49 protein-coding genes and 4 pseudogenes are annotated in these 55,208 nt (G+C 68.9%); 26 read left to right on the plus strand and 27 right to left on the minus strand.

All coding sequences use genetic code 11. From position 1 onward, the window contains the following. Positions 1 to 213: 213 nt before the first annotated feature. Positions 214 to 1,122: a transcriptional regulator GcvA gene (gene gcvA, locus ACRWK7_RS15180; RefSeq protein WP_431857101.1), complete on the minus strand. Its 909-nt coding sequence runs from the start codon at positions 1,120 to 1,122 to the stop codon at positions 214 to 216. A 119-nt stretch (positions 1,123 to 1,241) separates the two neighbouring features. On the opposite strand from gcvA, the gene ACRWK7_RS15185 reads away from it, so the two are divergent. After that, a complete protein-coding gene (locus ACRWK7_RS15185; RefSeq protein WP_431857102.1) occupies positions 1,242 to 2,171 on the plus strand; it encodes a DMT family transporter in 930 nt (309 codons plus the stop codon). Positions 2,172 to 2,618: 447 nt separating this feature from the next. On the opposite strand, the pseudogene ACRWK7_RS15190 reads toward ACRWK7_RS15185, so the two are convergent. Both ACRWK7_RS15190 and ACRWK7_RS15195 read right to left on the minus strand, forming a co-directional pair. Beyond that, positions 2,619 to 3,738, minus strand: a pseudogene (locus ACRWK7_RS15190) (IS630 family transposase). A gap of 71 nt (positions 3,739 to 3,809) precedes the next feature. Further along, positions 3,810 to 4,646 (minus strand): annotated as a pseudogene (locus tag ACRWK7_RS15195) (ISL3 family transposase); the annotation flags it as partial. Between the two features lie 216 nt (positions 4,647 to 4,862). Between ACRWK7_RS15195 and ACRWK7_RS15200 the strand changes: the two are divergent. Beyond that, positions 4,863 to 5,138: pseudogene (locus ACRWK7_RS15200) on the plus strand (transposase); the annotation flags it as partial. 78 nt (positions 5,139 to 5,216) lie between these two features. Here ACRWK7_RS15200 and ACRWK7_RS15205 read toward each other — a convergent pair. The 5 genes from ACRWK7_RS15205 to ACRWK7_RS15225 form a co-directional block, all read right to left on the minus strand. Then, on the minus strand, positions 5,217 to 6,821 hold the full coding sequence (locus ACRWK7_RS15205; protein WP_431857103.1) for an aldehyde dehydrogenase (NADP(+)): 1,605 nt from the start codon (positions 6,819 to 6,821) through the stop codon (positions 5,217 to 5,219). Between the two features lie 91 nt (positions 6,822 to 6,912). Continuing rightward, the gene (locus ACRWK7_RS15210) at positions 6,913 to 8,415 is read right to left on the minus strand and encodes a tripartite tricarboxylate transporter permease (RefSeq protein WP_431857104.1); all 1,503 of its coding nucleotides are present in this window, start codon (positions 8,413 to 8,415) and stop codon (positions 6,913 to 6,915) included. After that, on the minus strand, positions 8,409 to 8,894 hold the full coding sequence (locus ACRWK7_RS15215) for a tripartite tricarboxylate transporter TctB family protein (protein WP_431857105.1): 486 nt from the start codon (positions 8,892 to 8,894) through the stop codon (positions 8,409 to 8,411). The genes ACRWK7_RS15210 and ACRWK7_RS15215 overlap by 7 nt, the downstream gene beginning before the upstream one ends. A gap of 53 nt (positions 8,895 to 8,947) precedes the next feature. After that, the gene (locus ACRWK7_RS15220) at positions 8,948 to 9,910 is read right to left on the minus strand and encodes a tripartite tricarboxylate transporter substrate binding protein (RefSeq protein ID WP_431857106.1); all 963 of its coding nucleotides are present in this window, start codon (positions 9,908 to 9,910) and stop codon (positions 8,948 to 8,950) included. A 63-nt stretch (positions 9,911 to 9,973) separates the two neighbouring features. Beyond that, positions 9,974 to 10,963, minus strand: a complete 990-nt coding sequence (locus ACRWK7_RS15225) for a Bug family tripartite tricarboxylate transporter substrate binding protein (protein ID WP_431857107.1) — start codon at positions 10,961 to 10,963, stop codon at positions 9,974 to 9,976. 192 nt (positions 10,964 to 11,155) lie between these two features. Between ACRWK7_RS15225 and ACRWK7_RS15230 the strand changes: the two genes are divergently transcribed. The 6 genes from ACRWK7_RS15230 to ACRWK7_RS15255 all read left to right on the plus strand — a co-directional run bounded on the left by ACRWK7_RS15230 (position 11,156) and on the right by ACRWK7_RS15255 (position 16,453). Next, on the plus strand, positions 11,156 to 12,070 hold the full coding sequence (locus tag ACRWK7_RS15230; protein ID WP_431857108.1) for a dihydrodipicolinate synthase family protein: 915 nt from the start codon (positions 11,156 to 11,158) through the stop codon (positions 12,068 to 12,070). A gap of 217 nt (positions 12,071 to 12,287) precedes the next feature. Beyond that, entirely contained in the window at positions 12,288 to 13,094 is an 807-nt protein-coding gene (locus ACRWK7_RS15235) for an IclR family transcriptional regulator (protein ID WP_431857109.1), read from the plus strand. A gap of 147 nt (positions 13,095 to 13,241) precedes the next feature. Then, entirely contained in the window at positions 13,242 to 14,240 is a 999-nt protein-coding gene (locus tag ACRWK7_RS15240; protein WP_431857110.1) for a dihydroxyacetone kinase subunit DhaK, read from the plus strand. A 2-nt stretch (positions 14,241 to 14,242) separates the two neighbouring features. Then, positions 14,243 to 14,857, plus strand: a complete 615-nt coding sequence (locus tag ACRWK7_RS15245) for a DAK2 domain-containing protein (RefSeq protein ID WP_431857111.1) — start codon at positions 14,243 to 14,245, stop codon at positions 14,855 to 14,857. A 126-nt stretch (positions 14,858 to 14,983) separates the two neighbouring features. Then, positions 14,984 to 15,454 (plus strand): hypothetical protein, encoded by a 471-nt coding sequence (locus ACRWK7_RS15250; protein ID WP_431857112.1) that lies wholly within the window; start codon positions 14,984 to 14,986, stop codon positions 15,452 to 15,454. A 246-nt stretch (positions 15,455 to 15,700) separates the two neighbouring features. Beyond that, on the plus strand, positions 15,701 to 16,453 hold the full coding sequence (locus ACRWK7_RS15255) for an SDR family NAD(P)-dependent oxidoreductase (RefSeq protein ID WP_431857113.1): 753 nt from the start codon (positions 15,701 to 15,703) through the stop codon (positions 16,451 to 16,453). A 4-nt stretch (positions 16,454 to 16,457) separates the two neighbouring features. Here ACRWK7_RS15255 and ACRWK7_RS15260 read toward each other — a convergent pair whose 3' ends face one another. The 6 genes from ACRWK7_RS15260 to ACRWK7_RS15285 all read right to left on the minus strand — a co-directional run bounded on the left by ACRWK7_RS15260 (position 16,458) and on the right by ACRWK7_RS15285 (position 22,084). After that, on the minus strand, positions 16,458 to 17,273 hold the full coding sequence (locus ACRWK7_RS15260; protein WP_431857114.1) for a phosphodiesterase: 816 nt from the start codon (positions 17,271 to 17,273) through the stop codon (positions 16,458 to 16,460). Between the two features lie 5 nt (positions 17,274 to 17,278). Next, a complete protein-coding gene (locus tag ACRWK7_RS15265; protein WP_431857115.1) occupies positions 17,279 to 18,328 on the minus strand; it encodes an ABC transporter ATP-binding protein in 1,050 nt (349 codons plus the stop codon). Further along, a complete protein-coding gene (locus tag ACRWK7_RS15270; protein WP_431857116.1) occupies positions 18,325 to 19,113 on the minus strand; it encodes an ABC transporter permease in 789 nt (262 codons plus the stop codon). Before ACRWK7_RS15270 ends, ACRWK7_RS15265 begins: the two co-directional genes overlap by 4 nt. A 3-nt stretch (positions 19,114 to 19,116) precedes the next feature. After that, a complete protein-coding gene (locus ACRWK7_RS15275; RefSeq protein ID WP_431857117.1) occupies positions 19,117 to 19,902 on the minus strand; it encodes an ABC transporter permease in 786 nt (261 codons plus the stop codon). Between the two features lie 136 nt (positions 19,903 to 20,038). Next, on the minus strand, positions 20,039 to 21,046 hold the full coding sequence (locus ACRWK7_RS15280) for an ABC transporter substrate-binding protein (protein WP_431857118.1): 1,008 nt from the start codon (positions 21,044 to 21,046) through the stop codon (positions 20,039 to 20,041). A 6-nt stretch (positions 21,047 to 21,052) separates the two neighbouring features. Then, entirely contained in the window at positions 21,053 to 22,084 is a 1,032-nt protein-coding gene (locus tag ACRWK7_RS15285; protein ID WP_431857119.1) for a LacI family DNA-binding transcriptional regulator, read from the minus strand. A 490-nt stretch (positions 22,085 to 22,574) separates the two neighbouring features. Between ACRWK7_RS15285 and ACRWK7_RS15290 the strand changes: the two are divergent. Further along, positions 22,575 to 22,867, plus strand: a pseudogene (locus ACRWK7_RS15290) (integrase core domain-containing protein); the annotation flags it as partial. A 192-nt stretch (positions 22,868 to 23,059) separates the two neighbouring features. On the opposite strand, the gene ACRWK7_RS15295 reads toward ACRWK7_RS15290, so the two are convergent. From ACRWK7_RS15295 to ACRWK7_RS15325, 7 genes are all read right to left on the minus strand, one after another. Next, positions 23,060 to 25,297 (minus strand): NADP-dependent isocitrate dehydrogenase, encoded by a 2,238-nt coding sequence (locus tag ACRWK7_RS15295; protein WP_431857120.1) that lies wholly within the window; start codon positions 25,295 to 25,297, stop codon positions 23,060 to 23,062. Between the two features lie 394 nt (positions 25,298 to 25,691). Further along, positions 25,692 to 28,103, minus strand: coding sequence for a 5-amino-6-(D-ribitylamino)uracil--L-tyrosine 4-hydroxyphenyl transferase CofH (gene cofH, locus ACRWK7_RS15300; RefSeq protein WP_431857121.1), 2,412 nt, complete (start codon positions 28,101 to 28,103; stop codon positions 25,692 to 25,694). 8 nt (positions 28,104 to 28,111) lie between these two features. Then, positions 28,112 to 28,786, minus strand: a complete 675-nt coding sequence (cofC, locus tag ACRWK7_RS15305; RefSeq protein ID WP_431857122.1) for a 2-phospho-L-lactate guanylyltransferase — start codon at positions 28,784 to 28,786, stop codon at positions 28,112 to 28,114. Then, a complete protein-coding gene (gene cofD, locus ACRWK7_RS15310; protein WP_431857123.1) occupies positions 28,783 to 29,739 on the minus strand; it encodes a 2-phospho-L-lactate transferase in 957 nt (318 codons plus the stop codon). Before cofD ends, cofC begins: the two co-directional genes overlap by 4 nt. Positions 29,740 to 29,746: 7 nt before the next feature. Continuing rightward, a complete protein-coding gene (gene cofE / locus ACRWK7_RS15315; RefSeq protein ID WP_431857124.1) occupies positions 29,747 to 30,505 on the minus strand; it encodes a coenzyme F420-0:L-glutamate ligase in 759 nt (252 codons plus the stop codon). Positions 30,506 to 30,518: 13 nt separating this feature from the next. Beyond that, entirely contained in the window at positions 30,519 to 31,271 is a 753-nt protein-coding gene (npdG, locus tag ACRWK7_RS15320) for an NADPH-dependent F420 reductase (RefSeq protein ID WP_431857149.1), read from the minus strand. A 90-nt stretch (positions 31,272 to 31,361) separates the two neighbouring features. Further along, positions 31,362 to 32,135, minus strand: a complete 774-nt coding sequence (locus tag ACRWK7_RS15325; RefSeq protein WP_431857125.1) for a LamB/YcsF family protein — start codon at positions 32,133 to 32,135, stop codon at positions 31,362 to 31,364. Positions 32,136 to 32,300: 165 nt separating this feature from the next. Here ACRWK7_RS15325 and pxpB point away from each other — a divergent pair, with 165 nt between their 5' ends. Genes pxpB through ACRWK7_RS15340 form a run of 3 tightly spaced genes read left to right on the plus strand, consistent with a single transcriptional unit; the run spans position 32,301 to position 34,929 of the window. Continuing rightward, complete coding sequence (pxpB, locus tag ACRWK7_RS15330) at positions 32,301 to 33,035, plus strand: 5-oxoprolinase subunit PxpB (RefSeq protein ID WP_431857150.1); 735 nt, start codon at positions 32,301 to 32,303, stop codon at positions 33,033 to 33,035. Beyond that, positions 33,032 to 34,087 carry a biotin-dependent carboxyltransferase family protein gene (locus tag ACRWK7_RS15335; RefSeq protein ID WP_431857126.1) on the plus strand — a complete coding sequence of 352 codons (1,056 nt, stop codon included), beginning with the start codon at positions 33,032 to 33,034 and terminating at the stop codon, positions 34,085 to 34,087. Before pxpB ends, ACRWK7_RS15335 begins: the two co-directional genes overlap by 4 nt. A gap of 32 nt (positions 34,088 to 34,119) precedes the next feature. After that, positions 34,120 to 34,929: a GntR family transcriptional regulator gene (locus ACRWK7_RS15340; protein ID WP_431857127.1), complete on the plus strand. Its 810-nt coding sequence runs from the start codon at positions 34,120 to 34,122 to the stop codon at positions 34,927 to 34,929. Positions 34,930 to 35,082: 153 nt separating this feature from the next. Here the strand turns inward: ACRWK7_RS15340 and ACRWK7_RS15345 are convergent, their stop codons facing one another. From ACRWK7_RS15345 to ACRWK7_RS15360, 4 genes are read right to left on the minus strand one after another with little or no spacing between them, the layout of a single operon-like run. Next, complete coding sequence (locus ACRWK7_RS15345) at positions 35,083 to 36,036, minus strand: LLM class flavin-dependent oxidoreductase (RefSeq protein ID WP_431857128.1); 954 nt, start codon at positions 36,034 to 36,036, stop codon at positions 35,083 to 35,085. 40 nt (positions 36,037 to 36,076) lie between these two features. Next, entirely contained in the window at positions 36,077 to 36,844 is a 768-nt protein-coding gene (locus ACRWK7_RS15350; protein WP_431857129.1) for a CoA-transferase subunit beta, read from the minus strand. Next, positions 36,837 to 37,793 (minus strand): CoA transferase subunit A, encoded by a 957-nt coding sequence (locus ACRWK7_RS15355; RefSeq protein ID WP_431857130.1) that lies wholly within the window; start codon positions 37,791 to 37,793, stop codon positions 36,837 to 36,839. Before ACRWK7_RS15355 ends, ACRWK7_RS15350 begins: the two co-directional genes overlap by 8 nt. A gap of 37 nt (positions 37,794 to 37,830) precedes the next feature. Continuing rightward, positions 37,831 to 39,306 carry a pyridoxal-phosphate dependent enzyme gene (locus ACRWK7_RS15360; protein ID WP_431857131.1) on the minus strand — a complete coding sequence of 492 codons (1,476 nt, stop codon included), beginning with the start codon at positions 39,304 to 39,306 and terminating at the stop codon, positions 37,831 to 37,833. A gap of 277 nt (positions 39,307 to 39,583) precedes the next feature. On the opposite strand from ACRWK7_RS15360, the gene ACRWK7_RS15365 reads away from it, so the two are divergent. The 11 genes from ACRWK7_RS15365 (at position 39,584) to ACRWK7_RS15415 (ending at position 51,150) form a co-directional block, all read left to right on the plus strand. Next, entirely contained in the window at positions 39,584 to 41,929 is a 2,346-nt protein-coding gene (locus tag ACRWK7_RS15365; protein ID WP_431857132.1) for a xanthine dehydrogenase family protein molybdopterin-binding subunit, read from the plus strand. Further along, a complete protein-coding gene (locus tag ACRWK7_RS15370) occupies positions 41,926 to 42,741 on the plus strand; it encodes an FAD binding domain-containing protein (protein ID WP_431857133.1) in 816 nt (271 codons plus the stop codon). Before ACRWK7_RS15365 ends, ACRWK7_RS15370 begins: the two co-directional genes overlap by 4 nt. Further along, positions 42,738 to 43,223, plus strand: coding sequence for a (2Fe-2S)-binding protein (locus ACRWK7_RS15375; protein WP_431857134.1), 486 nt, complete (start codon positions 42,738 to 42,740; stop codon positions 43,221 to 43,223). The genes ACRWK7_RS15370 and ACRWK7_RS15375 overlap by 4 nt, the downstream gene beginning before the upstream one ends. 3 nt (positions 43,224 to 43,226) lie before the next feature. Continuing rightward, positions 43,227 to 43,880: an SRPBCC family protein gene (locus ACRWK7_RS15380; RefSeq protein WP_431857135.1), complete on the plus strand. Its 654-nt coding sequence runs from the start codon at positions 43,227 to 43,229 to the stop codon at positions 43,878 to 43,880. Continuing rightward, on the plus strand, positions 43,877 to 45,244 hold the full coding sequence (locus tag ACRWK7_RS15385; protein ID WP_431857136.1) for an L-serine ammonia-lyase: 1,368 nt from the start codon (positions 43,877 to 43,879) through the stop codon (positions 45,242 to 45,244). Before ACRWK7_RS15380 ends, ACRWK7_RS15385 begins: the two co-directional genes overlap by 4 nt. A gap of 27 nt (positions 45,245 to 45,271) precedes the next feature. Continuing rightward, positions 45,272 to 46,429 (plus strand): ABC transporter substrate-binding protein, encoded by a 1,158-nt coding sequence (locus ACRWK7_RS15390; protein WP_431857137.1) that lies wholly within the window; start codon positions 45,272 to 45,274, stop codon positions 46,427 to 46,429. A 92-nt stretch (positions 46,430 to 46,521) separates the two neighbouring features. Continuing rightward, complete coding sequence (locus ACRWK7_RS15395; protein WP_431857138.1) at positions 46,522 to 47,676, plus strand: ABC transporter substrate-binding protein; 1,155 nt, start codon at positions 46,522 to 46,524, stop codon at positions 47,674 to 47,676. Between the two features lie 61 nt (positions 47,677 to 47,737). Next, positions 47,738 to 48,610 carry a branched-chain amino acid ABC transporter permease gene (locus tag ACRWK7_RS15400; RefSeq protein WP_431857139.1) on the plus strand — a complete coding sequence of 291 codons (873 nt, stop codon included), beginning with the start codon at positions 47,738 to 47,740 and terminating at the stop codon, positions 48,608 to 48,610. Further along, on the plus strand, positions 48,607 to 49,653 hold the full coding sequence (locus ACRWK7_RS15405) for a branched-chain amino acid ABC transporter permease (protein ID WP_431857140.1): 1,047 nt from the start codon (positions 48,607 to 48,609) through the stop codon (positions 49,651 to 49,653). Before ACRWK7_RS15400 ends, ACRWK7_RS15405 begins: the two co-directional genes overlap by 4 nt. Beyond that, complete coding sequence (locus ACRWK7_RS15410) at positions 49,650 to 50,459, plus strand: ABC transporter ATP-binding protein (RefSeq protein ID WP_431857141.1); 810 nt, start codon at positions 49,650 to 49,652, stop codon at positions 50,457 to 50,459. Before ACRWK7_RS15405 ends, ACRWK7_RS15410 begins: the two co-directional genes overlap by 4 nt. Further along, positions 50,446 to 51,150 carry an ABC transporter ATP-binding protein gene (locus ACRWK7_RS15415; protein WP_431857142.1) on the plus strand — a complete coding sequence of 235 codons (705 nt, stop codon included), beginning with the start codon at positions 50,446 to 50,448 and terminating at the stop codon, positions 51,148 to 51,150. The genes ACRWK7_RS15410 and ACRWK7_RS15415 overlap by 14 nt, the downstream gene beginning before the upstream one ends. Before the next feature lie 7 nt (positions 51,151 to 51,157). Here the strand turns inward: ACRWK7_RS15415 and ACRWK7_RS15420 are convergent, their stop codons facing one another. Beyond that, positions 51,158 to 52,039 carry a helix-turn-helix domain-containing protein gene (locus ACRWK7_RS15420; protein WP_431857144.1) on the minus strand — a complete coding sequence of 294 codons (882 nt, stop codon included), beginning with the start codon at positions 52,037 to 52,039 and terminating at the stop codon, positions 51,158 to 51,160. Positions 52,040 to 52,231: 192 nt separating this feature from the next. Between ACRWK7_RS15420 and ACRWK7_RS15425 the strand changes: the two genes are divergently transcribed. Next, entirely contained in the window at positions 52,232 to 53,158 is a 927-nt protein-coding gene (locus tag ACRWK7_RS15425) for a DMT family transporter (RefSeq protein WP_431857145.1), read from the plus strand. Between the two features lie 44 nt (positions 53,159 to 53,202). Here ACRWK7_RS15425 and ACRWK7_RS15430 read toward each other — a convergent pair whose 3' ends face one another. Further along, positions 53,203 to 54,357, minus strand: a complete 1,155-nt coding sequence (locus tag ACRWK7_RS15430; protein ID WP_431857146.1) for an HPP family protein — start codon at positions 54,355 to 54,357, stop codon at positions 53,203 to 53,205. Positions 54,358 to 54,675: 318 nt separating this feature from the next. On the opposite strand from ACRWK7_RS15430, the gene ACRWK7_RS15435 reads away from it, so the two are divergent. After that, on the plus strand, positions 54,676 to 54,867 hold the full coding sequence (locus ACRWK7_RS15435; RefSeq protein ID WP_431857147.1) for a hypothetical protein: 192 nt from the start codon (positions 54,676 to 54,678) through the stop codon (positions 54,865 to 54,867). 79 nt (positions 54,868 to 54,946) lie between these two features. Beyond that, positions 54,947 to 55,208: CoA transferase (locus ACRWK7_RS15440; RefSeq protein ID WP_431857148.1), on the plus strand; the 262-nt coding region annotated here is incomplete at its 3' end.

A 55,208-nucleotide genomic window follows, 5' to 3' on the forward strand; every position in this document is an offset into this window, starting at 1 on the left:
CATCATCGCTGCGTCCTCCTCTGCTTAGGAGGACTGAATCAGGACTTCAGCTCGCCGGCAACCCTGACTTTTTCAACACTATCCGCCAGAAGCGGACAGGCCAGCCTCGTGGAACGGGCTAAAGCGCGTCGCGCCAATAGGAGTGTGGCCAAAGGGGATGTTGACTCTGGAGCAGTGATAGTCGGCTGGTCACCAGGAGCGGCCATGCCGATCCTACACTTCGACAGTGACCTTGAACTGCTGCACCTCGTCTTTGATCCAGGCTCTGACTGCACAGACCTTTGGGTGGTCTCGATGCCCCATCGGGTAGACGAGGTCGTATCCGTACTCGACGTCCAGTCGAGCCTCGGGGAAGAGCGCGACAAGACGACTTGCGGCTATGTCCTCCGAGACGAGGACACTTCGCCCGAGCGCCACGCCTTCCCCTCGGATCGCAGCCTCGATCGACATGCTTCCATGACTGTAGCCTGGCCCCCGTGCGCCAGGAGCCGGGATGCCCATCACCCTGAACCAGCGGTTCCAGTCGGCCTTCATGCCGTTCTCATGAATAAGCCGGGATGAAGCTATGTCCTTGGCGGTTCGAAGACCGCCCATCTGCTCGCGGTATTCCGGCGAGCAAACGGGGCTGACGGTCTCGTTCATGATCCGCTCCGAATCGGCATGGGGATAGCGCCCACTCCCGTAACGCATCGCCACGTCCGCCTGCGACTTCGAAAAATCGATCGCGACGTCGGTCACTTCGAGGTGGACGTCGTAGTCGGGATAGCGGGCCATCAACCGGTGCAGACGGGGGGTCAGCCACTTGCTCGCAAACGAGACGCCGGAACTGACGACGAGCCGTGCGGTGTCGTTTCTGCGACGAATGTTCTCCGCCTCGCGGGAGAGTTCCGACAGAAGACGCGTGACGACCGCAAAGAACGCCGAGCCTTCGTCGCTGAACTCGATCCTGCGGGTCAATCGACGGAAGAGCTGGACGCCGAGATGATCCTCCAGCGCCCTGATCTGGCGACTCACCGCACCGTGTGTAACGTGCAGTTCCTCAGCCGCCAGCGTCATGCTCAGTCTCCGCCCGGTCGCCTCGAAGGCGCGCAACGTTTGCAGCGGTGGAAGTCGATCGGCCATGGCGTGCCCATGCGTGCAAATTCCTCACGCATAGTGTGACGACAAATGGTTTGTCCGCAAGAGTGACGAGACTTTAGATGTGCCGCAATCAAGGGCATTCCGACGGATTGCGACGCACCATGAGCCAGATCACGAACGAACCCGCATCCCGTTCTCCGGTCATCGTCACACGCCCTGTCACCCTTGTGACCTTCGGAGCCATGCTGCTCCTCGCGTTGATGTGGGGGTTGTCGATCCCGGTGACGAAGCTCGGCCTGATCACGATGCCGCCCCTGACGCTGACGGCGATCCGGTTTGCGGTCGCGATCCCATTCATGATGCTCCTGCTCACCGGGAAAAAGCCGCTGCCGTGGAAGGCTCTCCCGGCCGTCGCCGCTCTTGGTGTCCTTGGTATCGGCGTCGGGCAAGTTGCTCAGACATTCGGGGTGGCCGGGACGTCCGCCTCGATCGGCACGATACTGTCCGCGACCATCCCGCTCTTCATCGTTTTGTTTGCAACGATCCGGCTCAAGCAGGCCGTCTCGGGTTTACAGCTTCTCGGCGTGGCGGCCGCCTTCGCAGGCATCGTCGTCGTGGCCTTGGAAAACGCGAGCGAGGCAGGACCTCCCGGAACAACCGCCCTCGGGCCGATCTGGATGCTGGTATCGGCGCTGACGGTCGCCTTCTACTACGTCTGGAGCGTCGAGCTCACGAACCGGTACGGCACCGTGGTGGTGGCGACGTGGAGCACGGTCTTCGGCTTTGTGGCGCTGGTGCCGTGGGCGAGCTGGGAGGCCTATCACACGCCCTTTGAGCTGACGGGACAGGCATTGGGGTCAGCGGCTTACCTCGGACTCGTCGTGACGGCAGCGGGCCTCTTCCTGTGGCTGCGTATCCTGCGTGCCGTGCCGGCTTCCATTGCGGCAAGCGTACAGTATCTCCAGCCGGTGTTCGGCATTGCCGCCTCCGCCATCATGTTCGGAGACAAGATCGGAATCCAGTTCATGGCAGGCGTTGCTCTTATCCTGGCAGGGCTCGCTATGGCAATGCGAGCGCGCAGCTCGAAGTAGAGCGATGTTCCGCTTCGGGTTAACAGCAGCCAGCAAGGGTGTAGCAAAAGGGGAACGGCCCACCGGGGCGGTCAAACGCGTCTGCCTCCACCCGAACATATGCTCGGCATCGTCGGGCGGGAATTCGTGTCTGGAGTGCAGCACCGGACCAACGCCATACACCTGAAAGAGCTTTTGCTTGTAGGCTGGCCGAGGTGCCCAATAATCCATCTCCTTTCGATGGAGGGGGCGATGCTGGATCAGCTTCTACAGGCAAGCGAGGCCCTTCGTACAGCGAACCGTACTGGTCGGTTGGCCGGCGTTTTGATCCCGGCCATGTACGGCTGTCCCGAGTGCAGGCTCGTATGGGTCATCGTCTCGCCGGCCCAGCCGGGGGTCTGCGCCGACTGCGGAATGCCCCTGACGGTCCTCACCGCCGATCAGGTCGCCGCGCTCGCTAGTGGTCCTTCAGGGCTGAACTGAAGGGTAAAGGCTGCGCAGCTTGATCCGAGCGTCGTCGGTGGTGAACTGCCAGTCGATGTGCGTGCTGGCGGCGTTTCGGGTATCCTCCCAGCATCGGACATGGTGCTCAAGGGTAGCTTTTCGGGCGATGCGGCGGGCCAGGCATTGCTTGGCCAAGGCGCTCAGTCCGATCTCTGCCATGTTCAGCCAGGAGCCGTGCTTGGGCGTGTGGTGCACTTCCAAGCGGTCAGCCAACCGTTTGGCCTCGGCGGGCGGGAACGCCTCGTACAGGCTGGCCGGCGAATGCGTGTTGAGCTGGCCCATCACCAGCACGACCCGCTCGGCGTCGCGGTAGCGCCCTTCCAGCAGAGCGCGCACGACCTCGGCCCACGCGGTGCGTCGGCGGTGGTCGGTCACCGCCACGTGACGCCAGCCGGCCAGCGGCTCGCAGACCAGGAACAGGCTGGCGACGCCGTTGCGGACGTAGACATGGTCATAGCGCTCCACCGCGCCCGGCTTGGCCGGCAAGGCTTCGCGCGTTTCGCCGATCAGCTGCTTGAAAGTCTCATCCAGGCAGACCACCGGGCGGGCCCCGTCGTGGGGGCGTCGGTACACCTCCAGCACCTCCTCCATGTGGAAGACGAACTCCGTCGACTGCTTGGCCGGGATGCACCACATCTTCCTCAAGTGCGGGCGCAACGCGTTTTTTTGAGCGTCTGGCGCACCGTCTCGGAGGACAGCGTCTCGACATGCCCGAGCATCACCATGTGCTCGGCCAGCAGGCTCAGCGTCCAGCGCCCGCGCCCGTCCGGTGGCTGGGAACAGGCCAGGGCGATGAGATGCGCCTGCTGCTCGCCATCGAGCTTGGTGCGGTAGACGCGGTTCGGGCCGCGGTAGGGGCTCAGCGCCGCCTCGAAGCCCTCCTCGATGAAGCGGCGGCGCAGGCGCTCCACCGTTGCCAGCCCGGCATCCAGGGCCTCGACGATGCGGGCATCGCTCCACGCCGGACCGCCCTCGGATTCGTCGGCCTTCAGCAGGATCTGCGCGTGCTTGAGCTTGTGCGCGCCAGCAACTGGCGAAGCTGCTCGCGCTCCTCCACCGGCAGCGTCACTCGATGCTTCTTCATGGCCGCCCTCCCGTCGGTGCTTTCGCTTCCAACAGGGAGAGCCCCATCACATCACCGCTGACCCAGTACTAGCCCTCGTACTGCAGGCGCTCGGCGGCAGTGAGCAGGGCGGGATCAATGGTCGCCGCGCCGATCGCGTGCCGGATCTGCCGCATGGACGCGCACACCGCGTCGAGGAACGCGCGGCTGGCGTTCTCCATCAGGTGCCAGCGGTCGGCGACCTGAACAGCATGAGGAAGAGCATTGGACGCTGCCAAGGCGTACCCTCCGCCGCGATCCCGGGCGACGATGGCGATCTGCGGCTGCTCCGACAGCCACGCCCGGGACGTGGCCGGTTCCCGATCCGGCAGTAGGGCGATCGTCTTGCGCCGCTCCAGGTCGCAGATGATCGTGCCGTAGCGCTGGTTGCGGCGCCAAGCCCAGTCATCGACCCCGACCACCGTTGGCGGGACGACGCGTGGACTGCCGTGGCGGCGCACCACCCGCAGCAGGGTGTCGCTGCCGATCGGCAGCATCAGCCGGCGGGCGAGCCGGGCCGCGGGGCGCCCGCCCAGGGCGAGGCCCAGATGATGGACGATGTGATCGAGCCGGGTGGTCCGCCGTGCCCAGGGCGCCAGGACCTCCGGGGCGAAGCGTTCGGTGAAGATGCGCCGGCCGCACAGCACAGCGTCGCAGAGGAAGCGCCGGGCCAGGAGCACCAGTTCGACCGGGTGGCCCGCGAGAGGAAGATCCGTAAGGTGCCTGTAATAGCGGCTGTGTACCCGGCTTGAAGGGCTGCTGCATCCCGGGCACCGGCTGCTCGAGCTTGCTTGCCGTACCGTGATCCGCGTCCAGGCGGCGTCATCGACGACCCATTCCACGACGAAACCACGCGGCACCAGCGCCGCCGGTCGGAGTGTCTGGGGCATGGCGTTGATCCCTTTCAGGAAACCAACGTTTGCTCCCGCCCAGCATCACCAAAACTGCGTCAGAGCCAAGGTTGCACGCCGAAACACACCTTGGGAATCCCCAGCAGTGAGTCAGCGCCTCCGCTCGCCGGTATTACACGCTCGGCGCCCGGCAGATGATCGACGCGTCGCCGGGGGCGTTGCCCCGGCTGGAACTCGTCTGGGGCCGACGGCGCGTACGTTGGTCCCTTTGCGAAGTGGTTGGAAAGCGAGCGGGGTTGGCGGGTGGAGGTGCCCTTCCACCGCCAGCGCCAGGCATGGCGTTATGGCCTGGAGGAGCGTCCAACCGGCTTCCAGGTCATCCCACGGCGTTGGGTTGTCGAGCAAACCTTTGCTTGGCTGTCCTGCTCACGGCGGCTCGCCCGCGATTATGAGCGTCTGCCCGAGACGAGGGTGGCCATGGTTCACACGGCAATGAGCTGCATCCTCCTCCGGCACCTCGCTCGATCATAAAGCGTCCAACTTTGCAGACAGTCAGTAAGGACAGCACCGGCGACGCGCAACCGGTGCTGCTGCCGGCCCCGCTATCACTTACCGGATTGAGGCGTCCATCCCATCAGGCCCCTGAAGATTGCCGTCGACGCGGCGCCACAGGTTCAGCGGGTTACCATCCTGAACCGCCTCGGGCAGTAACGCCACCGGAATATCCTGATAGCAGACCGGCCGCAGGAAGCGGCGGATCGCCAGTGCACCCACGGAGGTGGTGCGATTGTCAGAGGTCGCCGGAAAGGGGCCACCGTGGACGATGGCATGGCACACTTCCACCCCCGTCGGCCAACCGTTGAACAGCACCCGTCCGGCCTTCCGCTCCAGTGTTGGAAAGAGTTGGCGGGCCACGTCGGCGTCCGCGTCGTCCGCGTGCACGGTCGCGGTGAGCTGGCCCTCCAGACGCTCGGCCACCGCACGCATCGTCGCCACCTCGGAGCAGCGGACCACCAGAGAGGCGGAGCCGAACACCTCCTCCTGCAAGCCCGGGGCGGACAGGAAAGCTGCGGCGTCAGTGGTGAACAAGGCCGCCTGGCATTGGTTTGGCCCGGCGCAGGCCTGCCCGCGCGCGACCGTCTGCACGTTCGAGTGCGTCGTCAGCCGGCGCACGCCATCGTCATAGGCGGCGCGGATGCCCGGTGTCAGCATGGTGGCCGCCGCGCTCTCCCGCAAGGCTGCCGAGGCCGCCTCCAGGAAACGGTTCAGGCCGGGGCCGTCCACCGCGAGGACAAGCCCCGGATTCGTGCAGAATTGGCCGGCGCCCATGGTCAGCGAGGCCACGAACGCCTTGCCAAGCGTCTCCGCGCGCGTCTCCAAAGCGGCAGGCAGCAGGAATATCGGGTTGATGCTGCTCATCTCCGCATAGACCGGGATGGGCTCACGTCGCGCGGCCGCGACGTTCATCAGCGCAACGCCGCCCCGGCGCGAGCCGGTGAAGCCCACGGCCTTGATGCGCCAGTCGGCAACCAGCGCGGTTCCGACCGCATGGCCCGAGTCGAACAGCATGGAGAACACGCCTTCCGGCAGGCGGCACTCGGCAACCGCAGCCTGAATGGCGCGCCCGATCAGTTCCGATGTGCCGGGATGGGCGGCGTGCGCCTTGACGACCACCGGGCAACCGGCGGCCAGCGCCGATGCGGTGTCGCCACCGGCTACGGAAAAGGCCAGCGGGAAATTGCTGGCACCGAACACCGCCACAGGCCCCAGCGCGATGTGGCGCTGGCGCAGGTCGGGCCGGGGCAGAGGTTTGCGCTCGGGCTGCGCCCGGTCGATATGGGCGTCGAGCCAGCCGCCCTCCCGCACGACTTGGGCGAACAGGCGCAATTGGCCGACGGTCCGGCCGCGCTCGCCCTCGATACGGGGACGCGGCAGGCCGCTCTCGGCAACGGCCCGCTCGACCAGCGCGTCACCCAGGTCGAGGATGCGCTGGGCAATGGTCTCAAGGAGGCGGGCGCGGGTCTCCAGCCCCGTTTCACGAAAGATGTCGAACGCCCCCCAGGCCAGCGCGCAGACACGCTCCACCTCGACGTCGCCGCCGCCGCCGAACGCCGGTTCCATCTCACGGCCGGTGGCCGGATCGACGGCCCGGAAGGCGATGCCCTTGCCATACACGGCGCCGCCGCCGATCAGCATCTCGCCCGTAATCGTCATGGCACTTTCCTGTCAGGGGTTTCTGAAACTGCATCGCTGAGGGCTCCCGGGAGCCCTCAGCGCGTGATCACGATGAGGAGCGGCCGACGCGTCACGTCAGGACGGGGCGCGCCTTGGCTGCGTCCACGAGCTTCAAGACGCCGGCCAGCGCCCAGGAGCCGAGCGTCACCACCGCGAGAGCGATCGCGAGTGGACGGTCGAAGAACACGGACACGTCTCCGCCGCTCTTCAGCATGGACGTCATGAAGGTCTGCTCGATCACAGGCCCGAGAATCAGGCCGAGCACCGCCGGAGCGATGGGGATGTCGTTGGCTTCCATGAAATAGCCAAGCAAACCAATGATGGCGATGATTCCGACCGCAAACAGTGTGTTTTCGACCGAGAAAGCTCCGACGATGCAGAAGAGCAGGATGATGGGAGTGAGATAAGCCGTCGGCACTTTCAGGATCAGGCCAAAGGTGCGAATGCACAGGATGCCGAGGGGAATCATCAGAAGGTTCGCGACAAAGAAGATCGCGAAGATCGAGTAGATCGCCGTCGGATTGTTGAGGAAGATGGTCGGGCCGGGGTTGAGGCCCTTCAGGAACATGACGCTGATCACGATGGCGGTGATCGCGTCACCCGGGATTCCGAACACGGTCGCCGGGATATAGGCTCCCCCCAGGCTGGCGTTGTTCGCTGCGCCGGCGGAGATAAGGCGTTCGACTTTCTGCTCAAGGGCGTTCGGGTCCTTGCCCTTTTGCGACCGGCGGGTGACCGCATAGGCGATCCATGCGGCGATGTCCGCGCCAGCGCCCGGCAGAGCGCCGACGAGCGTTCCCAGCGTGCTTCCACGCAGGACTTCGAGGCGGTGATGCCACATCAGGCGGCCCATGCCGGCGCTGATCGAGCCGACCGCCGGCTGCACCTGCCGTTTGCCGGTTGCCGGAAGCGTCACGGTGCGCAGCAGCTCGGAGATCGCGAACACGCCGATGAGCAGCGGAATCAGGCCGAGGCCGCCGAGCAGATTGGTGACGCCGAAGGTGAAGCGGGGAGTCCCTGAGACGGGATCCATGCCGATGGTCGACAGCCCCAGCCCGAACAGCAGGGATGCGACCCCTTTGAGAAGCGACGAGCCGCCGACGAAGGTCGCGCAGCTGAGGCCCAGGACCGCGAGCCAGAAGTACTCCACGCTGCTGAACTGGAGCGCCAGTTCAGCCAGGTTCGGAGCTGCCAGGGTCAGAACCAGGGCGCTCAGCAAGCCCCCCAAAACCGAGGAGAACAGGCCGGCTCCGAGGGACAGCCCGGCCTTGCCTTCGCGCGTCAGGCTGTACGCGTCGTCGGTGTAGGCCGCCGACGCCGGCGTGCCCGGCATGCGCATGAGCGCGCCCGGGATGTCGCCGGCGAAGATGGCCATGGCGGAGGACGTGATGATGGCCGCGATCGCCGGCACGGGTTCCATGAACATCACGACCGGCACCAGCAGGGCCGTGGCCATCAGTGCGGTCAGGCCGGGGATCGCCCCCAGCACCAGCCCGTAGATGGCGGAAGCGACGATCACCAGCAGCAGGTGGACGTCGAGCAGGACGCCGAGAACGTCCGTTAGGATCACCATAGCAGCCACCCCGAAATGGTCTGAAGCGGTCCCCACGGCAGGGGTACGTGGAGCACGGAGGCGAAGATCGCCGTCAGCACGACCGCGGTGACGGCTCCCGCCGGCACGCTGCGGCGCAAGGGCACACCGGATACGGCCAGCACGAGGACCATCACCAGGACGGCGGTGAGCAGGAAGCCAGCCACGTCGACGATGAGCACGTAGAGGGCAACCGCGGCGGGGATGGACCAGAACCGCACCCAGCCCTGTCTGGTCCGCGACCACTCCGGCCGGTGCCAGAGGGGCTCGGCGCGCAAGGTGCGGAGGCCCAGCAGCGCAATCACCCCTCCGACGACGACCAGCCCCGAGCCGATGAGCAGTGGGAAGAATCCAGGGCCGAACTTGAGGTGGCGCGGCGGCTTCAGGTCGGCCGCGTGCTCGATCATCAGGATGCCGATCACGATGAAGAACAGGCCGACGAGGACGTCTTGAACTTTCATAGCGGATAGCCCCCACCGTCAGAAGGAATGCATGGCGTGCCCGACCTCCCCCCTCACTTCCCGTAACCGAGGGCGTCCATGACGCGGGCGGTGTCCTTCTCGTGCCGGAGCATCACCTCCTCAAGCTGCTTGCTGTTCAGGTACTTGACCCCGAAGTTCGCCTTCGCCATGGCCTCCTTGTACGCGGTGCTCGCCGTCGCCTTGGCGACCGCCGCGTCCAGCTTCGCGACCACATCGCGCGGCAACCCGGCCGGACCGCCGAGAGCCCGCCACGTTCCGCCGTCGACGGCGACGCCGATGGTCTGCGTGGTCGTGGGCACGTTGGGGAATCCAGGCACCGGCTCGGGACTCAGAACGGCCAGGGGACGCACGCGGCCGGCCGACATCAGGGCGGACGCCTCGGGGAGGGAGGCCGTCTGGAAATCCACGCCGCCCGCCGCGAGTTCGATAAGGCCGGGTGCAGCGCCCTGGCCGGGCACCCATTTCACCGCAGCGACGTCGATCCCATAGTCGAGCATCATGCCGGCCACCGGGATGTCCCACACGCTGCCGCAGCCGCCGCTGCAGTGGACCTTGAAGGATCCCGGGGAGGCTTTGATCGCCTCCAGGGCCGTCTTCAGGTCGTTGAAGCGGGACCCGGAAGCGACCAGGAGGGAAGAGGAATCACCGTTGAAGTTGGCGATCGGCGTGAAGTCCTTGGCCGAGAAGTCGGCCTGCCCCGTTGCCTTGTACCCCGCATACGGGAAGAGAAGCCCGACGGTGTAGCCATCGGGCGCGGCGTTCTTGATCGCCGTCAGGCCGACCACGCCGCCGCCCTGGCCCTGGTTGATGATGGTGATCGGCTGCCCAAGGATCTCTTTCAGTTCCCGCGCCAGGATGCGGGTCGTCGTATCACCGCCACCGCCGGCCGCTGCCGGAACGATGATCGTGACAGGGCGCTCGGGGTATTCGGCCTGCGCTGCGCCGGCCAGCCCGGTGAAAGCCATCAGAACGGATGCAAGAACGCTGATACGCATGAATTTTTCCTCCCACTGCCATCCGATGCGCCCACGCCATCGGATCGATTTCTGTGTCGATATCTATTTGCCGTAGCCAACAGCGCCGATCGCGCGTGCGGTCTCCTGCTCGTGCTCCTTCATAAAGGCCGTCAACTCGGCCCGTCCAAGCCAGACCGCCCCGAACCGCCGCGCCTTCATCTCGCGCTGAAAGCGGTCGCTCTCGAACGCGTCCTTCACGGCGGACTCGATCTGCGCCGCGAGCGCGGGGTCCATGCCGGGGGGGCCGGCCAGACCGCGCCAAGTGCCGCCGCTGTACGGCTTCCCGACCTGTTTGCCGACGGTGGCGACGTCCGGGTAGCCCTTGATGCGCTTCTCACTCATCACCGCAATGCTGCGGACCCGGCCTGCGTCGCGCAACGCGTCAACCTCGGGAAGCGAGCATAGGACGACATCGACGCCGCCGGATGCCAGCTCCTGCAGTCCGGCCGCCGATCCGGCGGCGGGAATCAGGTTGAGCCTTTTGGCATCGACGCCCTGGTCGAGAAGCAGGGAAATGAAGGGGATGTCCCAACTGGCATTGCACGTGCCGCCGCACGAGATGCGGAGCGAGCCGGGATCCGCCTTCAGCTTGGCAACGATGTCCGCCACACTCTTCAGCGGGGAGTTCTGCGCAACGTGCACCGCCGCGGGGTCGGCGTTGAACTGGGCGATCGGGGTGTAGCTCGCCGACGTGAAATCGGCCTGTCCCAGCAGCTTGTACTGCGCGAACGGGGCGATCTGGCCAAGCGTGTAGCCGTCGGGTTTGGCCGTCGTGTAGGCGGTCATCCCGACGACGCCCGATGCCTGAGGCTGGTTCACGACATTGAAGGGCTGGCCGAACTTGGCTTCGAGTTCCCGGGCGAGCAGGCGCATCGTGTAGTCGCTGCCGCCCCCGGCCCCGGCGATGACGATCAGCGTCACCGGCCGCTCGGGCCATTTGGCAAGAGCCGGGGCGGCCCCCGCAAGACACGCCAGCACGGCAATGGTGGCCGCCGCTCCTCGGCCGGGCCTGCCTGTGGGCAATCCCATCATAAGCGTTTCCTCCAAGACATGCCGCAGGGCGGTTCGGTGCCCTGCCTTTCCCGCTGTATCCCACGATACGGGATATGCGTCAAGCGAACAGCCTGTCATATCCAATTATAAAGGGCTTATTGCGCGTTGACAGGGTGAAGGTGTTGAATGTAAATACCGCATTGTGGGACATCCAAGGAGGAATACGTCCAAATGTCATCATCGCTGAGCGGCATCATCCCCCCCCTGGTCACACCGTTCACGGCCGACGGGGAGATCGATGAGGCGGCGTTCCGCGCCCAGGTGCGGTTCATGCTGCAAAAGGGCGTCCACGGCGTCTGCGTCGGAGGAAGCACCGGCGAGGGGCACACCCTCTCGACCGAGGAACTGACGCGTCTCGTCGCCATTTCCTGCGAGGAAGTCGACGGCGCCGTTCCCGTCGTGGCGGGCATCATCGTCAACAGCACCCGCGACGCCATCGCCAAGGCCAGGGCCCTGGCGCACCTGCCGGTGGCGGCCCTGCAGGTGACGCCCGTCCACTACGTCTTCAAACCCGACGAGGACGCGACGCTGGCGCATTTCCGCACGCTCGCGGGCGAGACGCAGGTGCCGATCATCATCTACAACGTGGTGCCCTGGAACTACCTGTCGCCGTCGCTCCTGGTCCGCATCATGAAGGAGATCGACAGCATCATCGGCGTCAAGCAGAGCGCGGGCGACCTCAAGCTGATGGCCGATCTGCTGAACGAGCAGGTGCCGGGCAAGCTCGTCTTCACGGCGGTCGACGCGCTTCTCTACCCGTCCTTCGCGCTGGGAGCCCACGGCACCATCGCGGCGAACCCGGCCGCCGTGCCCGGCGTGACCGTCGCGCTGTGGAATGCGGTGCAGGCGGGCGACCATCCGCGCGCGCTGGAAATCCACCGGAGCCTGCTGGCCTTCTGGAACACGATCAACGGCGACAACCTGCCGGGGTGCGTCAAGTATTCACTCAGCCGCCAAGGGTGCGAGGTCGGCGTTCCGCGCCAGCCGATGCCCGCCGCCACCGAGGCGCAGAAGGCGCGCATCGATGCCGCGTTGCGCGAGGTGCTTCGTTACGAGGCCGCGCCGGCGAAGGCCGCGGCGGAATAGCGGCGCCAGCGGAGCCACGGAACGCCGGCCACCCTCGGGAGCACGCTTCCGAGGGTGGCATGCCCTGGGAGGGACGATGAGCGCGTCGACACGACTTGACCCCGGAGGGCCGGTTGGCCGATCTTTGCTTCGCCCTGCGCCTGAAGCAGGCGGAACCGGGCTCCACGACCATGCCCGGTACGCCTGTCCAGCAGGTGAGCAGAAGGAACAGGCATTCTTGAAGACGAACAACATCAAGTCGGCTGGCAAGATGCTCAGCGTCCTTGAATGTTTTTCCACCGTCGACCGCAGGCTGTCGCTTGCCGATGTGGCGCGCCGGACCAAGCTTCCGCGCAGCACGGCGCACCGCCTCATCCTGACGCTCAAAGAAATCGGGTTTCTGGAACAGGATCACAGCCGCGACGAGTACCGGCTCGGCATCAAGCTCTTCGAACTGGGATCGATCGTTCTGGCCAACATGGACGTGCACCGTGTGGCGAAGCCTTACGTGGATGCGCTCAGCACCCTGTCGCGGGAGACCGTCCACCTGTGCGTCTTCGACGGCATGAAGATGGTCTTCATCGAGCGTGGCGCCGGGGGCCGGTCCGGGCAGAACAACGCGACCACCACGATGGAGGCGTCGCCCTGCCATTGCACCGGCGTCGGCAAGGCGACCCTGGCGTTCCAGTCCGACATCGTCATTGACCGCGTCCTCGGGCTGGGTCTTCCGGCCTACACGCGCAACACCCTCACCGACCCCGACCGGCTGAGGGAGGACCTGGCGTTGATCCGCAAGCGCGGATACGCCATCGACGACGGCGAGATCGACATCGGCGTGCGCTGCGTCGCCGCCCCGATCCGCAACACCAGCGGGCATGTCTTCGCCGCGGTGAGCGTGAGCGGCCCCGCCACGCGCATGACGTACGAACGCGTGCAGAGCCTCGCCCCTGTCGTCATGAGCCACGCGGAGTCGATTTCGCTCCAACTGGGCTACAGCAACGGTGACGACGCCGCGGCGCCTGCGCCCAACACACCCATTACGTAGCGGACAGGACCGGGCGCCTGCGTCCGGGCCCCAAGCCGTACAAGCCTGCATCCGACCAACAATCCCTTCCAGTGACCGCAGCGCCGGAGCGCTGCGGGCGGAGGGCTGCCATGGCGCGCGGAAGCGGCGCAACGGGAGGAATCCATCGTGAAGAAGCTGATCAACGATCCTGCGCACTATGTGGACGAGATGCTCGACGGACTGTGCGCAGCCCATCCGTCCCTCACGCGGGATGGACCGGCGGGGCGGGTGATCCGCCGCACCGACGGCGCCCGGGCGGGCAAGGTCGGCATCGTGACCGGCGGCGGATCCGGACACCTGCCCCTGTTCACCGGCTATGTCGGTCCGGGTCTCGTCGACGCCTGCTCGATCGGCAACGTCTTCGAAGGCCCCACCGTGGATTCCTGCATCGCCGCGATCAAGGCGGCGTCCGGCGGGCGCGGCGTCCTGCGCCTGTACGGGAACTATGGTGGCGACCGCATGAACTTCGACATGGCGGGGGAATTCCTGGAGGACGAAGGTCTGGACCTGAGCACGGTGCTCGGCACCGACGATATCGCCAGCGCCGCCCCCGAAGAACGCAACAAGAGGCGCGGCGTCGCCGGTATCGTGTACGCCTACAAGATCGCCGGCGCCCGGGCCGACGAGGGCGCCTCGCTGGCCGAGGTGACCGCGGCGGCGGCGAAGGCCGTGGAGCGGACGCGGACCATCGGCTGCGCCCTCTCGCCCTGCCAGATCCCCGGTGCGGCGGAGCCGTCGTTCAGCATCGCCCAAGGCGAAATGGAAATGGGCATCGGCATCCACGGCGAGCCCGGCATCTGGCGCGACACGCTCAAGCCGGCGGATGCCGTCGCGGACGAGATGGTCGAGCGCCTGCTGGCGGAACGTCCCGAGGGAAGCGGGAATCGCGTGTCGGTCCTGGTCAACGGCCTCGGCGCCACCCCCCTGGAAGAGCTATTCATCCTGTACCGGCGCATCGCGGAACGGCTGGACAAGGCCGGGCTGGCGATCGTCCGCCCCCTGGTCGGGCCTTACGTGACCTCAATGGAGATGGCCGGCGTTTCGCTCAGCCTTTGCTTCCTCGACGATGAACTGGAACGGCTTCTTGCCGCTCCGGCGTCCTGCCCCTTCTGGAGGGTTGGTTGACCATGGGCCTGACCGTCACGCGCATCGCCGCCGGTGTCGCCCTCGCACGCGCGCGCATGGCAACCCTTGAACAGGAACTCAATGTGGCCGACGCCAGACTCGGCGATGGGGACACCGGCGGCATGCTGCGCCGGGTGCTGGACTTCATGGCCGAGCAGCAGATGGATGGGACCGACGATGTCGGGGCGAGCCTGGGCATCCTTGCCAGGGCCGCGGCCGCCGCCACGGGATCGAGCCTCGGCACCCTGCTGGCGACCGGGCTCCTGACGATGTCGAAGAGGACGAAGGGACGGACCGAAATCCCCTGGAGCGAATTGGCCCCTCTTCTCGAACAGGCGCGCGATGCCGTCATGGCGCGAGGCGGCGCGAAGCTTGGGGACAAGACCGTAGTGGATGCGCTCGATGCGGTTTCCACGGCCCTGGCCGGCGCCGGGGATCAGGATGCGGTCCGCGCAAGAGCAATCGCAGCCTGTGATGCGGCACTTGTCCGCTTCCGGAACGAGCCTTGCCGCATGGGACGTGCCCGCATGTATGCTGACAAGAGCATCGGCATGGATGATCCCGGCATGCTCGCTTTCGCGCGTCTCATCGATAGTGTTTGTCGGCGTGGCTCGTGATGTTCTGTCGGATTTCGGGTTCCGTTGCAAAGCTTGCCGGTAGGCGCGGAGAGCCGCGTCGTCCGCGTCGTCAGGCGGCAACACCGAACCAAGGCCGGGCTGCGGGCGGCCAAAGCGCGGGGCAGGGTGGGGGGCAACCCGCGCCTGCGCGCACGCGATCCCGACGCCATCCGGCAGCTGGCGGAGATTCGCGACCGGCAGTATCTGGCGGAGCTGCTGTCCACCATGGAGGCCTGGATGCCGAAGGTCCGGGCGCTGCGCCCGGCCAATTCCTGGAGCAAGGTGGCCAGGGCTCTGGGTCGCCTCGGCTCCCCCGACCGGGCGTGGACGGCGGACCGCTTGGTGGCGGAGGGCTTGGCCGATCGGGCGTTGATCGCGCCGGCACCGCGCAAGCCGCCGAAGGACGACATCCTGTTGGTGATCGCCGGCATCAAGGGCGCCGATCCCGATCTCGGCCTGCGCGCCATCGCCGCGCGCCTGGAAGAGATGCGCATCCGCACCACGCGCGGCGGCACGAGCCGGTCGGCGTCCTCGGTCAAGGCGCTGCTCGACCGCGCCGAACGGTTCAGCCTCGTAAGGCCGGCGGTCAAGTCATAAGCAACGGCGGGCCCGACCCGGCGAAATATGCACGCATGGAGGCGATCGGTCCGCTTGGCGGGACGGGGTGGTCACCAACGCCGTCAAGCACGCCGTTCCCGACCGCCGGCCCGCGGCAACGCAACCGCCGTGTCGGTGCAGAGTTGCTTGCACCGGTTCAGCATCCGGGAGATTCTGTCTCCCGGCGGCCGTTCCATCGGCCTCCGTCGAATCAAGGCCTTCGAACGCGCCCCGGGAGGATAAAGGATGATCGTGCTCGTAACAGGTGCAACCGCCGGCTTCGGTGCGGCGATCACCCGGCGCTTCGTGCAGGCCGGCCATCGTGTGGTGGCGGCCGGTCGCCGGGCGGAACGGCTCGACGGCCTGGTGGCGGAATTCGGGCCGGACAGCGTCCACCCGCTCGTGCTCGACGTGCGTGACCGCGGCGCGGTGGAGCGGGCGGTCAAGGCCTTGCCGGACGGGTTCGCCGCCGTCGACCTCCTGGTCAACAACGCCGGGCTCGCCATCGGCCTCGAACCTGCCCAGGCCGCCGACCTCGACGCCTGGGAGGCGATGGTGGACACCAACGTCAAGGGCCTGATGTACGTCACCCACGCGGTGCTGCCGGGCATGGTCGAGCGCAACCGGGGGCACGTCGTGAACCTCGGCTCGACGGCCGCGCTCTATCCCTATCCGGGCGGGAACGTCTACGGCGCGACGAAGGCCTTCGTGCGCCAGTTCTCGCTGAACCTGCGCGCGGATCTCCTCGGCACCAAGGTGCGGGTCACGGACGTGGAGCCGGGGCTCGTCGGCGGCACCGAGTTCTCGGCCGTGCGCTTCCGGGGCGACACCGACCGTGCGGGAAAGCTCTACGAGGGGGCCGACGCGCTGACGCCGGAGGACATCGCCGAGACAGTCTTCTGGGTCGCTACGCTGCCACCGCGCATGAACGTCAACACGATCGAACTCATGCCGGTCACCCAGGCGTTCGGCCCGCTCGCGGTTGTCCGCAACACGTGAGCGTTCAGTCGATCAGCCGGCCGCCATCGAAGAACGGGTAGGGGCCCGGCCAGTCGCCGATGAAGGCGGTGTGGCTGACCAGCCCGGTGTCCGGCTGCCAGAGGTGCAGCTGGTAGCCCGGCGGCTCCAGCACGAAGGCCGACGGCGCCGCGTCGCGCAGGTCGAGCGCCACCTGATGGCTGGTGCCGGGCGCCGTGGAGGCGACCGTGCCGGCCCAGCGCACCTGGATCGGCCGGTGCATGTGGCCGCACAGCACGCGCTCCACCTGCGGGTGGCGACGCACCACGGCGGCGAAGCCGTCGGCGTTCAGGAAGCCCTGCGCGTCCATGTGGCCGATGCCGGTGCGGAAGGGCGGGTGGTGCAGGAACAGCACCGTCGGGCGCTCGGGCTGCTCGGACAGGCGGCGGTCGAGCCAGTCGAGGCGCTCTGCGCACAACTCGCCGCCACCCTGGCCCGGCAGCACGGAATCGAGGCCGATCAGCCGCACCGGCCACTCCTCCACCGCGTACTGCACGAAGCCGTTCCGCGGCAGGCGGGGCATATCAGCGAAGGCCGCCGCCATGGCGGCGCGCTCGTCGTGGTTGCCCGGCACCGGCAACAGCGGCGCCCGCAGCGGCTGCAGGATCTCGCGCAGCAGGGCGTACTCCTCGGGCCTGCCGGCGTCCACCAGGTCGCCGGTCAGCAGCACCACGTCGGGTGGCGTGATCAACGCGTTGACAGCCTCGACGGCGCGCGCCAGCGCCTCGGCGGTGTCCACCCGGCGGTAGGCCAGGCGGCCGCGCGGCTTGATGTGCGGGTCGGTGAGTTGGGCGATCAGCATGGCGGTCACTCCGGCAGGGTGAGAAGGCGGGCTGGATCGAAGGACAGTGACACCGCCGCGCCGCGCGTGAGATCGCTGCGCCCGGGGGCATCCACGGTCAGCGTCAGGCCGTCGGCGGTCTCGGCCAGCACGCGCGTGCGGTCGCCGAGGAAGACCGCCGCCGCGACCCGCGCGTCCAAATGCCCGTCCCCGGCCCCGACGATGACGTCCTCCGGCCGCACCAGCACCTCGATGCGCCCTTCCGGGCCGCGCCAGGGCAACAGACCGCGCCCAATGGTCAGCGTGCCGCCGCGCGCCTCGGCCGGCAGGCGGTTCATGGTGCCGATGAACTCGGCGACGAAGGCATCGGCCGGACGGTGATAGATCTCGCGCGGGGTGCCGACCTGGGCGACGCGTCCCTTGGACATGACGACGATGCGGTCGCCGAGCGCCATGGCCTCGGCTTGGTCGTGCGTCACGTAGACCGCGGTGATGCCCAACGTGCGCAGCAGCCGGTCGATCTCCAGGCGCAGGGTGTCGCGCAGCTTGGCATCCAGCGCGGTCAGCGGCTCGTCCAACAGCAGCACGCGCGGCCGCACCACCAGCGCCCGCGCCAACGCCACGCGCTGCCGCTGCCCGCCGGAGAGCTGGTCGATGCGCCGCCCGGCCAGATCGGCGATGTGCATCATCACCAGCATCTCTTCTGCCCGGCGCAGCCGCTCTGCCCGCGCCACGCCGCGCACGCGCAGGCCGTAGGCGACGTTGTCGATGACGGTCATGTTGGGGAACAGGGCGTAGCTCTGGAACACCATGCCGACGTTGCGCCGCTCGATGGGCAGGGCGGTCACGTCGTCCTCGCCGAAATAGACGCGCCCGCCGGGGTCGGGGCTCTCCAGCCCGGCGATGATGCGCAACGTCGTTGTCTTGCCGCAGCCGGACGGCCCGAGGAATACCAGCGTCTCGCCGCCGGTAATGGCGAGGTCGAGCGGCTCCAGCGCGCACACGCCGCCGTCGTAGGTCTTGCCGCAGCCCGTCAGGCGGATGGGGACGGCGTCGAGATGGAAACGGTCGCTCATGCGCGCCCCCGGTTGGCGAGGATCTGAAGGACGATCAGGCTGGGGATGATCATCAGGAAGAACACCAGCGTGTAGGCGCTGCCGATCTCGATGCGCATGGAGGCGTAGCTGTCGGCCAGCCCCACCGGCAGCGTCTTGGTCAGCGGCGTATGCAGCAGCCAGGTCAGGTTGAACTCGCCCATGGACAGCGTCAGCACCATCAGCGAGCCGGCGAGGATGCCCGACAGGCAGTTCGGCAGCACCACGTGGAAGAAGCGCTGCGCAAAGCCGGCGCCCAGGCTGGCCGCGCCCTCCTCCAGCGTCGCGAAGTCGATGGAGTGCAGCACGGCCAGCACCGAGCGCACCATGAAGGGCAGGGTGAACAGCACGTGCCCGACGAGGATGAAGAGCCAGCTGCGCCGGAAGTCGCCGAACCCGCCGTAGGTGACGATCAGCGCCAGCGACGTGGCGAGGCCCGGCACGGCGACCGGCATCACCAGCAGCTCCTCGATGGCGCGGGCCACCGCCCCCTTCCTGCGCGCCAGCACGTAGGCCGCCGGCACGCCCAGCACCAGCGTGCAGGCGAGGCAGGCGAAGGCGATCTGCATGGACAGCCAGATGGTCTCGGCGTAGAGCCGCCAGACCTCCTCCACCCACTTGAGCGTCAGCCCGCTCTTGATGCCGACGAAGTAGTTCACGGTCACGCCGGCCAGCATGGACAGCACCACCGGCACCACCAGCAGCGCGCAGACCAGCAGCGTGAAGACCAGCTGAGTCCAGAAGGACGCGGTTCGCCTTTTCGCCATGGCTCACCCCGCCGCCGCGACGGAGGTGCCGGCGAAGCTGCGCGCCACCGCCAGCGCCGCCCAAGTCACGGCGCCCAGCACGAAGCTGAGCGCCGCCGCCGTGGCGATGTTCGCCGCCAGCGTGAACTCCGTGTAGATGGTCATGGGCAGCACGTCGATGCGGGTGGCCAGCGTGAAGGCGGTGCCGAAGGCGCCCATCGCCGTGGCGAAGCAGATGGCGCCGGCCGACAGGAAGGCGGGTTTGAGCGCCGGGAGGATGACGTGCCCGACCACCTGCCAGGGCCGGGCGCCGAGCGAGCGAGCCGCCTCCTCCAGCCGCGGGTCGAGCTTCTCGGCAGAAGCCATGACGGTGAGGATCACCCGCGGGATCGAGAAGTAGACGTAGCCGAGGAACAGCCCGGCCATGGAATAGGCGAACACCAGCTTGGAGCCGGTGAGCCGGAAGGTCAGGTCGCCGATCAGCCCCTGCCGTCCGGCCAGCATGATGACCATGAAGCCGATCACCACGCCGGGGAAGGCCAGCGGGAAGGTCAGCATGGCGATCAGCACGCTGCGCCCGGGGAAGCGGTTGCGCACCAGGAACAGCCCGGCCACCGTCGAGACCGCCAGCGTCACCAGCGTCACCCCGGCCGACAGCAGGACGGTCGAGACGAGGCTTTCGAGATGACGCGGGTTGGTGACGATGGAGGCGTAGGCGCCCCAGCCCTCCGCGCCCGACCCGCCGATCAGCAACAGCCGGACCATCGGCAGCAGGAAGAAGGCGCCGAACACCACCGCGGCCGGGGCCATGAGCGCCGTCAGGAGGATGGGGTCTCGGCGCAGGAACGCTTGCCCCCACCCTAACCCTCCCCCGCGAAGCGGTGGAGGGGATCTTACTCCCTCCACCGCGAGAGCGGGGGAGGGCCGGGGAGGGGGCAGCGTCATGTCACCGCACCTCCGCCTGATAGCGGTCGGTGAAGCCCTTCTGCGCCGCGGCCATCTTGGCGAGGTCCACCGGCTTCACGCGGGCGTAGTCGGCGGCCGGCAGGAACTTCGCGGCCATCTCCGGCGACAGGGCGGCGGCGCGCACCGGGCGCATGAAGGCGTTGCCCCACAGCGCCTGCCCCTTGTCGGACAGCACGTAGTCGAGGATCTTCTTGCCGTTCTCCGGGTTCGGGCCATTCTTCACCAGGCTCATGACGTAGGGTACGGAGACCGAGCCCTCGGCTGGGATGACGAACTCCACCGGCGCCTTGTCGGTGTACTTGGCGCGGTAGGCGTTGAAGTCGTAGTCGATGAGGATCGGGATCTCGCCGGACAGCACGCGGGCGTAGGAGGTCTGCTTCGGCACGATGGGCTGGTTCTTCTGCAGGTCCTTGAACCAGCCGATGGCCTTGTCGAAGCTGTTGTAATCGCCGCCCAGCGCCAGGTTCACCGCGACCGCGCCGACATAGCCAACGGCGGCGCTGGTCGGGTCGAGGTAGCCGACCATGCCGGCGTAGTCCGGCTTCTTCAGGTCGGCCCAGGAGCGCGGCACCGGCTTGCCGCCCAGCGCGTCCTTGTTCACGAACAGCCCCAGCGTGCCGGAGTGGATGGCGAACCAGCTGCCGTCGGAGTCCTTCTCGCCGGCCGGGATCTCGTCCCACTTCGCCGGCTTGTAGGAGGCGACGACGCCCGCCGCCTTGGCCTGGATGCCGACCGGGCCGCCGAAATAGGCGACGTCGGCCACCGGCCTGTCCTTCTCGGCGATCAGCGCCGACAGAGCTTGGCCGGAGTTCTTGTTGTCGAACGGCACGGCGATGCCGAGGTCGTCCTTGATGGCCTTCAGCTGCGAGGCCCAGTCCGCCCATTCCGGCGGGCAGTTGTAGCAGATGGCGCTCTGCTGCGCCGCCGCCGGAGTGGCCGCGGCCGCGGCGACCAGGGCCGCGGCGCCAAGGAGGAACGCGTTCAGCATGGTGGTCTATCCTCTCTGCAGGTGCGCTTCTGTCGGCGCGGGACCCAGGGACTCCCCCGGGCGGATGGTGAAGGGAAGCAGCAGCGCCGACGCCGGCCGTTCGCCCGCCAGCGCGGCGGACAGGCGGGAAAAGGCGCGTTCGCCCATGGCGTGGGCCGGCTGGACCAGCGTGGCGAGGCTGGGGCAGGCGAGCGCGCCCATCTCGATCCCGTCGAAGCCGGTGACCGAGGCGTCGTCGGGCACCCGCAGGCCGAGGTCACGCAGCGCGCGGATCGTCGCCAGTGCCAGCAGGTCGTTGGAGGCGAACAGTGCGGTGGGGCGGTCCGGCCCGGCCAGCACGGGGGCGAGGTGCTGGTCCAGCCGCCGGTCGGCGAAATCCACCTCGACCACCGGGCCGGGCGCCAGCCCCGCGGCGGCGAGCGCGGCCAGGAACCCGTCACGCCGCAGGCGGGAGCGGTCGGACTGCCGGAACCGCCCGGCCACCATGGCGATGCGCCGGTGTCCCAGCGCCAGCATGCGCTCCACCATGGCGCGTGCGGCGGCGACGTTGTCCACCGACACGAAAGCGTGGGCGGCGTCCCGCGGCTGGTTGTAGGCGAGCACGTAGGGGATGCTGGCCGCCGCCAGCGCCGCCAGCACCGCGCTGGACTCCGCCTCGGCGACGGTCAGCACTAGGCCGTCCACCTGATGCGACAACAGCGTGTCGACGGCCCGGCGCTCACGGTCCGGATCGTAGTCGGAGCAGGCGATCAGCACGGAATAGCCGGCCGCCGCCGCGGCGTCCTGGATGCCGGCGACGCTGTCGGCGAAGACCGGATTGCGCAGGGAGGGGACCAGCACGCCGATGGTGCGCGTGCGCGCCTCCTTCAGGCTGCGGCCGACGCGGTTGGGGCGGAACCCCAGCTCGGCGATGGCGGCGCGGACGCGCGCGGAGGTCTCCGGCGTGGTGGGCGTGCCGCCGTTCAGGACACGCGAGACCGTGGCGATGGACACGCCGGCGCGCGCCGCCACGTCCCGGATCGTCGCTCCCCTCCCCATACGGCCCTGCCTCCCATCGTGTGATGCGGGAGATCATCCATGTGCCAAGTTGCCGCATCGTGACACGATGAAAACGTTTTCGTGAAGCTGGCGTACGGGAATAGGGCGTTCGGACAGGAAGGCGCCGTGCCATCCAAGAGCGCGGTGGTGATTGACAGCTGCGCCTGCCCCTTGGCCGCCAGTTCCGTCAGCACCTCGTCTACGGAGGCATCGACATTCGAGAACGCGTCCAAGGAAGCTGGTGTGGTGCTTGCTGGACGAACGGCGCTGCCCATAAACTGCTGACCTGAAGGCTGTTGATGACGCTCACAGCCCTATCAGACCGGCTGCCTGGGGTAACACCCATCTTCAGCTTAAAGTAGCATTCCGCGCAGCGCCGGTCAGGACCAGGCAACCGGCCCGCCCACGCCAACTCTGGGCGCGCTCCGGCGGGACGGTTAGCTCCTATACCACGTCCAGGGACGTGACCATTGGACGGTGTGGGCCGAGATTGCTGCACTCGGACCGCGGGTGCGAATACACTCGGCGAAGTCCAGCCAAGCCCTGAAAAGCTACGGCTTCGTCCAATCCATGAGCCGCAAGGGGAACTGCTGGGATAACCTGCCCATGGAGAGCTTCTTCGCCAGCTTAAAGGCCGGACGTGTCCATGGGCAGCGGCATCCGACACGCGACGCCGCCAAGCGGGACCTGTTCGCCTGCATCGAAGGCTACTGCAATCGCCAGCGGCTCCACTCGGCTCTCGGCGACATCACCCCAGAACAGGCCGAACTGCGGACCGCGTAACCCGGTGTCCATTCTCCCGGCTCTCCCGCGGGACGCTCGGTGTCGTCATCATCCCCCTCTCCGCTCCCAGCGGGAGCCTGGCAGAGATGTCCACTGCTTCGAGGGAGGATCATTTGCGCGCCAACGTCGATCATAGGAGTCCCGCCCGCGGCGTCCCTTGTTAGAGGCGCCACGGGCGGGCGGTGGCCCGGCTTACGCCCGCACGCCCGTAAGGGCGGCGTTGAAGGTGGCGCTGGGGCGCATCACCGCTTCGAGCTTTCCGGTGTCGGGCAGATAGTAGCCGCCGATGTCCGCCGGCTTGCCCTGCACCGCGTTCAGCTCCTCCAGGATTCTGGCCTCGTTCTCGGCCAGGGTCTTCGCCAGCGGCGCGAACCTGGCCGCCAGTTCGGCGTCCTCGGTCTGCGCGGCCAGCGCCTGGGCCCAGTACATGGCCAAGTAGAACTGGCTGCCGCGGTTGTCGAGCTCACCGGTCTTGGCGCGCGGCGACTTGTTGTTGTCGAGCAGCGTGCCGGTGGCGGCGTCCAGCGTCCGGGCCAGCAGCTTGGCGCGGGCGTTGTTCTCCTTGAGCCCCAGATCCTCCAGCGACACCGCCAGTGCCAGGAACTCACCCAGCGAATCCCAGCGCAGGTGGTTCTCCTCGACGAGCTGTTGCACGTGCTTCGGCGCCGAGCCGCCGGCGCCCGTCTCGTACATGCCGCCGCCATTCATCAGCGGCACGATCGACAGCATCTTGGCCGAGGTGCCCAGCTCCATGATCGGGAACAGGTCGGTCAGGTAGTCGCGCAGGATGTTGCCGGTGACCGAGATGGTATCCAGGCCGCGGATCACGCGCTCCAGCGTGTAGCGCATGGCGCGCACTTGGCTCATGATCTGGATGTCCAGGCCGGTGGTGTCGTGGTCCTTCAGGTACGCCTTGACCTTCTTGATCAGCTCGTTCTCATGCGGGCGGTACGGGTCCAGCCAGAACACCGCCGGCATGCCGGAGTTCCGGGCGCGCGTCACCGCCAGCTTGATCCAGTCGCGGATCGGCGCGTCCTTGACCTGGCACATGCGCCAGATGTCGCCCTGCTCGACGGTCTGGCTCAGCAGCACCTCGCCGGTGGCGATGTCGGTGATGTTGGCAACGCCGTCCTCGGGGATCTCGTAGGTCTTGTCGTGCGAGCCGTACTCCTCGGCCTGCTGCGCCATCAGGCCGACGTTGGGCACGGTGCCCATGGTCTTCGGGTCGAAGGCGCCGTGCCATTTGCAGAAGTTGATCATCTCCTGGTAGATGCGGGCGAAGGTCGATTCCGGCATCACCGCCTTGACGTCCTTCAGCCGGCCGTCGGCGCCCCACATCTTGCCGCCGTTGCGGATCATCGCCGGCATCGAGGCGTCGACGATCACGTCGTTGGGCGAGTGGAAGTTGGTGATGCCCTTGGCCGAGTCCACCATCGCCAGCTCGGGCCGGTTCTCGTGGCAGGCGTGCAGGTCGCGCTTGATCTCGTCCTGCTTGGACTGCGGCAGCGCGGCGATCTTGTTGTAGAGATCGACCATGCCGTTGTTGACGTTGACGCCCAGCTCTTCGAACAGCGCGCCGTGCTTGGCGAACGCGTCCTTGTAGAAGATGCGCACGCAGTGCCCGAACACGATGGGGTGCGACACCTTCATCATGGTGGCCTTGACGTGCAGCGAGAACATCACGCCGGTCTTGTAGGCGTCGTCGATCTGCGCCTCGTAGAAGGCGAGAAGCGCCTTCTTGCTCATGAACATGCTGTCGATGATTTCCTTGTCCTGCAAGGAAACCTTCTCCTTCAGCACGATGATCTTGCCGCTCTTGGTGAGCAGCTCCATCCTGACGTCGCGGGCGCGGTCCAGCGTCATCGACTTCTCACCGTGGTAGAAGTCGCCGTGGTGCATGTGCGAGACGTGGGTGCGCGACGCCTGGCTCCACTCGGCCATGCTGTGGGGGTTCTTGCGGGCGTATTCCTTGACGGCCTTCGGCGCGCGGCGGTCGGAGTTGCCCTCGCGCAGCACCGGGTTCACGGCCGAGCCCAGGCACTTGTTGTAGCGGGCGCGGATGGCCTTGTCGGCGTCGGTCTTCGGGTCCTCCGGGAAGTCGGGGACGTTGAAGCCCTTGGACTGCAGCTCCTTGATCGCGGCGATCAGCTGGGCCACCGAGGCGGAGACGTTGGGCAGCTTGATGATGTTGGCGTCCGGCTCCAGCGTCTTGCGGCCCAGCTCGGCCAGCACGTTGGGCACCGTCTGCGCGTCGCTGAGGTAGTCGGGGAATTCACCCAGGATGCGGTTGGCGACCGAGATGTCGGCTTCCGCCACGTCGATGCCGGCGGGCGCGGCAAAGGTGCGGACGATCGGCAGGAACGACGCCGTCGCCAGGCGCGGAGCCTCGTCCGTCAGCGTGTAGATGATCTTCGATGCGCCAGAAGCCATGGGTTTCCTCGTCCGGGGTTCTCAGGGTTGTAGGGCTGACTTTTTTATTTGACCGCAGCGGCCGGCGGCCACAGGAGGGTACCTGTGTTGGCGTGGCCAACAATGCGGCACGGTGTCCTAGCGGCCGCCCATACCGTGGAGCGGCGCCATTTTCAACCAATGTTATATGACATTTCCGGCGCCGCAGCGTCAAGGCGGGGTGGCCGTCCGTAGCCCGGCGATTGACTGAAGAACGGACACCCCAAAACGCCCTTCTCCCCTTGAGGGAGAAGGGTTGGGATGAGGGGTATTACCGCCCGGAGGGCGGGACAAAGACTCCTTCTGCGGCCTTCCGGCCGCTCTACCCCTCTCCCCAACCCCTCTCCCTCAAGGGGAGAGGGGCTTTCGAGCCCGGCTACTCCGCCGCTTCGGCCGCTTGGCGCGCCCGGGCCGGCGGCGGGTTCCGCGTCGGGCGCAGCGGTGCGGCGCCGTACGAGCGCGCGACCTGCCCGGCTGGCGGCTGTCCATAGGTCGTGGTGCGCTGGCGGGCCGGGCGCCCGGCGGCGCGGGCCAGCGCGTCCATCTCGGCCGGCGGCATCTCCTGCCCGTGCGCGGCGCCGGCGGCACGGGTGATGCTCTCGTCCATCAGCGTGCCGCCCAGGTCGTTGGCGCCGGCGTTCAGGCAGGCGGTCACGCCCTCCGGCCCCATCTTCACCCAGGAGGTCTGGATGTTGGGGACCCAGGGGTGCAGGGCCAGCCGGCCGACCGCGTGCATCAGCACCGCCTCCCGCCAGGTCGGCCCCTTGCGCGCGCCGCCCTTGAGGTAGATCGGCGCCTCCATGTGCACGAAGGGCAGCGGCACGAACTCGGTGAAGCCGCCGGTCTCGCGCTGCAGGTCGCGGATGCGGATCAGGTGGCGGGCCCAGTGCTCCGGCCGCTCCACGTGCCCGTACATGACGGTGGCGGTGCTGCGCAGGCCGACGCCGTGCGCGGTGCGCATCACCTCGAGCCACTGCGCGGTGTTCAGCTTGTCGGGGCAGAGCACGGCGCGCACCTCGTCGTCGAGGATCTCGGCCGCCGTGCCGGGCAGGGAGCCGAGGCCGGCGCGCTTCAGCGCCGCCAGGAACTCTTCCAGCGAGGCGCCCAGCGTCGCCGCCCCCTGCCAGACCTCCAGTGGCGAGAAGGCGTGCACGTGCATCTGCGGCACGGCACCCTTCACGGTGGCGAGGATGTCCAGGTAGGTCTGCCCGGTGTAGTCCGGGTGGATGCCGCCCTGCATGCACACCTCGGTGCCGCCGCGTTCCCACGCCTCGACGGTGCGGGCGGCGATCTCCTCGTGCGGCAGGTCGTAGGGCCGGCCGCGCAGCGCCTCCGCCGTCTTGCCCTTGGAGAAGGCGCAGAAGCGGCACTTGTAGGTGCAGATGTTGGTGTAGTTGATGTTGCGGCAGACCACGTAGCTGACCGTCTCGGCCACCACGTCGCGGCGGAGTGCATCGGCGGCGGCGGCCACCGCGGCGAACTCGCGCCCCTGGGCGGCGAACAGGCGGACAATTTCCCCCTCGGCGAGCGGCTTGCCGTCGCGTGCCTTCGTTAGAAGGGCTGACAGGCCGGTGGAGGCGAGCGCCGGGGCCGGCATCGGCGGCGGGGCAATGGTGTCCTGGCCGGGGCTCCAGGCGCCGCGCGCCAGCCCGGCGGTGTCGGCCTGGGCGCGCACCGCGCGGTGCAGCGCCGGGTCGATCCACTCCGCCATGGCGTGGACATAGCGCGGGTGCACCGGCAGGCGCGGCGCCAGCTCCCGTCCGGCGGCGCGGGTGCGGGCCTCCAGCTCGGCGAGGTGCGGCCAGGGGGCCTCGGGGTTGACGTGGTCGATGGTCACTGGCGACACGCCGCCCCAGTCGTCGATGCCCGCGTCCACCAGCGCCTCCAGGTGACCGGGGCTGAGGTTCGGAGGCGCCTGCACCGTCACCTCCGGCGGCAGGGCGAGGCGGGCGAGCGCGATGGCGCGCAGGTGCTCCTCGTGCGGGGCGTCGGGCGCTTCGGCCATGCGGGTGCCCGGCTTGGCGCGGAAGTTCTGGACGATCACCTCCTGCACATGGCCGTGCCGCTCGTGGCTGACGCGGATGGCGAGCAGGGAGTCCGTGCGCTCCTCCAGCGTCTCGCCGATGCCCATGAGGATGCCGGTGGTGAACGGCACGCGGGCGCGGCCGGCGGCCTCCAGCGTGGCGAGGCGCACCGCCGGGCGCTTGTCCGGGCAGCCATGGTGCGGGCCGCCCTTCTCGCACAGCCGCTCCGACAGCACCTCGACCATCATGCCCTGCGACACCGACACGCCGCGCAGCAGCGCAACGTCGGCGTCGTCCATCACGCCGGGGTTGGCGTGCGGCAGCAGGCCGGTCTCGTCCAGCACCAGCTTGGCCATGGCGGCGAGGTAAGCGATGGTGCTGGGATAACCCAGCCGGTCCAGTTCGGCCCGCGCCTCGTCCCAGCGCGCCTCCGGCTTGTCACCCAGGGTGAACAGCGCCTCGCGGCAGCCGGCCGCAGCGCCGGCCCGCGCGATGGCGAGCACCTCGTCGGCCGTCAGGTAGGCGTTGGCACCTGGGCGCGGCGTCTCGGCGAAGGTGCAGTAGCGGCAGGTGTCGCGGCACAGCTTGATCAGCGGGATGAACACCTTGGGCGAATAGGTCACCAGCGCCCCATGCGCCAGATCGCGGCGCGCCCGCGCGGCGGCCGTCAGGCCAGCGGTGTCCGCCGTAGTGGCGAGGTGCCGGATGGCGTCGTCATCGAGCCGGTCGCCGCGTGCGGCGGCGGCGAGGAGGTCGGTCGTCATGGTGCACCTCATGGGGCGGCGCCGACCGCGAGGCGGTCGGGGATCCGCAGGCGATGGAGAAGGCCCAGCGTGCGGGACGCCCCGCCGCGCCGCAGGTAGGCGGCGAGGTCCGCCGGGTGGTCGAGATCAAGGGCGAGGCCTGGACTGTCCACCACCGCCACGCTGCGCCCGCTGGCGCGGGCGGCCTCGGCGTGGCGCCGGCAGCTGTCCGGCCCGAACGTGAAGGGCAGGGAGGCGATGGGGCGCAGCACCATGGCGTTGGTGCCGCCGTCGGTGGAGCGCGCCAGCACCACGTCGGCACCGTCGGCCAGCACGGTGGCCTCCAGCTCCGCCGGGGTGACGCCGGGCAGGTCGGCCGGCATCATCAGCACGTGCGCCCGTGGGCAACTCGACAACAGCCAGGCACGCGCGCCTTCCAGGCTGGGATTGAGGCCGCCGGCCGGAGACTCGGGCAGGACGACGGCGCCGTACTCCGCCGCGACTTCCGCCGCGTCCGCATCGCCGGTGATCACCGCCACCGTATCGATGGCGGCGCAGCGGCGCAGCGCGTCCAGGCCATCCTCCAGCATGCTGCGCACCAGCAGGGCGCGCTCGTCCGGGCCAAGGAAGGGGCTCAGCCGGCGCTTGCCGTCGGTCAGTGCCCGCACCGGCACCAGGGCCCAGAAGGGATCACGGCCGGTCATCGCCGCAGCTCCGCCGCGAAGCCCAGCACCTCGCCGGCCAGCCGGGCGCGGTCGGTGGCGGTGCGCATCACCGTCTGCGCCACCAGGACGCGCGGCCCGTGGATGCCGGCGGCCAAGTCGCGATCGGTCTCGTCGATGACCAGACCGTCCAGCAGGTCGCCGTACTGCTCCGCCACCCAGGCGGCGGAGGGACGGATGCCCAGCTCGTCCATCATCTTGGCTGCCGGGCCCTTGATCGCCTGCCCGCCGACGATGGGCGACACCGCCACCAGCGGCACCCGCCGCTGCGCCAGCGCGTCGCGCAGGCCGGGCACGGCGAGGATCGGCGCGACGCTGACGAAGGGGTTCGACGGGCCGATCACGATGGCCGCGAGGTCCGGGTCCTCCAGCCACGCCAGCGCCCGCGGGTTCGGCCGCGCCGCCTCGATGCCCTGGAAGCGGAAGCCGCGCACCCGCGGCTCGCAACCGCGGCGGACGAAGTAGTCCTGGAAGGCCAGCGTGCCGGCGTCGCTGTCCACCAGGGTGGCGATCGCGTCGTCGCTCATCGGCATCACCTCGGCGGCGATGCCGAAGCGGTGGCACAGCTCGGCCGTCACGGCGCCGAGCGGCTCGCCGGCGCGCAGGCGGCGGGTGCGCTCGACGTGCACCGCCAGATCCTTGTCGCCCAGGCGGAACCACGCGTCGCCGCCGAGCGCCGCGGTGGCGTCCATGAAGGTCCAGCTCTCCCCTGCGCGGCCCCAGCCGGTCTCAGGGTTGACCACACCGGCCAGCGTGTACATCACCGTGTCGAGGTCCGGGCTGATCGACAGGCCGAGGTGGGAGAAGTCATCACCGGTGTTGACCAGCACGCCCAGCCCGCCGGGCGGCAGCACTGCGTACAGTCCGCAGGCCAGCTTGGCGCCGCCGACACCGCCGGACAGCGCGAGGATCTTCGAGGGCCGTCGGTCGCTCATGCCGTCCTCACCGGAAAAGGTCGTGTCGCCGGTCGCGGAGCAGCGCCGCCGCGGGCCGCTCCGGCCCGTCGATAGACAGCCCGCGCACCAGGACCGCCGGGATGCCCTCGTGCGCCTGCCCCATGACCATGGACGCGGCGGCCGCCAGCTCGTCGCCGACGGCGATCTCCGTCACCTTCAGCTCCCGCCCGAACAGGTCGGGCGCGCCGCGCCGGTCGATCAGGGAGGGCAGGCCGGCGGCGCCGATGCACACGCCGGTGACGCCGTTGCGCCAGGGCCGGCCGAAGCTGTCGTTCATCGCCACCGCCAGCGGCACCCCGAAGCGCTCCTGCAGGGCGGCGCGCAGCCGCCGGCAGGAGGCGTCGGGATCCTCGGGCAGCAGCAGGGCGGTCTCCTCGCCGTCCTCGACGTTCGACTGGTCCACCCCGGCGTTGGCCATGACGAAGCCCAGCCGATGCTCGACGACCAGCACGTGCGGCACGGCGCGGATCACCTCGCGGCTCTCCGCCAGCACCAGTTCGACCAGCCGGGCGTCCTTGCGGACGATCTCGGCCAGCTCGAACGCGCGCGGGGAGGGGGTGACCTCCGCCAGCCGCCGCAGCCGCCCCTCGGCCTTGGAAACGATCTTCTGCGCCACCACCAGCGCGTCGCCGCGCTGGGGGCGGGCGCCGTTGCGCTCCAGCGCGTCGCCCAGCAGCACGGCGAGATCGTCGCCGGGCCGCACGAGCGGCAGTCCCTCCAGGCCGATCAGGGTCACCGCGGCCATGCGCTGCTCCCCCCTAGAGCGCCGATCCGTCCGCCGTCTTGCCGACGATGCGGATGCCCGCCCCGTCGGCCTTGTAGAGGCGGTTGATGGTGATGAGCACGGAGGTCAGCGCCTCCGCCGCGGCGGAGTTGGCGAGCGGCCCGCCGTGGATGCCGCGCAGCCCCGCCGCCTCGGCCAGCCGCAGCACCACCTCGCGCGCTTCCTTGTCGTCGCCGAACACCAGCACGTCGCACTCGATGGGCGCGGAGCCCTGGAGCTTGTGGGCGGAGACGTTGTGGAAGGCGGAGGTGACGGTGACGCCCTCGCCGAAGGCCGCGCGCGCCTGCACGGCGGCGCATCCCTCAGCGGGAAGCTGCACGGTGCCGACCTTGGGCGGCACCAGCGGCACGGTGGCGTCGATGACGATCTTGCCGGCGCAGTGCGCGCGGATCTCGTCGATGACACCGGCGTGCGTGGCGTAGGGCACGGTCAGCACGACGATGTCGGCCGCCGCCGCGGCCTCGGCCTGGGAGGCTCCCTTCGCGCCGAACTCCGCGGCGGCGGCCTGGGCCTTCTCCGGGCTGCGCGAGCCGACGACGACGGGGTAGCCGGCGCGCGCCCAGCGCCCGGCCAGCCCGGAGCCGAGGGCGCCGGTGCCGCCGATGACGGCGATGGTGGGGCGGGTGGTCTCGGTCATGGTGGTCTCCTGTGGGAGAGATTTTCTCAGGCCCCTCTCCCCTTGAGGGAGAGGGGTTGGGGAGAGGGGGGCGCCGGCGAAGCCGGCCAGGAACTTTTTGTTCCGCGCTACTGCGCGTAACGACCCCTCTCCCCAAACCCCTCTCCCTCGAGGGGAGAGGGGCTTTAAAGGCGCCCCGCTCTACGCCAGCATCTCCGGAATGGTCACGAGCTGGACACCGGCGGCCAGCAGACCGTCGCGGGCGGCCTTGGCGACGGCGACCGCGGTGGGCTCGTCACCGTGCACGCACAGCGAGTCGATGCGGGTGGGCAGGCGCTTGCCGTTCCGCGAGACGATCTCCTGCTCCAGCACCATGCGCACGACGCGCTCGGCGGCGACCTGCGGGTCCTTGATGACCGAACCCTCGATCTTGCGCGAGGTCAGGTTGCCGTCGTCGTCGTACAGGCGGTCAACGAACGCCTCGCGCGCCACGCGCAGGCTCAGGCTCTCGCCGGCCTTGTCCATCTCCGACCCCGCGAGCGCCACGTAGATCAGCGACGCGTCCACCGTCTTGATGGCGCGGCCGATGGCCAGGGCGTAGTCCGGGATCTCCGCGGCCATGTTGTTGAGCGCGCCGTGCGGCTTCACATGGGTGACCTTTGTCCCGGCGTAGGCGGCGATCGCCTGCAGGGCGCCGATCTGGTAGGCGACCATCAGCTCCAGGTCGCGCGGCTTCATGTCGATGCGGCGCCGGCCGAAGCCCCAGAGGTCATTGAAACCAGGATGCGCGCCGATGCTGACGCCGTGCTCCTTGGCCTGGGTGACGAGTCGGTGCATGACGTTGGGATCGCCGGCGTGGAAACCGCAGGCGACGTTGGCTGAGCCGATGATCGGCAGCAGCGCGAGGTCGTTGCCGATGTCGTAGGCCCCGAAGCCCTCGCCCATGTCCGCGTTGAGATTGACCTTTCGCGCCATCCTACCACCCTCCCTTGCTGGTGCCGATCTGTCCCGGCCGGCCTTTCCACATCAGCGTAGTTGCTCGCCGAACTTTTATCAAGTATAGAACCATAGTACCTCCGCGCAATGCGGAAGCGATTGGAATACCGACCGTTTTCAGGACGTGGCAGGAGGGCGGGGGTGATGGAGAGATCCGGCTGGCCGAGGCTGCTGCCGCAGGGCGACGCGGCCCTCGTCGTCGAACTGGACGACCGCATCGATCGGGCGGTGAGTGAGCGCGTCACCGCGCTGGCCGACGCCATGCGCCGGGCCGCCGTTCCCGGCGTGGTGGAGCTGGTGCCGACCTTCCGCTCGCTTCTCGTCCACTACGACCCGCTGATGCTGGACTTCGCGGATATCGCCGGCCGCGCGCGGGAGCTGCTGGCCGGCATTGCGGTGGCCGAGCGGCGGTTGCGCCTCGTCCATATGCCCGCCTGCTACGATGAGGAGCTGGCGCCGGACCTCGCCGAGGTCGCGGAGCGGACCAAGCTGACGCCGGCGGAGGTGGTGGGGCTGCACGGCTCGGTCGACTACCACGTCTACATGCTGGGTTTCCTGCCGGGCTATCCGTACATGGGCGATTTGCCGGAGCCGCTGCGGCTGCCAAGGCTGACCACGCCGCGCGTGCGGGTGCCGCCGCGCTCCATCGCCATCGCCAACGCGATGACCGCCGTCTACCCGCTGGAGAGCCCCGGTGGCTGGCGGCTGATCGGCGCCGTACCGATCGACCTGTTCGACATTGGGCAGGAACCTCCGGCACTGCTCGCCCCCGGCGACCGCGTCCGCTTCGAGCGGGTGGAGCGCGCCCGCTTCGATGATCTGCGCGCCGCGTTCATGGCGGGCGCGGCCAAACTCGCGGTCGAGGAGGTGGCGGCATGAGCGCGGCGCTGGTCATCGTGCAGCCGGGGCTGCACACCACGGTGCAGGACGGCGGGCGCATCGGCGCCCAGGCGTACGGCGTGCCGGTGTCCGGAGCGCTCGACCCGGACCAGCTCCGCCTCGCCAACGCGCTGGTCGGGAACGCGGCCGGGGAGGCGGCGCTGGAGATCCTGCACGTCGGCCCGGTTCTGGAGGTCGCCGCGCCGAGCGTGCGCGTGGCGCTGGCCGCCTTCGATGGCGCTCTGGCGCTGGAGACCGGCGACGGCCGCACGGTGCCGGCGTGGCGCAGCCTCACCCTCAAGGAGGGGGACCGGCTGCGCGTGGTGGCGCCGCGGCACGCCGCCTGCGCCTATCTGGCGGTGGAGGGCGGCTTCGATCTGTCTCCGGTGCTCGGCAGCCGCTCCACCTACACCCGCGGCGGCTTCGGCGGCTTCCGGGGGCGGGCGCTGGCGACCGGCGACCGGCTGCCGCTGCGCCGCGAGCGTGCGTCGGAGCGTGACGATCTCCGCCTGCCCGATCCGCCGGTGCCGGGCGGCGGCCCGTTGCGCGTCGTGCTCGGGCCGCAGGACGACCGCTTCACGCCGGAGGCAATCGCCACGTTCTTCGAGTCCGACTACACGGTCGGGCCGGCGGCCGACCGCATGGGCGTGCGGTTCGATGGGCCGGCGCTGGCGCACCGGAGTGGGCACGACATCGTGTCGGACGGCACGGCCTGGGGGGCGATCCAGGTGCCGGGCGACGGCCGGCCGGTGCTGCTGCTGGCCGACCGCCAGACCACCGGCGGCTACCCCAAGATCGGCGCGGTGTGCGCGGTCGACCTGCCACGCGCCGGCCGGCTACGGCCCGGCGACCGGGTGCGCTTCGCGGCGGTCGACGTGGAGGAGGCGCAGACACTGCGCCGTGCGCACGAGGCGGCGCTGAAGCGGCTCGTGGCCGGGATGGTGCCGGCAGACGAGCGGGTGGTCGACCTGGAGGCGCTCTACTCGACCAATCTGGTGAGCGGCGCCATCAGCGGGTTCGAATGGGATGACGCGGATGCCGCGGTGGGGTAGGAGAGGGCGCCGGTTGTGAAGGAAGAATGGTTATGACGGCGAAGACGCGTACCGCCAGCCGCGCCTCGGCGCGCCCGGCCCCGAACCTGGCCCGCACGTTCAAGCGCAGCCGGGTGCCGCTGTACATCCAGGTGGCGACGCTGCTGCGCCGACGCATCGAGGATGGCCAGTTCGCCGCCGGCCAGAAGATGCCGACGCTGGACGAGCTGGAACGCGAATTCCAGGTCGCGCGGGTGACCGTGCGGCAGGCCATCGACCTGCTGCAGAAGGAGGGACTGGTCTGGCGCCAGCAGGGCAAGGGCACCTTCGTCAGCCAGGACATGCGCGAGAAGCGCTGGCTGCGCCTCGCCATCGACATGGACTCGCTGGCTCAGACCATCGACGGCAACGTACCGAAGTTCGTCTCCGTCAAGGATCCGCCGCCGTTGCCGCGCCTGCTGCCGGAGGACGGCAAGGCGGCCGACGACTACCACTACCTGCGCAGCATCCAGTACCGCGGCGGCGAGCCCTTCGCCATCGCCAGCGTGCACGTGGCGCAGGCGATCTACGACCGCTTCCCCGAGGAGTTCGAGACTCACACCACCCTGCCGGTGCTGGTGCGCCACCAGCGCGACGACATCGGCCGGGCGCAGACCACGGTGGTGATCGGCAGCGCCGATCCGGAGACCGCGGAACTGCTGCGCATCCCGCTGAACGCCCCGATCGCCGAGGCGCGCTTCATCATCGAGAACCGCGAGGGCGTGGTGATCTACGTGGCCGAACTGGTCTACCGCGGCGACTGCGTGCGGTTCGACATCGACCTGCTGAAGGACGGCGGCGGCGCGGGGATGACGCTGGGGTAAAAGAAGCCCTCCCCCAGCCTCGCTGGGGGAGGGGTCGGGTTGGGGGCATCGGCGTGCGTGGTCGGCGTTGATTCTCGGGCACGCCGTTGCCCCCACCTTCCCGCTTTGCGGGCCCACCTCCCCCGCATGGAGCGGGGGAGGTGGTGACTACAATCACCCCTGCAGCTTCGGCAGGATCTCGCGGGCGATGATCTCGATCTGCTCGCGCTCGTAGCGGTAGGGGACCAGCACGATGCGCTGGATGCCGACGTCCACGTGCCGGCGCAGCTGCTCGACGCACTCCTCGGGCGTGCCCATGATGGCGCTGTCGGTGGTCGATTCGCTCCAGGAGGCGAAGTCCCACTCGGTGTGCAGCCACTCCATCATCTTCGGCTTCACCTCCTCGCGGCTCTTGCCGATCATGATGGGCAGCTGGTTGCCGTTCTGCAGGGTCGCCGGGTCCTTGCCGGCCTCCTTGGCGAAGTCGACGATCTTCTCCCAGGAACGGGTGAAGCCCTCCGGCGTGTAGAAGTAGGTCAGCCAGCCGTCGCCCGCGACCGCGGCGCGCTTCAGCACCGCATCGACGTAGCCGCCGATCAGGATGGTCGGCCGCGGCTTGCTGCCGGGCTTGGGGTACATGACCGCTTCGCGCATGTTGTAGGGCGGCAGGTCGGCGGTGACCGACGGCTCGCTCCACAGGCGGGTCATGATCTCCAGGTTCTTGTCCATGATCTTGCCGCGCTCGTTGAACGGCACGCCCATGGCGTCGAACTCGCGCTTGTACCAGCCGGACGCCATGGCCAGCACCAGCCGCCCGTCCGACAGCAGGTCGAGGGTCGACAGCTGCTTGGCCAGCAGCAGCGGGTTGCGCAGCGGCAGCACCAGCACGCCGGTGCCCAGCTTGATCTTCTTGGTCCGCGCCGCCACCGCGGTGAGCATGGTGAGCGATTCGGCGATGGGGAAGTTCGGTTCGGTGCCCAGCAGGATGTGGTCCCACACCCAAAGCGATTCGAATCCCAGCTCCTCCACCCAGATGCCGTAGTCCAGGAGCGCCTTCGGGTCCGGCATCTCGGGATACCGGGTGAAGTTGCGCATCGCGATGCCGATCTTCACGGTCTTCGATGACATGGGGGCGTTTCCTCGGGTTTGTCGTTGCCGGCGGACGCGGTCAGCCGATGTAGAGGCGGTCGGGGTCGAGGTTTCGGAGCACCGCCAGCTCCTTGTCGGTCGGCACCTCGGTGGTACGGGCGCCGTCCCACACCTCCAGCTCGAAGCCGGTGTTCGCCTGCACCTGCTCGACGCTCACGCCGGGGTGCAGCGCCTCGATGCGCATGCGCTTGGTCTCCGGGTGGAAGCCCATGATCGCCAGGTCGGTGATGATCCGGTACGGGCCGCCCGCCAGCAGGCCGGATTGCCGCCGGCTGTCGCCGCCCTCCAGGTAGCCGGGGCTGGTGATGTACTCGACCCGCTCCACGAAGCGGCGCTTCTCGTGCTTCATGGCGACGATCACCCGCGACAGGCTGGCGATGTCGTTGCCGCCGCCGGTGCCGGGCAGGCGGCAGCTCGGGTGGTCGGGGTCGCCGATGAACGAGCTGTTGATGTTGCCGAAGCGGTCGATCTGCGCGCCGCCCAGGAAGCCGACATCAACGTAGCCGCGTTGCAGCAGCAGCAGCACGTCGGTGATCGGGCAGAGCATGTTGGCCTGCCGGGTGCAGCGCTGCTCGTTGGTGGAGGGCGGCAGCTCGCCCGGCACGATGAACGGGCCGATGACGCCGCCCTCGAACAGGATGGTCAGCCCCGGCGCGTGCAAGCGCTGCGCCAGGGTGGCCGCCAGCAGCGGCGTGCCGACGCCGGCGAACACCGTCAGACCGTCGTCCAGCGAGCGGCTGGCCATCACCGCCAGCAGTTCGGCCGCCGTGTAGGTGCGCTCAGACATTGTGGATGCTCCTGCCGCCGCGGGTGGCCGTCAGAAGGTCGCCCATGCCCATCCGGGACAGGGTTTCCGTCCAGCTCTGGGGTTCGTGGTAGAAGCGCTCCAGGTACTCCCGGGCACCCTGCTCGGGGTCCTTCTTGGTCATCTCCGCGAACTGGTCCATGTGCTTGAAGAACGGTTCGTAATGGCCGTAGCACTCGTGCGGAGCGCTGCCGTAGGGCACCTCGACCACTGCCTCCACCGTGAAGAACGGGAACTTGGTCTGGTCGGGTGCGCGGCGGATCTGGTCGTTGGAGACGATGCGCTCGGTGGTGACGATCACCTTCTTCGCCGCCATCGGCAGGTCGACATCCATGAACTGAAGCCCGTCGAGCTGCGCGTTGCCGTACGGGTCGCAGCGCTGGACGTGGATGATCGCCACGTCGGGGTTGAGCGCCGGGAGCAGCAGCAGCTTCTCGCCGGTAAACGGGCAATCCATCTCCTTGAGCTGGCCGTCGACCCGGCGCCGCACGTCGGAGCCCATCATCGAGCGCGACGGCATGAACGGCACCCCCATGGCCCCGGCGCGGTAGCGCAGGCCCATGGACATGTGGCTCCACTCCTCGAATTCGGCGCGACCCGACTCGACCCAGTGGCGCATCACCTTGGAGATGCCCCAGACGATGCCCTGGCTGAACCAGGACGTGATCATCTTCTTGCCGATGCCCGAGGCGAAGATGATGTCGCCGTCCGACGAGACGATGGAGCGGGAGAAGGTCAGGTCCCGCCGCCCGGCGCGCACCAGCGCCCAGATCATCGCCATGGGCGTGCGCGACATCATGCAACCGCCGATGGCGACGTGGTCGCCGTCGCGGATCAGCGCCGCCGCCTCCTCCAGCGTCATCACCTTCTCGCGCAGGCTGCGGTCGCGCGCGGCGGTCTCGGCTCGCAACTGGTCGTAGGATATCACCACGGATGTGTCCTCCCCATTTCCCGTCGATGCCCGGCCGTCAGGCGGTGCCGGCGTCGCGGTTGACGCTCTCGATCAGCTCGTCCCACACCGGGACCAGCGCGCACAAATCGTCCCAGAAGCGCTGGTCGAGTCGGCGGTCGAAGTCGGCCAGCGCGATGCCCTGCTGCTCCACCCAGGTGAAGTAGCCGAGGTTGAAGATCCGCCGCCGGTCGTGGTGGCCGAGTTCCAGCACATGGTCCTCGCCGACGCCGGCCAGCGCGCGGCCGAACACCTCCGCCGCCGAGACCTGATCGAACCGGTTGCCGAAGTCGCGCTCCAGCGCCTTGTCGCGCTCGCTGCCGTACATGGCCGCACCGTCGGTGGCGACGGTGACGATCACGTCCTCCTCGGTCAGGTCCAGGCGCTTGGCGGTCTTGATCGCCGCCAGGATGTTGCAGATGCCGGAGATGCCGATGGAGCCCAGCGCGCGGATCTCCTCGTCGGACAGCCCCTTGCGCTCGGCCAGGAAGGCACGCCCCTCGGCCGTGTTGAACAGCACGTTGAGCGTGTCGGTCGAGGCGTCGGAGACGCCGACGACGAGGTCGCTGTTCATCACGTTCTGGATCAGCGGGATGTGCTTGTCGCCGATGCCCTGGATGTTGTGGACGCCGTAGCCGTTGTAGAGCATGGTCGGGCACTCGGTCGGCTCGACCGCGACGATCTTGGTGCCGTAGGTCGCCTTCAGGTGGTCGCCCGCCGCCAGCGTGCCGGCGGAGCCGGTGCTGCTGACGAACGCCGCCAGCCGCCCGCGGCCGCCGGAGGCGTGCTCGAACACCTTGGCCAGCGCCCGCCCGGTGCAGACCCGGTGCACGACGTAGTTCGGGAATTCCGAGAACTGGTTGAGGATGTCGTTGTCCGGGTGGCGGGCCAGCTCGGCGCAGGTGTCGTAGATCTCCTTGACGTTGCTCTCCGAGCCCGGCGTGCGGACGACGTCCGACGGGTCGGCGACCCAGCGCGACAGCCACTCGAACCGCTCGGCGCTCATGCCCTCGGGCAGCACGGCGATGCCGCGGCAGCCGAGGATGCGCGAGATGGCGACGCCGCCGCGGCAGTAGTTGCCGGTGGACGGCCACACCGCCTTGTGCCGGGTGGGGTCGAACAGGCCGGTGACCAGCCGCACGGCGAGGCACGCGTAGGCCGGCAGCACCTTGTGCGCGCCGATCATCGGGAACCGCTCGCCCAGCACCACCACGATCCGCGCCGGCACGCCGGTCAGCGCGCGCGGCAGCTCGATATAGCCGGGCACCTCGGCCAGATGGCGGCGGTCGGCGGCGTTGAACCAGTGAACGCGGTGCAGGTTCGCGGCGTTCGGACTATCCGGATCCACCGTTGGTCCTACACCGGTAGAGGCAGCGACGGGGTCGCTTATCTCCTCGAAGGTTGGCAGACGCACCCCCGTTTCGCGCAGGCGCGCCACGGCGCGGTCGCGGACGGTGCGGTCCATAACGGAGGCGGGGAGCTCGAAAGGGGTCACGGTCGCTCTCCTCGGGTCGGTGCCGGTGCCCGCGCCGTTGCGCGAAGCCCCTGCCGCAGCACGGCCAATGTGTGCATAAGGTACTATCTTTAGAACCATATGCACCTTAATATCAGCTGGCAAGAAAAATGTGTCCACGGAAAGGCTTGATTTCCGCATTCGGTTGAGTTGATAGTACGTGGCAATGAAGGTTCGTGAGCGAACAGACGCCTTCGCGCCCCGGGCGATCACATCCCCGGGTATGCATAAGCAAGAACGGCATCAGGGAGGATCGGGGATGGCGCACGCCACCGGTGTCGGTGCCAGGGTCCGGAGAAAAGAGGACGAGCGGCTGCTGCGCGGCCGCGGCCGGTTCGTCGGCGACATCGCGCTCGTCGGCATGAAGGAGCTGGCGTTCGTGCGCAGCCCCGTGGCCCACGCCCGCATCCGCGGGTTCGACATTCCAGAGGAGCACCGCGGCGCGGTCTTCACCTGGGAGGACATGCAGGCGGCCGGGATCAAGGCGATTCGCGCCGTGTCCGGGCTGCCGGGGTTCAAGGTGTCCGAGCAGCCGGCGCTGGCCGACGGCAAGGTGCGCTTCGTCGGCGAACCGGTGGCGGTCTGCATCGCCGCCACCCGTGCCGAGGCGGAAGACATCGCCGCGCAGGTCTTCGTGGATTTCGAGGAGCTGCCGGTCAACACCGACATGCTGGAGGCGGTGAAGCCGGGCGCCCCGCTGGTGCACGAGCACTGGGCCGACAACGTGTTCCTGGAGACCAACGTCGGCGGCAACATCCGCGAGGTCGCCGCCACCGCGCCGGTCAAGGTGTCGCGCACCATCCGCACGGCGCGCCAGTGCATGGTGCCGCTGGAGGGCAAGGGCGTCGTCGCCCACTGGGAGCGGCAGGCCGAACAGCTGGTCCTCACCACCGCCACGCAGATGCCGCACATCGTGCGCGCCGGCCTGTCGGAGTGTCTGGGAATCGACCAGGGCGCCATCCGCGTGATCGCGCCGGACGTCGGCGGCGGCTTCGGCTGGAAGGGCCTGTTGCAGCCGGAGGAGGTGGTGGCCGGCTGGCTCGCCATGAAACTCGACCACCCGGTGCGCTGGACCGAGGACCGCCGCGAGCATCTGGTGGCCGCTGCCAATTGCCGCGAGCACCATTACGAGATCACCGCCTACGCCGACGAGCGCGGCAAGCTCCTGGGCATCGAGGCGGATGCCTGGGTCGATGCCGGCGCCTACTCGGTCTACCCATTCTCGGCATGCCTGGAGGCGGCGCAGGTCGGCAGCATCCTGCCCGGTCCGTACGACTTCCAGCACTACCGCTGCCGCACCTTCTCGGTGTGCACCAACAAGCCGCCGATCGTGCCCTTCCGCGGCGTCGCGCGCACCGGCGTCTGCTTCGCCATGGAGCAGATGATCGACGCGGTCGCCGAGGCGGTTGGGCGCGAACCGTGGGAGGTGCGCGTCGAGAACCTCGTCCCGCCGGAGAAGATGCCCTTTGACAACGTGACGAAGAAGCACTTCGACAGCGGCGACTATCCCGAATCGGTGCGCCGCGCCGTCGCCGCCCTGGAGCTGGAGGGCTGGCGCGCCCGGCAGACGCGCGGCGAGCCGGACGGCCGGCTGGTCGGCGTGGGCGTCGCCACCTACTGCGAGCAGTCGGCGCACGGCACCGCGGTCTACCACGGCTGGGGCATTCCCATGGTGCCCGGCCACGAGCAGGCCCAGGCCCGCATCACGCCGGACGGCGGGCTGGAGCTGCGCGTCGGCGTGCAGTCGCACGGCCAGAGCATGGAGACCACCTTCGCCCAGGTCGCCAACGAGGTGCTGGGCATCGAGCTGGGCAAGATCAAGCTGGTGCACGGCGACACCGGGCTGACGCCCTATTCGACGGGCACCTGGGGCTCGCGCAGCATGGTGATGGCCGGCGGCGCCGTATCCACGGCGTGCAAGACGCTGGCGGAGCGCGTGCTGAAGATCGGCGCGCACCTCCTGCAGGCCCGGCCAGAGGACGCGCGGCTGGAGGAGGGCTGCGTGCGGGTCGGGCAGGCCAGCATCCCGATCAAGGACATCGCGCACACCTGGTACCGGGCGCCGCAGCTGCTGCCGCTCGACGTGGACCGGGGCGGGCTGGAGGCCACCAGCGGCTACAAGCCGAAGAGCGACCACGGCACCTTCTCCTACGCCACGCACGCGGTGGCGGTGGCCGTCGATCCGGAGCTGGGAACCGTGCAGATCCTCGACTACGTCGTGGTGGAGGACGCCGGCACCATGGTCAACCCGATGGTGGTGGACGGGCAGATCTACGGCGGCGTGGCGCAGGGCATCGGCACCGCGCTGTACGAGCAGATGCCCTACGACGCGGAAGGGCAGCCGCTCGCCTCCACCTTCATGGACTACCTGATCCCCGGCTTCACCGAGGTGCCGCACGTGCGCATCCTGCACATGCTGACGCCGTCGCCCTACACCGAGTTCGGCGTCAAGGGCATCGGCGAGGGCGGTGCCATCGCGCCTCCGGCGGCGCTGTGCAACGCGATCAACGACGCGCTGCGCCCGCTGAAGGCGGTCGTCACCGACAGCCCGATGACGCCGGAGCGCATCGTCGCGGCCATCCACGCGGCGGAGGCCTCGCGATGAAAGCCATCGACTTCGACTACGCGCGCCCCGCGACGGTGGAGGAGGCGCTGGACCTCCTGGACCGCGACGACATCGGCGCGAGGCCGGTGGCCGGGGCGCAGTCGCTGGGCCCCATGCTCAACCTGCGCCTCGCCCAGCCCGACCTGCTGGTGGACATCACCGGCATCGCCGAGTTGTGCGCCATCCGCGTCGACCGCGACGCCGTCGCCATCGGCGCCTGCGTCACCCACGCGACGCTGGAGGACGGCCGCTACGACGACGCCACGCGCGGCGTGCTGCCCAAGGTGGCGGGCGGCATCGCCTACCGCGCGGTGCGCAACCGTGGCACCATCGGCGGCAGCCTGGCGCACGCCGACCCGGCGGCCGACTGGGTCGCCACGCTGACCGCGCTGGGGGCCGAGGTGGTGGTGGCCGGCCGCGGCGGGCGGCGCACGGTGCCGGTGACCGACTTCGTGCTCGGCGTCTTCGAGACCGACCTGCAGCCCGGCGAGATCGTCGTCGAGATCCGCGTGCCGGCGCTGTCGGAGCGGGCGCGCTGGGGCTACTACAAATTCTGCCGCAAGGCCGGCGAGTTCTCGCACGCCACCGGCGCCGTGCTGGTCGATCCGGCGCGCGGCGTGCGGCGCGCCGTCATCGCCGCCGCGTCCGGCCGGCCCATCGTGATCGAGGACCCGGAGCTGATCCAGGGCGGCGGCTGCCGGCCCGAGCGCGTCGCCGAGATCCTCGCCGACACGCCGCTGGCCGGCAACGCCTTCGAAATCAACACCCACACGGTCGCGCTCAAGCGCGCCATCGCGCAGGTGACGGGATGACACACGCCAGGACCATCACGCTGACCGTCAACGGGAAGAGTGTCACCGCGACGGTCGAACCGCGCACGCACCTCGCCGACTTCCTGCGCGAGCAGCAGTTGCTGACGGCCACGCACTTGGGGTGCGAGCAGGGGGTGTGCGGCGCCTGCACCATCCTCATCGACGGCGAGCCGGCGCGCTCCTGCATCACCTTCGCGGTGGCCTGCGAAGGGCGCTCCGTGACCACGGTGGAGGGGCTGGACGAGGATCCCGTCGCGGCGCAGCTGCGCGACGCCTTCATGGAGGAGCACGGCTTGCAGTGCGGCTTCTGCACGCCGGGCATGCTGGTGTCGGCCCGCGACGTGGTGCTGCGCCGGCCCAACGCCGACGAGGAGCGCATCCGCCTCGAAATGAGCGGCAACCTGTGCCGCTGCACCGGCTACGTCGGCATCGTCAACGCGATCCGCCGCGTGCTCGACGCGCGCAAGACGGCGGCGGAGTAACCCATGCCTCAGATCTCGCAGAGCTTCACCGTCCACTTCCCCCGCGCGCAGGTCTGGCGCGCGCTGGGCGACGTCGAGCGGGTCATCGGCTGCATGCCCGGCGCCGGGCTGACCAAGCCGCCCGAGGACGGCAAGGTGTTCGGCCAGATGAAGGTCAAACTCGGCCCGATCACCGCCGCTTTCGCGGGGGAGGGCGAGCTGTCCATGGACGACGCCACCCACACCGGCACCATCCACGGCGAGGGCCGCGACCAGAAGAACAACTCCCGCACCAAGGCCGACGTGACCTTTGCCGCGGTGGAGGAGGGCGCCTCGACCCGCGTCGACCTGACCGTAGACTTCACGCTGACCGGCACGCTGGCGCAGTTCAGCCGTGGCGCCATCGTGCAGGAGATCGCCAACCGCCTGACCGCGGAGTTCGCCCGCAACCTGGAAGCCCAGCTTGCCGCCGAGGCGCCGCCCCCGGCCGCGGAAGCGGCATCGGCGGAGTCCCGGCCGGCCACGCCCCCGCAACCGGCCGCGACCGCGTCTCCTCCCGGGCCGCCGCCCGGGCCGGCCAGGGAGCTGAACGCCGGCACGCTGCTGTGGGCGGTGCTGCGGGACTGGGTGAAGGGGCTGCTGTCCAGCCTGTTCGGACGCAAGGGCTCGCAGACATGATCAGCGTCCTCGACCTCTTCAAGATCGGCATCGGTCCCTCCAGCTCGCATACGGTTGGCCCCATGAAGGCCGCCCTGCGCTTCACGGAGGATCTGACCGCGGCGGGGAGGCTCGGGGAGGTGCGGCGCGTGGTGGTGGGGCTGTACGGCTCGCTGGCGCTGACCGGCAAGGGGCACGGCTCGGACACCGCGGTGTTGCTGGGACTGTCCGGCGAGCGGCCGGAGACGGTGGACCCGGATGCGGTGGCGCCTCTGCTGGCGCGCATCCGTACCACCGGCCGGTTGGCGCTCGGCGGCCAGCGGGAAGTGGCGTTCGACGAGGCGCGCGACCTGCTCTTCCACATGGGCGAGTCGCTGCCGTTCCATCCCAACGGGCTGCGCTTCCAGGCCCTCGACGCCGAGGGGCGGGAGCTCGCGGCGCGCGATTACTACTCGGTGGGCGGCGGCTTCATCGTCACCGCCGACGAGGCCGGGCGGGAGGTGCCGTCGCCGCCGACCCCCCATCCCTTCGCCAGCGCCGCCGACCTCGTCGGCATAGCCCAGGCGACCGGCCGCAGCATCGCCGACGTGGTGCGTGCCAACGAGGAGGCCATGCACGGCCGCGCCGCTCTCGACGAGCATCTCCGCCGTGTGGTCGCCACCATGCGCGCCTGCATTGCCCGCGGTTGCCGGACGGAGGGCGAGTTGCCCGGCCAGTTCCGGGTGCGGCGCCGGGCACCCTCGCTTCTGCGCCAGCTGGAGGGCGCGCACGGCCGCAACAGCGTGGCGCCGCACGAGGCCTTCGACTGGGTCAGCCTGTTCGCCATCGCGGTGAACGAGGAGAACGCGGCCGGCGGCACGGTGGTCACCGCGCCGACCAACGGCGCTGCCGGGATCATCCCGGCGGTCATGGAATACCACCGCCACTTCTACGGTGAGGACGGGGAGGAGCCGGCCTTCACCTTCCTGCTGACCGCCGCGGCGGTGGGCATCCTCGCCAAGATGAACGCGTCCATCTCCGGCGCCGAGGTCGGCTGCCAGGGCGAGGTCGGCGTGGCGGCGTCGATGGCGGCGGCAGGCCTCGCGGCGGTGCTCGGCGGCACACCGGCGCAGGTGGAGAACGCCGCGGAGATCGCGCTGGAGCACCACCTGGGCATGACCTGCGACCCCATCGGCGGGCTGGTGCAGATCCCCTGCATCGAGCGCAACGCCATGGGCGCGGTGAAGGCGATCAGCGCCGCATCGCTCGCGCTGAAGGGTGACGGCAAGCATTACGTGTCGCTGGATTGCGCCATCCGCACCATGCGGGAGACCGGCCGCGACATGCAGTCGAAGTACAAGGAGACGAGCCTTGGCGGGCTCGCCGTCAACGCGGTCGAGTGCTGAACCAACGTCTGCCGGAAGGGGGAGGACATGGTGTTGAAGACTGCGAGCCGCACGCTCGGGGTTGCTCTCGTCGCTCTCGGGGCCGGAACGGCCTTCGCGCAGGACACGATCAAGATCGGCGTCAACGAGCCGTTGACCGGTGCCGTTGCCGCGAACGGCAACTACGTCGCCAATGGCGCGCGCGTCGCCGAGGAGTTGATCAACGCCCAAGGCGGCGTGCTCGGCAAGAAGATCGAGCTGATCATCGAGGACAACAAGAGCAACCCCAAGGAAGCCGTCTCGGCCGCGGAGAAGCTGATCGTCCGCGATAAGGTCCCTGTGATGATGGGTGCCTGGAGCTCGACCTTCACGCTGTCCGTCATGCCCAAGCTGGTGGAATACGGCGTGCCGATGGTGGTGGAGACGTCGTCCTCGACCAAGATCACCACGTCGGGAAATCCGTGGGTCTTCCGCATCGCACCGACCTCCGCCATGGAGGCGAAGTCCTTCTCCGAGAAGCTCGGTCAATTCGATCCGCCGATCAAGAAGGCGGATTTCCTGGCGGTGAACAACGACTTCGGCCGCGGCTCCGCTGATGAATTCCGCAAGATGCTGGAATCGAAGGGCGTCAAGACCGGCGTCACCGAGTACATGGCGCCGGAGGCGACCGATCTGTCGGCGCAGCTCGCCAAGATCAAGCAGTCGGGCGGCGACGCCCTGTTCGTCACCACCGGCGTCGAGCAGATCACCCTGATCCTCAAGCAGGCCGCCGAACTGCGGCTGGCGCATCGGATCATCACCAACGGCGGTTCGTCCTCGCCGGACCAGTTGATCGCTCAGGCTGGGGAGGCTGCGAACAACAACTATTTCACCCTGTTCTTCGCCCCCTGGTTCCCGGAGAAGGCGACCAACCCGGACGTGGCCAAGACGTTCGTCGATGCCTGGAACAAGAAGGGATACGAGTTCGCCGGCCTGACCGAAGGGTACCGCGGCTACGACGGCATCCGGACGATCGTCGAGGCCATCCGCATCGCCGGCAAGGCCGAGCCGCAGGCGATCCGCGACGCGCTCTGGAAGACGACGCTCAAGGGCGTCAACGGCGACATCGCCTTCGTCAAGCAGGGGCCGGCCGGCAAGGAAAGCGGCCAGAACGAAGCCAACGTTTACGTCGTGCAAGTCAAGAACGGCAAGGTGACCATGCCGTAACCGAGCACGCCCCATCTCCGGAAGGAGAAAGGAGCGGCCACACGTCCTCCAGCATGAAATCAATCCGATTGTTCAGGGAGAAGGAGGGAGGGATGGTTAAGTCTATGAAAGTGGCGCCGGTCGTGGCGGTGGCGCTGCTGGGTTCCGGCGCCGCCATGGCACAGGACAGCATCAAGATCGGCGTCAACGAACCGTTGACCGGCGCGGTCGCGGCGAGCGGCAACTACGTCACCAACGGCGCGCGCATCGCCGAGGAGGTGCTGAACGCCAAGGGCGGCGTGCTCGGCAAGAAGATCGAGCTGGTCATCGAGGACAACAAGAGCAATCCCAAGGAAGCCGTCTCGGCTGCGGAGAAGCTCATCGTCCGCGACAAGGTGCCGGTGATGATGGGCGCTTGGAGTTCGACCCTCACCCTGGCGGTGATGCCGAAACTGCAGGAATACAGCGTCCCGATGGTGGTCGAGACCTCGTCGTCCGGCAAGATCACCGCGTCCGGCAATCCGTGGGTGTTCCGCATCGCGCCGACCTCCGCCATGGAGGCGAAGGCGTTCGGCGAGAAGCTCGGCCAGTTCAATCCGCCGATCAAGAAGGCCGACTTCCTGGCGGTGAACAACGACTTCGGCCGCGGCGCCTCGGACGAGTTCGGCAAGATGCTGACTGGCAAGGGCATCAAGGTCGGCGTCGTCGAGACCATGGCGCCGGACGCGACCGACCTCTCCGCCCAGCTCGCCAGCATCAAGCAGTCGGGCGGCGACACGCTGTTCGTCACCACCGGCGTCGAGCAGATCACGCTGATCCTCAAGCAGGCGGCCGAGCAGCGCCTGCCGCACCGGATCATCACCACCGGCGGCTCGTCCTCGCCGGACCAGCTGATCGCCCAAGCCGGCGGTGCGGCCGAGAACAGCTACCACATCCTGTTCTTCGCCCCCTGGTTCCCGGAGAAGGCGACCAACCCCGACGTCGCCAAGGCGTTCGTCGAGGCCTGGAACAAGAAGGGCTACGAGTTCGCCGGCCTGACCGAGGGCTTCCGCGGCTACGACGGCATCCTCACCATCGCCGAGGCCATCAAGGGCGCCGGCAAGGCGGAGCCGAAGGCGATCCGCGACGCGCTGTGGACCACCAAGGTCAGCGGCGTAAACGGCAACATCGCCTTCAGCAAGGAAGGCCCGGCCGGCAAGGAAAGCGGCCAGAACCAGCCGAACATCTACATCGTCCAGGTCAAGGGCGGAAAGGTGACGCTGCCGTAAGGCCCATTTCTGCCCAGGCCCTCCCCCGCCCTCGGCGGGGGAGGGATCAACGGAGGCGCCTGTGCCAGAATTCCTGCAACACCTCGCCAACGCGGTGATCCTCGGCGGCACCTACGCGCTGCTGGGGATCGGGCTGACGCTGATCTTCGGCATCATGCGCGTGGTCAACTTCACCCATGGCGAGCTGTATACCTTCGGCGCCTACATGGCGTTCATGCTGGCCGGGATGTTCGGCCTCAATTTCTTCCTGTCGCTGCTGCTGGCGGCGACGCTGGGCGTGGCGCTCGGCGCGCTGATCGAGTTCGTGCTGCTGCGGCCGCTCAAGGGCGCGGACATCGACACCACCATGCTGGTGATGATCGGCGCCGGCATCGCCATGCAGGCCGGCGAGCAGCTGATGTGGGGCGGCGTCGCGAAGTCGGTGCCGAACCCGTTCCCCACCGAGCCGGTGATCCTCGGCCCGGTGTCGGTTGGACCGATCCGGCTGTTCGTGCTGGCGGTCGCGGTGGTGCTGCTGCTGGTCTTCTACCTGCTGATCAACCGCACCAAGCTGGGCGTGGCCATGCGCGCCACCTTCCAGGATCCGGACACCGCGGCGCTGATGGGCGTCAACAACGGGCTGATGTACACGTTGACCTTCGCCATCGGCTCCGGCCTGGCGGCGGTGGCGGGGGCGCTGCTCGGGCCGATCTTCGTGGTGACGCCGACCATGGGCGACCTCGTCGCGCTGAAGGCGTTCGCCATCGTCATCCTGGGCGGCCTCGGCAACATCCCAGGCGCGACCATCGGCGGCTTCGTGCTGGCCCTGGTGGAGGAGTTCGGCGCCGGCTACGTCTCGTCGGGCTACCGCGACGCCATGGGCTTCCTGCTGATCATCGCCGTGCTGGCTGTGCGCCCGCAGGGCCTCTTCGCCGCGAAGGAGCGCATCGGATGACGGCCCGCACGCTTGCCTGGCTCTTCGTCCTGTTCATGGCGACGCTGCCGCTGTGGATGAACGACCAGTACATCCTGTACGTCCTGACTTCGACCGGCATCTTCATCATCGCGGCGATGAGCCTCAACCTGCTGCTCGGCTACACCGGGCAGCTGAGCCTCGGGCACGTCGCGTTCTTCGGCATCGGCGCCTACACCAGCGCGCTGCTGTCGCTGGGCTTCGACCTCGACCTGGGTGGCGCCGAGCCGTTCGTGCTGGAGCCGCAGCCGGTGTGGCTGGCCTTCCTCGGCGGCATCCTGATGGCGGCGCTGTTCGGCTGGCTGATCGGCCGGCTGGCCTTCCGGGTGCGCGGCGCCTACTTCGTCATCGTCTCCGTCAGCTTCGCCCAGGTCATGCGCATGGTGGCGCTGAACTGGGTCGACCTGACCGAAGGCCCGATGGCGCTCAACAACATCCCGCCGCTCACCGTCTGGTGGCCGGGGGAGGGTGTGCTGCCGCTCTACAAGAAGGAATACTATTACCTCCTGGTGCTGGCGGTTGCGGTGGTCAGCTTCCTGCTGATCCATCGTCTGGTGCGCTCGCGCGTCGGGCGCGCGCTGGTGGCGCTGCGCGAGAACGAGTCCCTGGCGCGCTCGGTCGGCATCAACATCACGCGCTATCTGGTGGTGGCGACCGTCCTCTCGGCCGGCATGGCCGGGGCGGCGGGGGCGCTCTACACCCACTACATCCGCATCGTCGATCCGGACGTCTTCATGTTCATCTACACGGTGACCATGGTGATCATGGTCGTCACCGGCGGCAAGGGGACGCTGGCCGGGCCGATCGTCGGCGGCCTGCTGTTCGGCTTCCTGCCCGAGGTGCTGCGCGACGTGGCGCGGCCCGAGATGCAGTGGATCATCTACGGCGTGGTGATGATCGCCATCGTCTTCTTCCTGCCGCAGGGCATCGTCCCGGCGGTGTCGAAGCTGTTCGCGTCCAAGCGGTCCAGCCGCGACGGACGCACCCCCGCGGCACCACGGGTCAGCGAAGGAGCATCGTCATGAGCGCCGTCCTCGCCGAACCGTCGTCGGCGCCGGTCGCGCTGGAGGTCCGCGAGGTCGCGGTCCATTTCAGCGGCCTGATCGCCATCGCCAGCATGAGCTTCCAAGTGCCTGAGCGAGCCATCGTCAGCCTGATCGGCCCGAACGGCGCCGGCAAGACGACCGCCTTCAACGTCATCACCGGCTTCCTCAAGCCGACCTCGGGCAAGGTGCTGTACCGTGGCGCCGACCTGACGCGGCTGTCGCCGTCGCGCATCGCCGGGCTGGGCGTGGTGCGCACCTTCCAGCGCACCAGCATCTTCGGCGGCTGCACGGTGTTCGACAACGTGATGACCGGGCTTCACCAGCGCGGCCGGGCGGAAACCTGGGCGTCGCTGCTGCGCCCGCCCTGGGTGCGCGGCGAGGAGGACCGGCTGGCCCAGGAGGCCAACGAGATCCTCGACTTCATCGGCCTGGAGCACCGCGCCGACGAGCTGGCCGGCAACCTCGCCTACGGCGAGCAACGGCTGCTCGGCATCGCCATCGCGCTGGCGGCGGCGCCGAAGCTGCTGCTGCTGGACGAGCCGGCGGCCGGCCTCAACCCGTCGGAGACCGAGGCGTTCATGGGGGTGGTCAAGCGCATCCGTGACCGCGGCGTCACCGTCCTGCTGGTCGAACACGACATGAAGATGGTCATGGGCATCTCGGACCTGGTGGTCGTGCTGAACCACGGCCGCATCGTCACCTGCGGCCCGCCCGAGACCGTCCGCAACGACCCGGAGGTGATCCGCGCCTATCTGGGACAGGGGGTGAAGCGTGCTGAAGGTTGACGGAATCACGGTCTGCTACGGCAAGATCCCGGCGGTGCGCAACGTCTCGCTGGAGGTGGAGGAGGGCGAGCTGGTCACCCTCATCGGCGCCAACGGCGCCGGCAAGACGACGACGCTGCGGGCGATCAGCGGCATGCTGCCGCTGGCGACGGGGTCGATCACCTTTCGCGGCCAGCCGATCGGCAACTCGTCGGCGCGCAACGTCCTGGCGATGGGGATCGCCCACTGCCCGGAGGGGCGGCGGGTGTTCCCGCAGCTGACGGTGCGCGAGAACCTGGAGATGGGCGCCTACCTGCGCAAGGACCGCGACGGCATCGCCCGCGATCTGGAGCGCATCTACGACAAGTTCCCCCGCCTGAAGGAGCGCCTGCATCAGGCGGCCGGCACGCTGTCGGGGGGCGAACAGCAGATGCTGGCCATTGCCCGCGCGCTGATGTCGCGCCCCAAGATGGTGCTGTTCGACGAGCCGTCGCTCGGCCTCGCGCCGAACCTTGTGGAGCGCACCTTCGAGATCGTCTTGGAGATCCGCCGGGAGGGCACGACCGTCCTGATGGTCGAGCAGAACGCGCTGGCCGCGCTGGAATTGTGCGACCGCTCCTACCTGCTGGAGACGGGACAGGTCGTCGAGCACGGCACCGGCAGCGCCATGCTGGAGAACCCGCACATCCAGAAAGCCTATCTGGGCGGCTGAGGGGTGTTCAGGCGGTCGATGCGAAGCGCTTGGGCGTCAGCCCGACCACTTCGCGGAACCGCAGCGTGAAGTGGCTCTGGCTGCTGAAGCCGACGGCGGTGGCGACCTCGGTCAGCGGCAACCCGCCGGCGGCGATCAGCGCCTTGGCGCGCTCGATCCGCCGGCTCAGGACGAACCGGTGTGGCGCCTCGCCGGTCGAGCGCTTGAAGGCGCGCGCGAAGTGGTAGGGGCTGAGCCCGGCCACCGCCGCGAGGTCGTCGATGCTCAGCGGCGCGTCCAGATGGGATTCGACGAAGTCCGCCACCCGCCGGAGCACGGCCGGGGCCAACCCGCCGCGCGCGAGCAGGGCCTTGGTCGGACGGTCGGTGAAGCGCGACGCCAGATAGGCGATCAGCATCCGGCCCGCGTGGCCGACGGCGACGCGGTCCGCCGGGTCGTCCCAGCGCAACGGCAGCATGACCGAGCGGATCACCGTTTCGATGGACGGGTCGCGGACGAAGGTCTCGTCGCGCAGGCGGACCGCCGCCGGGTCGACGTCCAGCGCCTCGATCACGGCGCGGTCGAAGGCGGCGCGCGGCACGTAGAGGTGAAACATGCTGACGTGCCCGTTGACATCCCATGACGTGCTGACACCGGCCGGCATGACGCACAGGCTGCCGGGGCCGCCGTGGGGCGCCGCGCTCGCCCCCTGGCGGCGGCGGATTCCCGTGCCGCCCTCGAGGTAGAGGCTGAGCGTGTGGTGCCCGGGCTCCACATAGCGGGTCTCGGCGGTGTCGTCGCGGTCCCACAGCGCGGCGCCGACGCCGTCGCCGAAATGCGCCGAGGTGCGCAACGGCACGCCCTCGCGCCGCAGGATGTCGTAGATCGTATAGTGATCCATGGTCGCCATAGCCGCTCCAGCAGACAGCATTCGCCGATCCCCCGCAAGCCCGCCGAGAGGCGGCGCGCGAATCAGCCTCTGTCCGGGGCCGCCATGTGGAAAGAACGCAAGCCTGTGACACGATGCGCAAGCGCGTGAAAGACGGGCAGGGCGCGCCGTGCCATTCCTTGAACAGGGACAGACGGAAGAAGGCAGCCGGCCATGACGGCAATCCTGTTCGCGGCGGTGGTGGTCGCCTGGGGCTTCACGTGGTTCGCCATCAAGATGCAGTTCGGACCGGTGCCGACCGAAGTGTCCATCCTCTGGCGCTTCGTGCTTGCGGCGGCGGTGCTGTGGATCGGGCTGGCGGCGACCGGGCGCCTGCGGCGGGTGCGGCTGCGGCAGCACGGCTGGTTCGCCGCCATGGGGCTGTGCCTGTTCGGGCTCAACTTCGTGCTGATCTACAACGCGTCCGGTCACATCGCCAGCGGCGTGGTGTCGGTGGTGTTCACGCTGTCCACCATCTTCAACGCGCTCAACCAGTGGCTCTTCCTGCGCAAGGCGCCGACGCTGCGGACGATTGCGGGCTCCGCCCTGGGCATCGCCGGCATGGCCCTGCTGTTCGGGGAGGCCTTCGCCAAGGTGGACGCGACCGGCGCCACGGCGCTGGGGATCGGGCTGGCGCTGGCGGGCACCTACGTCTTCTCGCTGGGCAATCTGGTGTCCATGCGCGCGACCGGCGACGGGACGGACCTGCCCAACGCCATCGTGCGCGGCATGAGCTGGGGCGTCGTCTTCCTGGGTGCGCTGGCCGTGGTCCGCGGCCTGCCGCTGGTGATCGAGCCGACGCCGCGCTATCTGCTCAGCCTGCTCTATCTGGCGGTTCCCGGTTCGGTGCTGGGTTTCTTCGCCTACCTGTCGCTGGTGGCGCGCATCGGCGCCGACCGCGCGGCCTACGCGACCGTGCTGTTCCCGGTGATTGCGCTGGCAGTCTCCACCCTGTTCGAGGGCTACGCGTGGACACCCTGGGCGCTGGGCGGGTTGCCGCTGGTCCTGCTTGGCAACTTGGCGATCTTCTACCGGCGCCCAAGCTCGGGACCCCGGCGCCTGCGGCCCGGTTCCGGCGCGGCCATGGCCGAGGGCGACTGAACCGTCCGGCGCAGAGGACGGTCGCCGCCCTGCAAGGCTTGCGATCACGGCCCGTCGCCGTTCCTCCGCGCCAGAAGAGCGTTGCGCGCCAGGGCCAGGAGCAGATCCGACTGGGCCACCGTGCCCAACAGCCTGCCGCCGTCATCCACGATCATCGCCTCGGGCATCCGGCTGTCGACCAGCGGGTCGACGAGCCGGAACGCGGGCGTCTGCGGCCGCTCGAGCTGCGCCGGCACCATGAGATCGGCGACGCGCGCGGCGTCCCGCATGAGCTGCGCATGGCCGATCGCCCCGATCACCACGTTGCGCGCATCGACCACGGGCAGCGCGTGGCGCCCATACTCGTCCAGCAACCGGCGGGCCACGCCCGCCGGGGCGTCGGCGGAGACCGCGGGCACGTCGCTGGACATGATGTCGGCGCACGTGACGTCGCCGTGCAGCCGTTCCATGGCGTGGAGTTCGGCTCGCGCCAGGATCGCCCCGAGGTCCTCGCGGCTGACGTCGAGCGCCTCGCCGAGTTCCTGGATGGCTTCGTCCACGTCGTCGGGCGTCACGCCGCCGCGCAGCCGGGCCGGCGGATGGGCGGCCCGGTGCGCCGGTTCCGGTTTCACCTTCGGGACGTGCGGGTAGGAATGGCCGGAGTACCGGTGGAACAGCCATCCGGCCGCGACCAGCAGGACGGAATTGATCGCGACCGGCAGGAAGGCGAAGCCGAGCCCGGAGGCCGCAACCGCCGGCCCGCCGAGTACGGCGGTCAGCGCGGCGGCCCCGCCGGGCGGGTGCAGGCAGCGCGTGAGGGACATCGCGGCGATGGCCAACGCGACCGCGGTGGCGCCGGCCAGCATGGGGTCGTGGATCAGACCGGCGACGAGCACGCCGACCAGCGCCGACAGCGTGTTGCCGCCGATGATGGGCCAGGGCTGGGCGAGGGGGCTGGCCGGCACAGCGAACAGCAGCACCGCCGACGCCCCCATCGGTGCGACGAGGACCGGCGCGCTGCTGACGAAGCCCAGGGTAAGGCTGCACAGCACCCCCACCACGGCGAGGCCGAGCAGGGCGCCGCAGCAGGCAATGAGGCGATCGCGGAGGTTGGCGCCCGGAAGGATGGGTCTGAACAGCGCGACGCGGCGACGGTTCCGGCTCTTCGCCAGGAACATGATCTTCAGACGGCGCGGCAAGTGCCGCATTTCGGCCTTCATTCCCCTCTTCCTCCGCGGGCGGTGGATCTGTGCGGCGCTGACCCTAGGACCTCAAGTTAAGTTTAGGTCAAGCGAAAAGACGCAGGACGGGACTGCGGTGGCGACCGATGATTTCCACCCCGAAATTTCCCCTTGACCTCAACTTAACTTGAGGTCCTAGGGTCGAGGTCGATGGCTCGGGTTGCCTGCGGATCGCGCAGGGTGAAACACGCTCATTCAGCGGGCCCGGACGCTTGAAGGGAGGTGCCTGTGATCTCTCCGACATCCGTGAATTGGACGATGCTCAACACCTTGCGCGCCATGCCGGGACCCTCGGCAATGACGCCGCCGGCTTCGCTGCTGGCGATCACCAGCGTGGCGAACCTGAAGCCCGCCGTCCTGCGGCCGGTGCTCGACGAACTGATCAAGAGCGGGTTCGTCCGCGAATACGTCACCCAGTACGGACGCTCCTACGCCCGGACGGCGAAGGGCGACGCGCGCATCCTCGAAGTGAAGACCTGGCTCCGGTAGCCGGATGCCTGAACCGCGACACCACAAGACAGGCCGGGACGGCAGCCGTCCCGCGGGCCATCAGGGGGGAACGAACGGCATGACCAAGGCTCTCGACGGCGTGCGGATCCTGGATTTCACCCACGTCCAATCCGGTCCGACCTGCACGCAGCTGCTGGCGTGGTTCGGCGCCGACGTCATCAAGGTCGAGCGGCCGGGCGAGGGCGACATCACCCGTGCCCAGCTGCGCGACATCCCCGATGCCGACAGCCTCTACTTCACCATGCTCAACCACAACAAGCGCTCCATCACGCTCGACACCAAGACGTCCGAAGGCAAGGCGGTGCTGGAGGAGCTGATCA

This window comes from Azospirillum sp. (assembly GCF_050789165.1).

Bases quoted from the DNA above. Each gene is read 5' to 3' on its own strand.
- gcvA (WP_431857101.1), bottom strand. From the start codon at position 1,122: ATGGCCGATCGACTTCCACCGCTGCAAACGTTGCGCGCCTTCGAGGCG.
- ACRWK7_RS15185 (WP_431857102.1), top strand. From the start codon at position 1,242: ATGAGCCAGATCACGAACGAACCCGCATCCCGTTCTCCGGTCATCGTC.
- ACRWK7_RS15205 (WP_431857103.1), bottom strand. From the start codon at position 6,821: ATGACGATTACGGGCGAGATGCTGATCGGCGGCGGCGCCGTGTATGGC.
- ACRWK7_RS15210 (WP_431857104.1), bottom strand. From the start codon at position 8,415: ATGGTGATCCTAACGGACGTTCTCGGCGTCCTGCTCGACGTCCACCTG.
- ACRWK7_RS15215 (WP_431857105.1), bottom strand. From the start codon at position 8,894: ATGAAAGTTCAAGACGTCCTCGTCGGCCTGTTCTTCATCGTGATCGGC.
- ACRWK7_RS15220 (WP_431857106.1), bottom strand. From the start codon at position 9,910: ATGCGTATCAGCGTTCTTGCATCCGTTCTGATGGCTTTCACCGGGCTG.
- ACRWK7_RS15225 (WP_431857107.1), bottom strand. From the start codon at position 10,963: ATGATGGGATTGCCCACAGGCAGGCCCGGCCGAGGAGCGGCGGCCACC.
- ACRWK7_RS15230 (WP_431857108.1), top strand. From the start codon at position 11,156: ATGTCATCATCGCTGAGCGGCATCATCCCCCCCCTGGTCACACCGTTC.
- ACRWK7_RS15245 (WP_431857111.1), top strand. From the start codon at position 14,243: ATGGGCCTGACCGTCACGCGCATCGCCGCCGGTGTCGCCCTCGCACGC.
- ACRWK7_RS15255 (WP_431857113.1), top strand. From the start codon at position 15,701: ATGATCGTGCTCGTAACAGGTGCAACCGCCGGCTTCGGTGCGGCGATC.
- ACRWK7_RS15260 (WP_431857114.1), bottom strand. From the start codon at position 17,273: ATGCTGATCGCCCAACTCACCGACCCGCACATCAAGCCGCGCGGCCGC.
- ACRWK7_RS15265 (WP_431857115.1), bottom strand. From the start codon at position 18,328: ATGAGCGACCGTTTCCATCTCGACGCCGTCCCCATCCGCCTGACGGGC.
- ACRWK7_RS15270 (WP_431857116.1), bottom strand. From the start codon at position 19,113: ATGGCGAAAAGGCGAACCGCGTCCTTCTGGACTCAGCTGGTCTTCACG.
- ACRWK7_RS15275 (WP_431857117.1), bottom strand. From the start codon at position 19,902: ATGGCCCCGGCCGCGGTGGTGTTCGGCGCCTTCTTCCTGCTGCCGATG.
- ACRWK7_RS15280 (WP_431857118.1), bottom strand. From the start codon at position 21,046: ATGCTGAACGCGTTCCTCCTTGGCGCCGCGGCCCTGGTCGCCGCGGCC.
- ACRWK7_RS15285 (WP_431857119.1), bottom strand. From the start codon at position 22,084: ATGGGGAGGGGAGCGACGATCCGGGACGTGGCGGCGCGCGCCGGCGTG.
- ACRWK7_RS15295 (WP_431857120.1), bottom strand. From the start codon at position 25,297: ATGGCTTCTGGCGCATCGAAGATCATCTACACGCTGACGGACGAGGCT.
- cofH (WP_431857121.1), bottom strand. From the start codon at position 28,103: ATGACGACCGACCTCCTCGCCGCCGCCGCACGCGGCGACCGGCTCGAT.
- cofC (WP_431857122.1), bottom strand. From the start codon at position 28,786: ATGACCGGCCGTGATCCCTTCTGGGCCCTGGTGCCGGTGCGGGCACTG.
- cofD (WP_431857123.1), bottom strand. From the start codon at position 29,739: ATGAGCGACCGACGGCCCTCGAAGATCCTCGCGCTGTCCGGCGGTGTC.
- cofE (WP_431857124.1), bottom strand. From the start codon at position 30,505: ATGGCCGCGGTGACCCTGATCGGCCTGGAGGGACTGCCGCTCGTGCGG.
- ACRWK7_RS15325 (WP_431857125.1), bottom strand. From the start codon at position 32,135: ATGGCGCGAAAGGTCAATCTCAACGCGGACATGGGCGAGGGCTTCGGG.
- pxpB (WP_431857150.1), top strand. From the start codon at position 32,301: ATGGAGAGATCCGGCTGGCCGAGGCTGCTGCCGCAGGGCGACGCGGCC.
- ACRWK7_RS15335 (WP_431857126.1), top strand. From the start codon at position 33,032: ATGAGCGCGGCGCTGGTCATCGTGCAGCCGGGGCTGCACACCACGGTG.
- ACRWK7_RS15340 (WP_431857127.1), top strand. From the start codon at position 34,120: ATGACGGCGAAGACGCGTACCGCCAGCCGCGCCTCGGCGCGCCCGGCC.
- ACRWK7_RS15345 (WP_431857128.1), bottom strand. From the start codon at position 36,036: ATGTCATCGAAGACCGTGAAGATCGGCATCGCGATGCGCAACTTCACC.
- ACRWK7_RS15350 (WP_431857129.1), bottom strand. From the start codon at position 36,844: ATGTCTGAGCGCACCTACACGGCGGCCGAACTGCTGGCGGTGATGGCC.
- ACRWK7_RS15365 (WP_431857132.1), top strand. From the start codon at position 39,584: ATGGCGCACGCCACCGGTGTCGGTGCCAGGGTCCGGAGAAAAGAGGAC.
- ACRWK7_RS15370 (WP_431857133.1), top strand. From the start codon at position 41,926: ATGAAAGCCATCGACTTCGACTACGCGCGCCCCGCGACGGTGGAGGAG.
- ACRWK7_RS15375 (WP_431857134.1), top strand. From the start codon at position 42,738: ATGACACACGCCAGGACCATCACGCTGACCGTCAACGGGAAGAGTGTC.
- ACRWK7_RS15380 (WP_431857135.1), top strand. From the start codon at position 43,227: ATGCCTCAGATCTCGCAGAGCTTCACCGTCCACTTCCCCCGCGCGCAG.
- ACRWK7_RS15385 (WP_431857136.1), top strand. From the start codon at position 43,877: ATGATCAGCGTCCTCGACCTCTTCAAGATCGGCATCGGTCCCTCCAGC.
- ACRWK7_RS15390 (WP_431857137.1), top strand. From the start codon at position 45,272: ATGGTGTTGAAGACTGCGAGCCGCACGCTCGGGGTTGCTCTCGTCGCT.
- ACRWK7_RS15395 (WP_431857138.1), top strand. From the start codon at position 46,522: ATGGTTAAGTCTATGAAAGTGGCGCCGGTCGTGGCGGTGGCGCTGCTG.
- ACRWK7_RS15405 (WP_431857140.1), top strand. From the start codon at position 48,607: ATGACGGCCCGCACGCTTGCCTGGCTCTTCGTCCTGTTCATGGCGACG.
- ACRWK7_RS15410 (WP_431857141.1), top strand. From the start codon at position 49,650: ATGAGCGCCGTCCTCGCCGAACCGTCGTCGGCGCCGGTCGCGCTGGAG.
- ACRWK7_RS15420 (WP_431857144.1), bottom strand. From the start codon at position 52,039: ATGGCGACCATGGATCACTATACGATCTACGACATCCTGCGGCGCGAG.
- ACRWK7_RS15425 (WP_431857145.1), top strand. From the start codon at position 52,232: ATGACGGCAATCCTGTTCGCGGCGGTGGTGGTCGCCTGGGGCTTCACG.
- ACRWK7_RS15430 (WP_431857146.1), bottom strand. From the start codon at position 54,357: ATGAAGGCCGAAATGCGGCACTTGCCGCGCCGTCTGAAGATCATGTTC.
- ACRWK7_RS15435 (WP_431857147.1), top strand. From the start codon at position 54,676: ATGACGCCGCCGGCTTCGCTGCTGGCGATCACCAGCGTGGCGAACCTG.